This window comes from Enterovibrio norvegicus, from assembly GCF_002876705.1.
GTDB lineage: Bacteria > Pseudomonadota > Gammaproteobacteria > Enterobacterales > Vibrionaceae > Enterovibrio > Enterovibrio norvegicus_B.
This window is the reverse complement of sequence record NZ_MDAG01000079.1, coordinates 1-57,671: the sequence shown is the minus strand read 5'-3', so window position 1 is coordinate 57,671 and position 57,671 is coordinate 1. Positions and strand designations below refer to the sequence as shown.

Sequence of the window (57,671 nt, the reverse complement as noted above, 5' to 3'; positions counted from 1 at the left end):
CAATATCGGCAACAACAGGACGGACGCCAACACAACACGGACCATGATCAACGCAAATGGACCAAAATCTGGCACCGCATATCGAATAAAAAGGAACGAAGCTCCCCATAAGGCTGCGAGCAAAAGCAGTTCAGCAACGTCTTTTTGCTTCATTTCCATCTTCTTTCCCTATTCCCTTATTTTTTGAACCTCAGCACGCTGAAGTACTTTGCATTTAGCAGCAAGATTACTGTGATTTCTCTCGAATGACTGGCCACTTTCGGGCATCACACACGGTTAAAGAAGGCACTTCTATTGCAAGGATTGTTCAACAGCAAGCCTAAATAGTTAGACTCATCGCATTTCAATTGACTAACCCACTAATATGCCTAATTAAAAGACCACATTGGAAACGATCTGAACAATAAACCTTACACTTACTATTGAAATCAACAGATAAGCATCTAGTTTTATATAACTACTCTCTTTAGGATCGGAAACATGGATGAAACAATCCGCATCATCATAATCGATGATTCAGAGGTTATGTTGGTCATGATTAATACAATGCTGAATGATCTTGGCTACCACAATGTCACCACATACTCTTCTCCGATCAAAGCACTTGCTGAATTACATCAATACCCTACGCGCTATGATGTCGTATTCACAGATTTAAACATGCCTGATATCGACGGAATGGGCCTTATTCGTCACCTTGGTGAAATGCACTACAAGGGGGGGATCTGCATCGTGTCCGAATTGGATATTCGAATCATTGAGTTGGCAGCGGAGGTCGCCCGTCAACAACACGTTTGTTTAATCGGCAACATTTCAAAACCCATCAAGATGGATGCATTACAGTTGGTGATGGACAGGCTACATCAAGCCGAAGAACGTAAGTTTTTGAATTACGAACAAATGTCAAAAAAGGAACTGATCACCTACATCGTCCACCGACAGGTGATGCCTTACTACCAACCCAAGCTCAATCCAGAAACAAACCGAGTGGAAAGCTTAGAAGTACTCGCACGAATCGTTTCCCCAGGTCAACCAGATGCCATTCTTCCTGGTCGGTTCATCCCAACCGCAATCCGCTTTGACCTCATGGATTTGATTACCATGCAGTTAGCGGAAGCAACCGCGGACCATATGAAGGAACTGTCTGATATTTTTGGTGACACGGTTAAAATCAGCATTAATTTATCGCCATCCCAATTGTCAGATCTTGATATTCCGAACCGCCTTGAAAACCTTTTCCAAGATAGAAACATCGAAAAATCCCGCATCGTGTTAGAAATCACTGAAGAATATGAACTCAAGTCTTCAGAGCAAATGGAGTCATTGAACCGATTGCGTATACATGGGTATGGTGTGTCGCTCGATGATTTTGGAACCGGTTTTACGAACATTCAACAGCTCAGAAGCCTGCCATTCACGGAAGTAAAAATAGACCGCACCTTGATCAATCAAATCCATGCTGACCAATTCAGCCAAGTTATCGTCCAATCCTTAGTGGACATTACTGAATCATTTGACGTCGATTTAGTTGCGGAAGGCATAGAGCATTTTGAAGATTTGGATTATTTAACCAGACATCATCCCGGCATTCTCTTGCAAGGTTTTTTGATTTGCCGACCTAAGCCGATTGAGTCATTGTCAAGTTGGTATAGAAACTGGCTCAAAGGCGTCGGCGCCACCGTCAAAAGTGTCTAGCTTGCTAATCCTCCTCCTTCAACCTGTCTTGCTGATTCGGCGCAGCGTGCTCATTAAAGGAACGTTTTTACACAGAGCCTGAAATGGAGCATGATTTTCTTTTCTACTTTTTCTCAGCTCCCTCTCTTCTCATACTCTCTCGACCTTAAACATCGTTAGCAACGCACACCATCCCCTTTTATCGCTATGTTTCACAGAGCATCAGTGTGTTATAACGAGAGAATGTTCAACGAGTAAGGATGCGTAAATGAAAACAATTGGCTTAATCGGCGGGATGAGCTGGGAATCCACATCCACCTATTACCGACTCTTAAATCAACAGACCAGAAACACGCTTGGTGGACATCATTCAGCAAAGTTATTGCTCAGTAGTGTGGATTTTTCAGAGATTGAGGCCTTTCAGCGCAGCAATGCATGGGATAAGTCTGCAGATGCTTTGATCAAAGAAGCGCAACGACTAGAGAAAGCAGGGGCAGATTTTATGATGATCGGCACCAACACCATGCATAAAGTTGCTAAAGAAGTGTCTGATGCTATTTCTGTCCCACTTATTCATATCGCAGATGCCACTGCGGAACGTTTGTTGAAAGACAAAATTAGCCACGTTGGATTGCTCGGTACGCGCTTCACTATGTCAGAACCCTTTTATAAAGAGCGCATTGAGTCTTTCGGCATTACCGTCTCTGTGCCGCCAGCATGGCAACAAGACGTGGTACATGAAGTCATTTATCAAGAACTTTGCCAAGGCGAAGTGTCAGCGCATTCGCGCAAGCAGTATCTATCCATCATTGACGATTTAAAAGCACAGGGCGCAGAAGGTGTTATTTTAGGTTGCACTGAGATTGGTTTGCTCGTGCAACAAAACCATACCACTGTCCCTTTGTATGACACCACAGAGTTGCATGCTGAAGCGGCAATCAAACTTGCGCTCGCAGAGTAACAGCGCGTCTCGTTTAAATAGGAAGTAAAGCGATGACAATCAGAACCGCCACTGTCGATGACATTGAAGCCATCAACGACATTTACAACCACTATGTGGTCAACACTGCCATCACATTTGATTACGAGCCGTGGTCAATCGAGCGAAGAAAAACGTGGTTTAAGAAGCTCGCCAATAGCAATGGCTACTACCATGTTCTGGTAAAAGAAGACGAAGCTGGTGATGTTATTGGTTTTGCTTACAATAGCGAGTTTCGTGAAAAGCTCGCTTATCGCATCAGCTCCGAAATTACTATTTACTTGCGTCATGATCTAAAAGCCAAAGGTCTTGGTTCTATGTTAATGCAGGCGCTTCTCAAAAAAATGGCTGATTCCCCCGTCAAACGTGCGTATTCCGTCATTACCTTACCGAACGATGCCTCACTTGCACTTCATAAAAAATTTGGCTTTGAGCAAGTGGGCTATTTAACCGACGTCGGATTCAAGTTCGACCAATATTACTCCGTTGCCATATTGGAAGCTGCCGTATCAGATTTCTGATCCCTAACGCTTAATCCAACACCACGAAGAAAGGGAAAACAGCTTCTGTTTTCCCTTTCTTCTGGGCGGCACCAAATTTTCGCCTTCTATTTCATTGCCCTAACAATACCTTTTCATGCGACCTCTGGACAAAAAGCCACGAAGAGGATCGTTCCCACCTACACTTAACTTGTTAATTTTGAAACATCAGGTTCATAAAAGGGACGATGTGAAATGAGAATATCCACAAAAATAAGAACAGCATTCATTGCCATGAGTATTGTTACCGTCATTGCAACTACGGCGATCATGACAATTACTGCAAACCGCGCATCGAGCCTCGCACTTGAGCACCAAATTCAAAATCAGCTGCTTTCCGTGAGAGAAGTGAAGAAAGCTGAAATAGAACAATACTTTGAAGGTATTGGTAAGCAATTAACTAACTTAGCAAATTCAACAATGACAGAAGACGCCATGTTGCAGTTTGCACAATCATTTCAAAGTGTGCCGACAGAGGCAGTCATCACAGAAAACCAAGCTAACAAATTACGTGATTACTACGTTAATGAGTTTGGGAAAACCTACCAAGACACCAATGCAAAATCTGTCGATGTTGTGTCGAGCTTGGATGATATCGGCGTTGCTGGTCAGCTGTTGCAGCAAGCCTACATCGGCGTTAATGAAAACTCACTCGGAAACAAACACCTCCTCGACAAAGCGACGGACCAAACCACATACAGCGAAGTGCATGAAGTGTTTCATTCGAATTACCGGACTTTTTTGGAGTCATTTGGTTACTACGACATTTTCCTGGTCGACCTCAATGGCAACATCGTTTATTCAGTATTTAAAGAACTCGATTACGCGACCAATCTAGAATCTGGACCTTACGCGAAAAGCGGTATCGCGGATGTTTTCAATGCTTCAAAGACCCTTAGCAAAGGTGAGTTCAGCTTTGAAGACTTCTCGCCTTACTTCCCTTCTTATGACAGCCCTGCTTCCTTCGTTGGATCACCCATTGTCAAAAACGGCCAAACCATCGGTGTGTTGATATTCCAAATGCCAATTGACAACATCAACCACATCATGACCTACGGCGGGCACTGGAAAGACAATGGACTCGGCAATTCGGGGGAAACATTTATTGTTGGCCCAGATAACCTGATGCGTTCTCAAAACCGCCTCCTTGAACAAGACAAGTCCGCATATATCGACATGTTGCGCCAAACCGGTGTGAACAGCGACACGATTGAGCGTATTGACGTCACTGAGTCTTCATCGGGGCAACAACCCATTAAATCCACACATGTCAACGCGGCTCTCGCCGGAGAAACAGGGTTTTCTGTTGGCCAGAATCACGCAAACAAAGAAGTTTTTGCCGCTTACAGCATGATGAGTATTTTTGGCAAAAAGTGGGCTTTGGTCTCTGAATTAGAAAAAGAAGAAGCCCTACATGAAGTTGTTTTACTCAACAACGCCCTTTATAAAACAGCATCGATTGTGGGTGCCATTATTATTACTTTGTCATTGGTGATCGCATGGTTGATCGCTGGCAGCATTAGCAAACCTATCACGTCATTTAGCAAACGCATTGCTCATATCGCCACGACACATGATTTAACGGTTCAGTTAGACACACGAGGGAATGACGAACTTACCGAACTCTCGAAATCAATGAATGTGATGTTGAAAGATTTCCTGACAGTTATCCAAGGTGCTGACAATACAGTAAAAGCGTTAGACAGTGCGTCTACTGATATTCAGGGCAACATTAATGGCATGCAAACTGAAGTTGATGCGCAAGCAGCGAACTCTAATCAAGTGGCAACCGCCGCCAGTGAAATGAACGCGTCCATTTCGGAAGTGGCTAGCTTTGCCAACAATGCGTCTGAATCATCGCAAAATGTCGTGAGTTCGGTAAAACAAGGCACGAGTGTCGGCAAACAATTAGTAAAAGAGATTACCGATCTCTCTGAGAAAATGCGTGATGCAACAGCATCTATGGAGCAACTCTCCGCAGAAAGCGATTCGATAGGTACTGTACTTGATGTAATTCAAGGGATAGCAGAACAAACCAACCTATTGGCGTTGAATGCTGCGATTGAAGCGGCTCGTGCTGGTGAGCAAGGTCGTGGTTTCAGCGTGGTGGCTGATGAAGTTCGCTCACTAGCAATTCGAACGCAAACATCCACAGAAGAAATCCGCGCCAAGGTGCAATCTCTGCAGGCTGAAACGACAAAAGCTGTGGCGGGCATTACAAGTGCTAACGAGTTTGTCGCCAGTAGCGTAGACAATTGCGGTAAGAACAACAGCATGCTAGCCGAAATCGAAAACATGATGACCGAAATCAGTGTCATGAACACTCAAATTGCTACTGCCGCAAGTCAGCAGTCATCGGTCACAGAAGAGATCACATCGAATGTGAACAACATCGCACGCTCGGCGAAATCGGTTTCCGAGAAAACCCATGATACCGACACCACAGCGCATCTGATCAACGAACAAACACGACAATTAACCAAGCAGATTGGTATGTTCAAAATTGCTTAGTGTGAGTCAATTGGCACTATGATCAAAAAAGGCCAGCTTTCGCTGGCCTTTCTATTTGATCCACAAGCGAACAGCGTTCACTTAACTCGCATTTTCAAGCTCACCATCAAACGGTAACTCAGCTTTAGACACTTCGCCAAAGCCGCGTAAACCCACCACATGCACGTGTTCTTTATCATTAAAGATCTTACGCACTAGTTTGTAGGTTGTCCCCTGCTCTGGGCTAATGTTTTCTGGCGCTGCAATCAGCAACTGCATGTCGAGACGATGACAAAGCTCGAACAAAGTCGAAATGGATTTCGTATCCAGACGCGCAGCTTCATCGAGGAACAAAAGACGACATGGGATCACGTCTTTACCACGCAAGCGACGTGATTCTTCTTCCCAGCTCTGAACAACCATCAACAAGATTGCCTGACCAGTACCGATCGCTTCACCAGTAGACAGAGCGCCCGATTCGGCACGTAGCCAACCGTCTGTACCGCGGTTAACTTCGATGCCTAGCTCTAGGTAGTTACGGTAATCCAACAGCTCTTCACCCAAGATTTGCGGTGAACGCTGACCCATGTCGATATGTGGGTTCAAACGTTGGAACAATTTCGCCATCGCTTCAGAGAACGTCAGGCGGTTGTTACCGAACAAATCCTGGTGCTGTTCGGCATTTTCAGCCAGACCAGCCAGTAGTTGTGCGTGCGTATCACGAATCGACACATTCAAACGCACCCCTTTCACTTGTCCGAAGCCAATGTTTGATAAACCTTGGTTCAACAAGCGAATGCGGTTTTGCTCACGCTGAATCGTTTTACGAATGATGTTTGCCACAGACTCAGAACTGATCGCAAGGCGCTTCTCACGCTGTGTCAGCTCTTCGGTTAGACGGCCCAACTCGACTTCCATCTCTTCGATGGCCTCAACAGGATCGTCGGTACGGATAATATCGTGACGAATACGTTCACGAAGGTGTTGGTATACCGCAACATAGAACAGCACTTTACGTTCTGGGCGCGCCATGTCTTCTGACGCGCGCAGCGCATCACGCAGAATCTCGTTGTCTGATACCGCAAGGCGCAGCGCACCCAAGGATTTATCTGACAGCGAACGCAGTTCATCGGCAGACATGTACGCCATTTCGCGACGGTTTAGCTGCTTCTCAACATTGCTGGTGCGCGCAATTTTCAGCACTTCCACCCAACCGGCTTTGGCGTTAACCACGAACGTACGCAGTTCAGAGTATTCTTTGCCCGCTTTCTTGAGGGTTTTCACCAGCGATTTCATTTCAAGCTCGATCGCGGTTAACCCTTTTTCTAGCTCACTCTTACGCTGACGAGATTGTGTCAATTGTGCATGTAGCTCTTCACGACGAATACGTGCGCGCTCTTCTGCTTCAACATCGGCACGCACGCCAAGCTCAACCAATTCACGCTTAAATTCAGCCACGGTTTCTTGCTTCGCTTGGTGCGAACTTTTCAGTGAGGCAAGCAATTGGTTGTACTGGTTCACTTGGTCACGCACTTGCTTCACGGTGTCGCGTGAGCGTGTGCGTGCGCGTTCTGCGTCAACCAACTTGGCTTTTAACTGCTCGTTAAGCTCACTGCTCTTGTCAAGCAAAGCAACAGCATCTTCATAGCCAAAGTGATGACGACGCTCAACCAAGTCAGACAAGGCAAACAGCTTCTTCTTGAGTAACTGAAGTGCTTCGTCAGCCTGTTGGTATGATGCCGTTAACGCATCAAACTGCTCTGGGTCTGCATCAAGTGTTGAGGCCAGTCCTTCCAGTTCAGCAAGCGCTTTACCGTGCTCACGCACAAAGTGACGCGCTTCGTCCGCCATTGAAAGACGTGATTCAATCTCTTCCAATCGCGCTTCTAATGTTTCATCTTCGAGTGCATTCACCACGTGTTGAAGCTTATTCAACAGACCCATGGCTTCTTTCGAACCGGTTAATTGGCTGCGAACTTGCTGCTCGTTTTCACGCAGTTGGCCCAGTTGACGCTGAATACTGCTACGTTTTTCACGTTGCACTTTCAATGCCGCTTCCGGGTCTTCGTTAAACGCTACGTTCAAGTGCGCAGACACGAAATGGTTGAAGCTTTGTGTTAGACGCTGAAGCTTCTGTGAATCGAAAGACGCTTTTGCGTAACCCTCGACCAACTCTTCACGTTTCTCACGCAGGTTTTCCAAACGGTGTTCACGCGCAGCACGGCCAAACAACGGGACTTTCGGGAAGCGTGAATAACGCAGTTGACGATCATTCAAATGAACGCAAACGGCCCCTTCCATCTCGTCCGCATCGAACACACTGTCATCAAAGCCTTCGGCTTCGCCTTCAATGATGTAAAGATCATCTGGGCAATCATCAATATCGACCAGTTTTTCTTTGATGCCTTTTAGATCTGGCACCACAATCGCGTGACGAGCTGGGCCATACATGGCACTGAAATACGGCGCATCTTCCATGGTGATGTCGTCGTAAATTTCAGAAAGCAACGTGCCGCCTAGGGTATCAGCAAGGGATTGCAATCGTGCATCACCACTGCCGCCTGGTTGCGCTAAACGTTCGATTTCAGCTTCAAGCGCCTGTTTTTCAACCGCCAGTTTGTCTCGGGTATCCAAGGTTTGACGCTCAGTGACCATCACTTTCTGCATGGTGTCCAGCACCGCTTGGCTGTCGTAAAGCTCAGCATCGGTTTGGTCTGCCAATTTTTCCAACGCGTCTTGTGCAGCAATCCACGCTGGCGCAACTTTTTCAAACTCGACAATCTTGGCGTTAACGTCATTTTCGTTACGTTGAAGCTCACGCACTTTGTCTGCTTGTTCGCCTACCGCTTCTTCTGCAGTTTCAAGACGTTCTTGCTGGCGGTTTAGTTCAAGTTCAACGTCGTCTTCTGACACAACCGATGCATTGAACTGACGCTGATATTGCTCAGACAAGGTTTTCGCTTGTTGGAAGCTGCGCATTTGGCGTTCAAGATCGCGATGCTGTGCAGTCAACTGATCCGCATTTTGTGCGACATGGCCGTACTCACGACCTTTCACGATCACGTCACGGGCTTTTTGTCCCGCTTCTGAACGAGAAACGTCACCCGCAATGCTGCGAACCAACTCAAGACCACGCTCGAATTGCTTTGCTGCCGCCGAAGACATGTCCAGCTTGTGTTTCAAACTCAGCAATTCAGACGTTTGTTTGTCTTCGTCCGCTTTCAATGCACCCAGTTCGCTGGTTGCATTGTTTTGATCCAGTTCGTCGTTACCCGTCAGTTCACGGGCTTTTTCAAGCGCTTTAACCGCTTGTTGATATTGGAGTGCACGCGTTTGCTGCATATCCAACGCTTGTTGGTAGTCCGCAAGTTGCGTTTTAAGGCTATCGACTTCTTCTTCGCTAAGATGCGCTTGTTCTTCCTGCATCACTAGCTGTTCAGTCGCCTCTTCCACCACCATCATTTGTTCTTCAAGACGAACGGCGAGCTCTTCCAAATCTTCTTGGTAGCGCTCTACTTTCTCTTGTTGACGAACAGCGGTCTGCACCAATTGCAGGTGGTCAGACGCGGATTGGTGATCGAGTTCAAGGTGTGTCTGGCTCTCTGACAATGCATCTAGTTCGTCGGTCATACGACCAAACGTACCTTGGAAATCATCTAACTGGCGGCGTGAACCCAGCAACTCACCACGGCGTTGCAGCGCAAGCTCAAGTTTCTTACGACGCTCGTTCGCATGGCGCATGTAGTCAGACGCCACGTAGTTGGTTGATTCCGTGATCAGATGTTTGAACAAGTCACGGTCACGCTGTGTCAGTTTGATCGCTTCTAGCGTCATGCGGTTTTCGCGAAGTGCCACTTCCATGTCTTGGAAGGCTTTCTTCACACCACCGTTTTGCGGCAGCAAGTAATCACGTAATGATTTGGTGATGGCACTTGAAATACCGCCATAGAGCGATGCTTCGATCAAACGGTAGAATTTCGAACGGTCAGTTTGGTTACGCAGTTTCTTCGGCAACGCACCGTATTCGAACATTTGCGCGTGGTAATCGGTAACAGAGTTGAACGCTTTGAATTGCGCCGTTTCATACTGGCCTAGCGCGTCTTTCACTTCGTTAAGCTGGCGAACACGCACTTGGTTAGACGAGACGTTCTCAATCAAGACATCTGTTGGTTTCACGTTTGCAGGCAAGCCCTGAACGATGAAAGGTTTGATATCCACTTTCTTGTCGCGACCAGCAACTTGCTGCAGGCGCACACCAAATAAAATGCGTTGATTGCGCGAGTTCACCACATCCAAGGCCGCATAACACGCGCCAGGTTTTAGCTTACCATGCAGACCTTTATCACGAGACGCGTTAGAACTGCCCGCTTCCGTGGTGTTACGGAAATGCAGGAGACTTTGGTCAGGGATAAGGGCGGTGATGAATGCCGCCATGGTGGTGGATTTACCCGCACCATTACCGCCAGACAGTGTGGTCACCAAATTATCGATATCAAACGTACGTGCAAAGAAGCCGTTCCAGTTGACCATCGTCAGCGATTGATATTTACCGCGTTGGATCATGCCTGAACCTCCTGCCCGTCATCGTTTAGATTTTCATTGTCTTCCAGAACGCCTGCATCAATGGCTTCGTCTGCATCGTGGTCATTCAAAAGGCTCGATTGTGCGTGACCTTGGCTGTGCAACACGGCTTCACCATCACGAATCAAGCGAAGTTGTGCTTCTTTGACGTCATCGCCAGAGCGCACATCCGCACCGAAGCGGAATGTTGCTTCACTCACGCGGAATTTGCCGGATTCGCCAATCGGAACAATCATGCCGATACGGCGTAAACGACGCAGTGACGTTTTCACTTTGTCGTACAGTTTTTCACGATCAAGATCTGACCCTGTTGCGCGCAGTGTGACCAATTTCATCAGTTTATTTTCATCCGCCAATGTCAGCAGTTCATCAAACAGCTCTTGGGTGGTGAAAATCCCTTCTTGCGCCAAACGTTCTGGGCTGAGGTATAAGAAACAAAGAACTTTACCCACCAGCATGTCCATTTCAGACAATACGCTGCGACCAATCAATGACGTTGAACGTGGACGAAGGTAGAAGAAACCTTCCGGTGCGCGCACAAGTTCCGCGTTATAACGCTGATAAAAGTGCTGTAGTGGCGTTTCGAATTCGATCAGATACGCATGGTTATCTAAGTCTTCGCTAGCGATATGGCGGCCAGCACGCAAAACACTATCTAACGCCGGGAACAATGGGTTGGCGATGGCCTTTGCCAATTCTTCCGGCATTAAATCTTCAATATTTATCGATGACATTTGCTTGTACCTTGGCTCCATAATCGTTAATTGCTTGCCAGTCTGGCTGAATCGCATTGAAATCAGATTGCGAATAACCGAGACGTACTGCTTGGTTGATAACAATCCGTGCCAAATCGAAGTGGCGAGCGTGTGGGTGTTGAGCCAAATAATCTTTCAAAACAGAGCCTAAATCGATGCCTGCCCCCGTCGTGCGGTGCCCAGACAACATGTCGGCGATGTGATCACTCAGTTGATCGTTAACCACGGTCAGTTCTTCAAATTCAACCTCGGCCGGCATTTCGCCCATGACTTCGTCATCACGAAGCACCAAGGCTTCATCACGCATATCCAGTAAGCGATCCGCATCTGCGAAGGTTAAGAACCATGGGCTATCGAAGTATTCTGTCACCGACTGACGCAGACGCTGGCTAAACGCGCGGTTTTTGTCCATGTCGATGGCATTACGAATGAATTTATGAACATGGCGGTCATAGCCAATCCACAAGTCGATGGCTTGTTGACCCCAGTTGATGATGCGGTCGAGCTTCATCTGCAAGTTGTAAATCATGGCATCGACGAAATCGAGATCGTCACGACCATGCACTTGCTCTTGAATGTTTAAAAGCTGCGTTTGTAACTGGTCGCCCGCGGATTGCAGGGTATCTTGAAGCTCACGAAGCGTGCTCGACGTTTCGTTAAGCAGATGTTCACAGTTAGCAATGGCTGCCTGCCAATCTTGGTTCAGCAAGGCCGCAATGTCTTCCTTCACTTTCTGTTGTTGTTCATCCATGGTGCGTTGATTGAGATCGATACGGTCGAAAATTTCGGCCACCGAATACTTCAACACGGCATAGACGTTTTTGCGCCAATAGGCTTCGTCTCCGTCTTCGGAGGCAGCGGAAAGCGCTTTATCGATTTCATCCGCCACCATCGAAAGCTGAATAGACAGCTTCAACGAGCTGTATTCACGATGGCGCGCGTAATAATCACTGATCCCTAAGGCAAGCGGCGTTAAGCGATAAATGCTCGCGCCGTCGGTCAGTTCGCTGGTAAAGCGACTTAACAAACGGCTACGAACTAAATCATTAATGGCATTGTTAGCACGAAAAGCGATGGTTTCGCTGCTTTGCTCAAATTGGTCGCTGACAATGCGAAACGCATCGATCAGTTCACCCTCTCCAAGCTCCTCATCAAAACGTTCACTGCTTAACACAGCAATCGCTAGGAGGAATGCCAGCCGTTCCGGCGGCAGATTGAGAGAGAAGTCGTTTTGTTTCACCCAACCAACCAACTCAGGAACAGTCTGAGAGTTTTCGCTCATCCGTAATCCTTGTTGTCTAATTATTTACCCAAATCTCGTTCAGGTATTTTTGTTATCAATCGAGAGGTTTTTGCGCGTATACGTGGATATAGCGCCCCAACGAAATAAAAGGTTCTTGGCGGCAAAGCTTTTGCTCCATCGCCACGACCTGTTCAAAGGTGTACTCGCCTGTTCGCGTGTCTTTCATGTAATCGTGAAAGGTGCGTACACCGCTTTTCCCCAAAATTGTAAAGCCAGCGTCTTCTACCCACTGGTACACATCTTCCGGTGGCAGCCCTTTTTGGGGCTGAAGTTTGAAACGTTTTCTATGCGGCATCCCTTCTTCAATATGGGTTAAATTGCCACAAATCAAATTTTTAAAAAGTAAGCCATTTTGGTTATAGAACATCACTGATGCAATGCCCCCAGGCTTAACCTGTGATAACACCACGTCTAAGGCTTCACGCGGATCCTTCAACCATTCCATAACGGCATGGAAAAGCACCAAATCAGCCTGTTTGTCTATATGTTGCTCAATGTCTTGTACAGGTGCGTGAACGAAGCGATATTGCGACAGAAGACCTGCGTCTTCGATGTCTTTCTCGGCCAATGCAAGCATCTGTGAAGAAAGATCACACAAGGTCACTTTGTGTCCGCGATGTGCGATTTGTTGCGATAATTGCGCTAAACCGCCGCCAGCGTCCAAAATGTCTAGTGAAGTGGATTCACCCAGTGTTTTTAATATTGACTCGAGATCTTGCCAAACAACAGCTTGGCGAATTTCTCCTTTGCCCGACCCATAAATGTTTTTAACAAATTTGTGGGCAATGTCGTCGAAATTTCTATCCTCAGTCACAGTGCCTTCGTTATCATATTCTTCAAGGGGTTCATTTTCGCATATGCTTGCCGTTAATAAAGGCTTGATGCACATATTGACCCCTGTTTGACTATATTTCGGGCGACATTTCATGTTTGAACTAAAAAAACTTATATCAACTTTACTGATGCCGCTCCCTGCGCTACTCCTTGTTGGTTTTTTCGGCTTGTTCCTCATCTGGTTCACGCAGCGCAAAGGGTTTGGTTCGTTCCTCGTTTTTGTTTCATTACTGTTAATTGCTTTAGCGTCTTTTCAACCGATCACTTCATCATTGTTGATGAAGCTTGAACGTCAACACACCGGATTTCTGACACCCAGTGAGCCGGTTGATTACGTTATGGTGCTCGGACACGGACACGTCGTTGATGATGAGATTCCTCCCACGTCAGAATTGTCACGTACTGCGCTAATGAGATTGATTGAAGGTATTCGTATTCACTTCATGTATCCGACGTCAAAACTGATCCTTTCTGGATACGATGGCGGCAATGAAGTGAGCCATGCGCGTATGCTAGCGCGTGTTGCAATGGCAATGGGTGTGAACAAGAACAATATTCTGTTGCTGGAAACCGCGAAGGATACGTGGGAAGAAGCTTTCCAAGCCGCGTCTGTCGTCGGCCGTAGCAATTTGGTGTTGGTCACCTCTGCGAGCCACATGCCAAGAGCACTTTATGAATTTAAAAGCGCGGGTCTTAACCCGACGCCTGCACCAACGAACTACATGGCACAAAAAGAGATTCATCAGCCGTGGATTAAGTATTCGCCGCGAGCGCAATACTTAGAACAGTTCGAACGTTACTGGCATGAGCGTTTAGGCCAGCTGTGGCAGCGTCTACGCGACAAAGTGGCGCAGCAAGAAGCCGAGGTACAAGGCGACCCTGTCACCTCGCCTGAGCCAGCCTCTCCTGTCACGGAAGTGTTGGCGCCTGCTCCAGGCTGATCCAAGACAGCCCGTGCTGTTCACTGCGATAAAACATAAAAAAACGCCCTGACTTTCATCAGGGCGTTTTTCTTTACTCGCCAATCTACTTTGTCGCTAATGGATTAGCCAGCAGCAATAATCTTTCTCACTGCGTCTAGATCTTCTTGTGTATCAACACCCGCTGGCGGCGCTTCAATCGCAACATCAACGTGGATCTTCTCGCCATACCACAGCACACGAAGTTGCTCTAAACATTCAATGTGCTCAATCGGGCTCGGTGCCCAATTGATGTAAGTGTTGATAAAGCCCGCACGGTAGCCATAAATGCCGATATGACGTTTCAGGTTATGGTGAATTTCCATCGGCGCTTTGGCAAAATTGTCGCGATCCCACGGAATGGTCGCGCGGCTAAAGTACATCGCGTAGCCATCTTTATCCGTCACGACTTTAACAGCGTTCGGATTGAACACTTCATCTGCATGGTCAATGTTGACCGCAAGCGTCGACATAGGCGCAACGCTGTTCGCGAGATTCTCAGCGACCTGACGAATAACAACAGGCGGAATCAATGGCTCGTCACCTTGAACGTTCACGATGATTTCGTTCGCATCCAGGTTGTAAAGCTCTACCACTTCTGCCAAGCGTTCAGTGCCCGATTGGTGATCTTCTCGCGTTAGGCACACTTCACCACCAAAGGCTTTTACCGCATCAACAATACGTTGATCATCGGTCGCGACAATGACTTTGTCCGCGCCTGATTTCACCGATTGCTCGTACACCCACTGCACCATTGGCTTTCCGCCAATGTCTACTAGCGGCTTGGCTGGCAAACGGCTCGAGGCATAACGGGCAGGGATAACAACCGTGAATTTCATTACTTCACCTCTTCCGACGTCATTTCGCGAGCTTCTGTCGTTAACATGACAGGAATACCCTCGCGAATGGGATACGCCAATCGGTCAAACTTACACACCAGTTCGTTGTTTTCTTTGTTGTAGTTCAGTTTTCCCTTACACGCGGGACAAGCAACGATTTCAAGCAGTCGGTGATCCATATCCATCCTTCACTTTCTTAATGATATTCATCATATTGATGGTGTCTTTCTCGCTGATATTTGCATCAACAGGAAGATACCACCAATTTTCAATATTCGGGTGTTGAGACAACATATCACGGCATTTCACCGCGTCTTTTTCTGTCATCAACAGGTGTTGACCTTTTTCTGCCAACGCCGCCAACTGGTCATACTCAAAGGCTTTGTGATCAGCAAAGGGTTCACAATGTACTGGCGTGATGCCCAGGGCACTCAAGGTATTGAAAAAGCGCTGAGGGTTTCCAATGCCCGCCATGGCAACGGCAACGGCATTGTCAAACGAAGACGCTTGCGCTTTTTCACCTGTTTTGAGGTTCACAAATTGGCTTGGCGCGAGGTTCATGGCGATTTCGCCAGGCTCAGGCTGACCACCATTGCACACGATAAAGTCCACGCTCTGAAGCCGATCAGTCTGCTCTCGCAGTGGGCCAAAAGGCATGTAATGTTCGTTACCAAATCGACGCTCACCATCGACAATCACAAACTCAATGTCTCTCGCGAGTTTGTAATGCTGAAGGCCATCATCGGTAATGACGATATCTATACCAAGCGGCAGCAATGCTTTAACGGCTTCGCTTCTCACAGGAGAAATGGCAACCGGCACGCCCGTGCGTTGATAAATCAGCACTGGCTCGTCGCCTGCTTTATCTGTGGTGGTATTTTCATCCAACACAAACGGGTAACTTTCCGCTTTGCCGCCATAGCCACGAGACACGACACCTGGCGTCATTCCCATGGCTTTTAGTTGCTCAACCAGCCAAATCACAACGGGCGTCTTGCCGTTTCCACCCACAGTAATGTTGCCGACAACAATCACAGGCACAGGTGCGCGATAAGCACCGTTACCTGCAAGGAAAGAGGCTCGGCGTTTTCTAGCAATCACGCCAAACACTTTACTCAGAGGCCACAACAGTGGCGCACCAAGTAGACCTAGCGGGTGGTTTTCAAACCAAATTTTCTCTACCCATCCCGCCAAGGCTTATTCTCCGAATTGGATGCGATGCAACTGCGCGTAGGCGCCGTCTTTTTGAATCAGGGTTGGGTGATCGCCGCGCTCAACGATCTCACCTTCGTCAACAACCAAAATCTCATCGGCGTTTTCAATGGTAGAAAGGCGGTGCGCAATCACTAAGACGGTGCGGTCTTTTTGCAGTTCATCCAACGCGGCTTGAATCGCACGCTCAGATTCAGTATCCAACGCAGATGTTGCCTCATCCAAAATCAAGATAGGTGCATCACGGAGCAATGCACGGGCAATCGCAATACGCTGACGTTGGCCGCCCGACAAGCTGACACCATTTTCACCAATCATCGTATCAAAGCCATTGTCCATTTCACGCACGAAGTCCGCAGCATACGCCAATTCTGCAGCACGTTCGATTTGCTCACGGGTGAAGTTTTCTTCTGCTGCATAAGCAATATTATTTGCGACGGTGTCATTAAACAGATGCACATTCTGAGACACAATCGCAACGTGATCACGCAGGTTGTTCAGGGTGTAATCTTGAATGCGAACATCATCAATGGTGATATCACCACTGTCTATGTCGTAAAAGCGCGTCAACAGATTAGCGATCGTACTTTTACCCGAACCTGAGCGCCCTACCAATGCCAATGTTTTACCTGCAGGCAATTCAAAGCTCACGCTTTTTAGGGCTGGGGTATCTTTGGTTGGGTAAGTAAAGACAACGTCGTTAACGGTGACGTTGCCTTTCACACGTTCAATGGTGTGTTGGCCGTTATCTTTCTCTGTTTCCATTTCCATCAGTTCGAACAGGCTATTACATGCAGCCATACCACGTTGGAACTGAGAGGTCACATTGGTCAGTGATTTGAGTGGGCGCATCAAACCAAACATGGCACCAAAGACCACCGCAAACGTACCCGCCGTCAATTCTGAACGGATAGATTCCGTGTTCGCCAGCATCAATACCGCCACAAGCGCGAAAGAGGCTATCAATTGAATCACAGGGTTCGCAATCGCCTGCGCCGACACCAACTTCATGGTTTGTTGACGCATACGGTTACTGACGTTCTCGAAACGTGCCTGCTCAACCTGTTGACCACCAAAGCTCAACACCACTTTGTGGCCTTTTAGCATTTGTTCAGCAGACGAGGTCACAGAACCCATGGCTTCTTGCATGTTTGAAGAAATTTTGCGGAAACGCTTAGAGACAAAGCTAATCGCCCACGCCACAACCGGCGCAATCACCAATAATATCGCAGAGAGTTGCCAGCTGTAGTAAAACATCAAGGTCATGAGACCGATGATAGACGCACCTTCACGAACAAGGCTCACCAGTGCTCCACTGGTGGCATTAGCAACTTGTTCAGAATCGTAAGTAATGCGCGAAAGTAACGCACCTGACGATTCTTGATCGAAAAAGCTCACTGGCATCTTCATGAAATGATTGAACATGCGACGGCGCATCACCATCACCACGTTGCCAGAAACCCAAGACATACCATATGTTGAGACGAAGCTTGAAGCGCCGCGCACCAACATTAAGATGACGAGATAAACGGGCATCATTTTCAGAAAATCGCCGTCAACCTGGCCAAACGTAAAGCCTTCATCAAGCAGTGGCTTAATCATAGAAAGCATCAAGGTGTCACTTGCTGCGTTGATCACCAAAGCGATAATGGCAACCACGAGGCCTGATTTATAATTCGCGATAAATGGCCACAGCTTTTTGAACGTATCCCAGGTGGTTCTATCTTGGTATTTTGTCATGTGAATTGCTTATATTTCTGCAAGTAGCGGGCATTCTACTCTTTTCTTTTGGGTGCTCCAAACTTCTTACGGTACCAAAAAGGCTCTGTATCGTTTCTTTGACTAAGAACTCTCCAACCTTTGTCCGAGAATTGTGCACTCACCTGCCCGTTATACCCCGTTTCAAACCACTCAATGCCTCTGTTCTCATAGCGCGACACTACATCAGGATGAGGTAAGTTCCACGGCGTATAACGTCCTGTCGACGCGATAGCGGCCTTCGGGTTTACATGATCAATGAATGCCTCGCTTGACGATGTTTTACTGCCATGATGCGGCACAATCAGCACGTCAGCGGATACATCGTCGTTTTGTGTCAACAAATAGGCTTCCTGCACTTTAGGGAGATCGCCTGTAAGGAGCACGGCATGCTTCCCATCAGACACTTTGATCACACACGATGATGCGTTCTTCGCTCGGTCTGACAAGGTCAATGGATACAAGACTTCAAATTCGAGTTGTTGCCATCGCCAACGGTTTCCACGCAAGCAAGCCAAATGGCCAAAGTCGTTTTCGCTAGAGCGCACCCATTGAGGCATTAAATGTTTGATGACCCACGCTTCTCCGCCAGCATGATCGTTGTCGCCATGACTCAATATCAAGCCATCGAGTTTGCTGCCACGCTGGGTTAACACAGGGGCAATCACTGACGCCGCAACAGTGCCAGAAGACCACGCCGCCCCGGTGTCATACAAAACAGCACGCCCTTCTTTTTCAATCAACACTGCCAACCCATGTCCGACATCAAACACATCGACGCGCCATGCGGTGGTGTCGGTTTGCGTGTTTTTCCAAGTAAACAACGAAAGACCGATGACCCCAGCGGCAATTGGTATAGTGCGAAAACCGACCAACCACAGCACAAAAGCCAGGAGCACAACAACAATGGGAAAGACGATGGAAGGCCCTTGTGTCTCTAACCAACCAAATGACGCCATACCAAGGAGTGACATTAAGGGCTGAAGCGAGAGATCGGCAGCGTGCCAAACGTAGGATGACGCACCGAATGGCGTGAGTATGAGTCCCAACAAGATGAGCGGCACTGTGATTAAACTGATCAAAGGCACTGCCAACACGTTAAAAAACAGCGCTGTAAAACTGACCCCGCCAAACCACGTCCACATGAGGGGCAACATACCAATCATCAGTACACACTGCATGATAAGCAAAGATTTCACGTACCGAGCAACCTTCTGGATGACACTTTCTTCCAGAGGGGCCGTTGGCCGAAACAGCGCCATGATGCAAAGTGCGTAAACCGCACCAAAAGACAGCCAGAAACTGGCAGAGAAAATAGAAAGTGGGTCAAAAACCAACACTGCAGCCAATACCAAAAAGAAGGTAGAGAAAGGACTGGTGCTGTAACCACTTTGGCGAATAAGAGAAACGACGAGAAGTGCCATCAAGGCGCGTTGCGTAGTTAACGAAAAACCCGCCATCCATGCATATAAACATGCTGCCACCAAGCCCATCATGAGTGGGATCCATAGGTGAGTATCGCGCTTGACGATCAGTGGAAACACATAGCGAGTGACGGTGTAACCGAAAAAGAAGGCCAGACCGATGTGCAGCCCGGATATCGCCATCAAATGCGCTAGCCCACTGTCACGAAGTTGCTGCCAATCTTCGCTCGACAACATGCCCCGTTCACCAAAGGCCAACGCAATCAAAAATCGTGCGCTGTCTAAATGCGCGACATTTTTGTAAACAGTGTCATAGAGTTGCTGACGGACGGAAACCTGTTCATTCAACACATTAGCAGTGCGAACAGATCCTTTGCTATGAATATGACGAGAAAGAAAATAGGTCTCGGCATCAAAGCCTGCTTCGTTAACACGACCGTAAGGCTCCCTTAATCTTGCGGTAACAGACCAGTGTTGTCCTTGTTTCACAGGCAACTCAGTTCGCCAGTAGAGACGTGCTCTAAATGTCTCAAAACTGGTCAGTTTGCGTCCATTCACTGTGTCGACATCAAAGATTACACTTGTTTGCCCGTTTTCCTTGGTAAAAAGGCTGCCAACTTTACCTGCTATGGTAGTATTCACATCAACCGTCAGTGCAGTATCGGTTTTGTGTTGGAAAACAGTCACCGCGCCTGTTGCAATAAGACACCCAATGGCTGCACCGATAACGATCTCTGACACGAACCTACGTAATGCTATAAGGATGAGCAGCGTTGCGATGACAACGCCTATGCTAGGAATACTCGACCACCATTTCAGAGTGATGATAGCTACCACGATGCCGAACAACAGCTTCATGTCGGTATCGACCCCGTGTGAAATGAAGACGTATGCCAAGAAAAATATTTAAAAAATTTCTCCCTAAGCATGAAGTCATTCGCAAGCAGAAAGCGCTCGCTGTGTTTGGCAATTTGCTTTACGACCCAAACCTTTGGTGTCTTAACCGACGTTCCGCTTCTGGGGCGTTTGCGGTTGGTCTGTTCATGGCATTTGTCCCGCTTCCCAGCCAGATGATCATGGCGGCAGGTCTTGCCATCATGTTCGGTGTTAACCTTCCACTTTCTGTCGCTTTGGTCTGGATCACGAACCCAGTGACCATGCCCGTCATTTTCTATGCCGCTTACAAAGTGGGCACGTTCTTGATGGACACACCCAATCAGCATTTTCATTTTGAGCTGACATGGGAATTCCTGTTTAACCAAATGAGTCAGATTGGGCCTCCTTTCTTGTTGGGTTGCCTCGTCTTGAGCATCATTTTTTCCCTTATTGGTTATTTCAGTGTTCGTGGTATCTGGCGTTATTCCGTGGTCAGAAGCTGGCAAAAACGCCGCTTACGTTTACCGAAGAAACTCAAAGACGTTCTGAAAAAAGACAAGTCCTAACAACAAAATACCCCGCCTCTGCAAAAACAAAGGCGGGGTATTCTCTTTTAACTAAGCGACTGCGAGTGACTTGCTGTACGAACCTTAATTTGTTTCCCTCACAAACATCCCGCTGCGATTCACTTAACCATTCTCTTGCTCATCATCTTCAATTGTTCATCATCTCTTCTTGCGCCAGTACTAAGCATCAATACCTGAAAAAGTGAAACGTATACCTAAGAAGCCTCTACATGCAGGATTTCAAGTTACTCGGGTATAAACGCAAACAAAAAGCCCACAGAAACGAATGCCTGCGGGCTTTTAAAATTGACGCGTTAAAATCAGAGAAAGGGCTAAACGATTAGCGTGCGCTCAGCACAGACGCCGGATGCAATTTACATGCGCGTTGTGCTGGGTACCAAGTGGCAAGCAAGCTCAACACCACCGCTGTTGTCGACACGAGAAACACATCCATCAGGTGCGGTTCGGTCGGCAAGAAATCAACAAAATAAATATCGCCAGACAAGAAGTCTTGCCCTGTCAGCGATTCAATCCACCCTACAATACTGGTCAAATTGAACGCAATCAAACACCCCATCACGGAGCCAATCAAACTACCGAACAATCCCGATAACAAGCCGTGCCAAATAAAGATCGAACGGATCAGACCATCTTTCGCGCCCATGGTTCGCAGCACAGCCACGTCTGCAGCACGGTCTTTTACCGCCATCATCAAGGTAGATACAATGTTGAAACACGCCACGCCAATCACTAGAACCATCACGAGATACATAATGGTGCGCACCATTTGAATGTCGCGATACAAGAAGCCGTATTCCTGCGTCCAGTTCTTCAAATAAACGTATTCTTTGAGCGTTTTTCCCACTTCACGAACGATATGACGCGCTTCAAGTGGCTCAGACAGCTTCAGCGCAACACCCGTTACCGCATCGCCCATGCCAATATAAGACTGTGCGTCCTGAATAGGGATAAGTGACAAGCCATGATCAACTTGGCCGCCTAGGCTCAAAATGCCTGATACTTGCAACCTAATGCGTTTTGGCGCCCGCAATTTCAAATCAGGATCGGGGGATGGAATGAGTGCCGTTACCCAATCCCCTACCTTCACACCAAGGCCATCTGCAATGCCTTTGCCCAATACAATCGCTTGTTCACCCGGCTGTAGACGTTGCCAGCCGTTATCCAGCACATACTGATGAATGTTGCTGACGGTTTCTTCCGCTTTCGGGTCAATACCACGGATTTGCACAGGTTTGAGGTTTGCCCCTTTTTCCAGCAATGCCGTGAAGGTGACATACGGTGCACCCGCCTCGACATTCGGATTAGCAACCGCGGTTTCTTGCATCGTACGCCAAGAAGCTACGGGCGCATCCACCCCTTCAAGCTGTGCATGAGGAATAACCGCCAGTACGCGCTTTTCTAGCTCACGCTCAAAACCATTCATGGCAGACAAGCCCACGATGATAACCATGACACCCACAGAGATGCCAATCATTGAGGACACAGAGATAAACGAAACAAGCTTATTGCGACGCTTCGCCTTGCTAAATCGGCGTCCAATAAACAGCGCCAAAGGTTCCATCATGCTGGATTCACCTCTGGCTTAGATGTTTCGACAAACTGACCATCCAACATCGACAGTTGGCGATCCATTTTACCGGCGAGTTCTTGGTCGTGCGTAACCACAAGGAATGCAGTATTAAACTCCTTGTTTAACTGACGCATCAGATCGTAAATATCTAACGCCGTTTTATGATCGAGGTTGCCCGTTGGTTCATCCGCCAACACCAACGCTGGACGATTCACCACTGCACGTGCAATCGCAACACGCTGACGTTCACCACCCGATAGCTCCGAAGGACGGTGTTCACCTCGGTGCGCCATGCCCACGGCATCTAATATTTCCAACGCACGACGTTTCGCTTCAGCGGGTTTTTCTCCACCAATCAACAGCGGCATCGCCACGTTTTCAATCGCCGTAAAATCGGCAAGCAAGTGGTGGAACTGATAAATAAAGCCGATGTTCTGGTTGCGCAGCGTGGCTTGGTCAGATGCACGCATGTTCACGAGATCTTTCCCTTCAAACTGCACATCACCACTGGTCAGCGAATCTAACGCGCCAAGGATGTGAAGCAAGGTACTTTTTCCCGAGCCCGATGCACCGACAATCGCCACCAACTCACCTTTGTTAATCGAAAACGAAACGCCTTTCAGTACATGCGTTTCCAGCTCACCTTCTTGGTAGGTTTTGACAACGTTTGAACAGGTTAGCAATGCATTACTCATAGCGAAGAGCCTCAGCGGGGCGAACAGACGCCGCTTTAATCGAAGGGAACAAGGTAGCAAGAAGGCTCAAGACAATCGCGCCAACTACAACAGAGAAGATTTGTTCGGGTTTCACAACAACAGGCAATGAAATACCATTGCCCAATAGACTGATATGTAGCACTGCCATGATGCCATTGATGTTCATTGCCAACAGCGTGCCTGCGATGCCCCCTAAAATGGCACCAATCACACCGCTGCTTGCCCCTTGAACAACAAACAAATACACCACGTCACGTTGTTTCATGCCTTGGGTTTTTAAGATAGCGACTTCTGATTGCTTCTCCATCACCACCATGATCAGTGCAGAAATGATGTTAAATGCCGCCACTAAGATGATGAGACTCAGCATCAACCCCATCATGTTTTTTTCCATCTTCACCGCTTGGAACAATTCGCCGCGCAATTCACGCCAATCTGACCATTCATACCCGAGCGATTCCGCCTTCACTTTCAGTTTGGGCACATCAAAAGGTTCAGCCACAAAGAGACGAAGATCAGCCGGTTGCGTGCGAGGCAAACGCATTAAACGCGCCACGTCATTCAAATTGGCAAACATCAATTGCCCATCAACATCCGTTGCAGTGTCATAAATGCCCGCGACCGTAAAATTACGTTGCGATGGTACACGGCCAATCGGCGTAAACTGGCTTGCACTGGTGATCATCACACGCACTTTGTCGCCGACAGACACATCAAGCTGCCTTGCTGTTTTTCGGCCAAGAACCAGTTTGTAACTGCCCGCGGTTAAGGCTTCAAATTGGCCTCGTACCATGAACGCACGCACGGGCTCTTTGCTTTGCGGATCAACACCCAACAAACGTCCTGCACCCAGTGATAACGCGCTTTGTACAACCGCATCGGTTGATACCAAAGGCGCTGTTCCAACGATGCCGTCCCACTGCGCGATAGTATTCACATCGGGCGCAAGCTCGGCATCACCAGCAATAACCGCCTGGGGCAAAACACCAAGAATTCGATTCTTTAGCTGGCCTTCAAAGCCATTCATGACAGAAAGTACTGTGATCAAAGACATCACACCGATCGTAATGCCAGCCGTCGACATATAAGAAACAAACCGGCCAAACTTATCGCCCGAGCGACCTTTTAAGTAGCGCAAGCCAATAAACACCGGCAAAGGGTGAAACATAATGAGAATTCTCGACAAAGTAATAGGCAGTTGAATGCAAATTCCTTGGTGACACAATCTGACACCAAAGATGTGCAAGAATACCTTTAAGGTCAGCGGATTGCCACGATAGCCCGTTCACCATGACGGGTTTTCAACAATTTCGTGGCCTGCTTAGGGTCTAAGACCGGAGCAATTCAGATCAATAATGTGCCAATTGCGGGAATTTTGTTCAGCGTTATCGGTTCTGTTTCATATAACCAGAAGAAAAAATAACCAAACGCGAGAAAAATGCCCTGAACTCAGGCTACAGGTTGAGGAATCGAGGGGACTGCGTGATAATCAACAGATTACAAGGTATTAGGATACATCATGAGTCAGGATGAATATTTTTCGGTACACGCACATCTAAAGATCAATGTAGAAGTATTGGACGAAGGTGAGCGCGTTCCCTCTGATGTCGAATTTGAACGTGAAATCCCTATTGCCTTTCGGATCGCCAGTGAATGCAGCGAGCTCGATGGCGGCGTTGAAAAAGAACTTCACGCACTGCACCATGACAACAGCCAGGCGCTGTCGAAATTTTTGCATGCCCAAAATGAAAAAATTAATCTTTTACTCGGTTTCATGTTGTCTCAGCAAGACGACCCGACATTACGTCATCAAACCGAGACCTTTGGTGCCAGTAGCTTAACCTTTATCGCCAAAAAGCCCTTCCAAAAAGGTCAGCACGTTCGTCTTAAACTCTTTCTTGAGAACCCGCCCTCAGCGATTTACTGTTACGGTAGCGTCTACGGCATAAAAGAAAAGAATGGTAAGTATGCCGTGGGTGTGAAATACACACGATTACAAGAAGACGACAAAGATGTCCTTATTCGTGCCGCGTTGCATCAGCAACAAAAGCTGCTTCGTCAACGCGCAATGGAAAGAAATAACTAAGCCACAATTCGATGACTAACTCAGCCTTATTTACTTTGCCTGCCCCAGAAAAGGCCGGCGACACGCGCGTTATTGCCAACTTACTTGGCTCTGCGCTGCCCCTTACGATTGCCCAACTTGCCAATCAGCAACACAGAATGATGTTGCTCGTGGTGCCTGACAATCAAACCGCATTGAAGTTACAGCCAGAAATTAGCCAGTTCACTGGCAGCGAATGCCATGTGTTCCCTGATTGGGAGACATTGCCTTACGACAATTTCTCGCCGCACCAAGACATTATTTCTGACCGCATTGCACGCTTGTACCAATTGCCTCAGCAAACCTCTGGCATCGTTATTATTCCGGTAAGCACGCTGTTACAACGTGTCATGCCGCGCTCATTCTTGGTTCAACACGCGTTGATCGTAAAGAAAGGCGACCGCGTTTCACTGGAAAAACTGCGCCATCAGCTTGAGCTTTCAGGCTATCGCCATGTGGATCAAGTGATTGAACATGGTGAATACGCCAGTCGTGGTTCGATCATCGATTTGTTCCCTATGGGGTCTAACCAACCGTATCGTATCGATTTCTTTGATGATGAAGTCGATACCATTCGTGAGTTCGACCCTGAGAATCAACGTTCGACACAAGAACTTGACCAGATCAACCTGCTTCCCGCGCACGAATTCCCAACCGATGATGACGCCGTAGAGCAATTCCGTGGTCGTTGGCGAGAGCGCTTTGACGCGCGCCGTGAACCCGAATCGATTTACCAACAGGTCAGCAAGAAAACATGGCCATCGGGCATCGAGTACTGGCAGCCGCTTTTCTTTGAGCACACAGAAACGCTGTTTGATTACCTGCCAGAAAACACCTTACTTCTGACCTCAGGCGATTTGGAAACCTCGGTACGCAGCTTCCTTGCTGATGCAGATTACCGTTTTGACCAACGACGCGTTGATCCGATGCGCCCATTGCTCGCGCCTAATGAGTTATGGCAAACCGTCGACGAGCTGTTTTCTGCATTCAAAGCCTACCCTCGCATCAAGCTAGAACGCGAAACCACAGACAACAAAGCTGGCCGTCAAAATGCCGCCATTTCGTTGTTGCCTGAACTGACCGTTAATCAGCAACTCAAAGAACCGCTAGGTGCGCTGCGCAAATTCTCAGAAGACTTCAACGGCAAAATCGTTTTCTCTGTTGAGACGGAAGGCCGTCGCGAAGCCATGCTCGATTTGTTGGCGCGCATTAAAATCCGCCCTATGGTTTGCGAATCCTTGGATGAGGCCATTGCCTCCCCGAGCCTGTTCGCGTTGGTTGTTGGCCCCGCAGAGATAGGCTTTATCTCGGAAGATCCGAAATTCGCACTGATTTGTGAAAGCAATTTATTGGGTGCGCGCGTCGTGCAACAACGTCGTCGCGACAACAAAAAAACCACCAGCAATAGCGATACCTTGATCCGTAACCTGGCAGAGCTGCAGCCAGGTCAGCCCGTCGTTCACCTTGAGCACGGTGTGGGTCGTTATATTGGATTACAAACGCTCGAAGCAGGCGGCATCGAAACTGAATACGTCACCTTGGAATATCAGCAAGGCTCAAAGCTTTATGTTCCCGTCGCTTCACTGCACTTGATCAGCCGTTACAGCGGCGGTGCGGAAGAAACCGCCCCACTTCACCGTTTAGGTGGCGATGTATGGGAAAAAGCCCGTAAGAAGGCGGCTGAAAAAGTCCGAGACGTGGCGGCTGAACTGTTGGATGTATACGCAAAACGTGCCACCAAACCAGGCTTTGCCTTTAAGCACGATAGAGAAGCGTACCTCGATTTCTGCGCCAACTTCCCGTTTGAAGAAACCGCCGATCAGAAACAAGCGATCAATGCCGTGCTGTCTGACATGTGTCAGCCTATTGCCATGGATCGCCTTGTTTGTGGTGATGTGGGCTTTGGTAAAACCGAAGTCGCCATGCGCGCGACCTTCTTGGCCGCAAACAACAGCAAACAAGTTGCCGTGCTCGTACCAACGACGCTATTGGCACAGCAACACTTTGAAAACTTCCGCGACCGTTTTGCCAACCAACCCGTTCGCGTAGAAGTGCTTTCACGCTTTAAGTCCGCCAAAGAGCAAAAACTCATCCTTGCGGATGCCGCAGAAGGGAAAGTCGACATTCTGATCGGCACCCACAAATTGCTGCAAAGCGACGTGAAGTTCCAAGACCTTGGTTTACTTATCGTCGATGAAGAGCACCGCTTTGGTGTGCGTCAGAAAGAGAAAGTGAAAGCAATGCGCGCAGATGTCGATATTCTCACGCTGACCGCAACGCCAATCCCTCGTACCTTGAACATGGCAATGAGCGGCATGCGCGATCTTTCAATCATCGCCACACCGCCTTCACGTCGTCTCGCCATCAAAACCTTTGTGCGCGAAACCGACAAGAACTTGGTTCGTGAAGCCATGCTGCGTGAAATCATGCGTGGTGGTCAGGTTTATTTCCTCCACAACGACATCGACAGCATCGAGAAAACCGCGGATGAATTGGCGGAACTTGTGCCAGAGGCGCGCATTACCGTCGCTCATGGGCAAATGCGTGAACGCGAACTTGAGCGCATAATGTCTGATTTTTATCACCAACGTTTTAATGTCTTGGTGTGTACCACCATCATTGAAACAGGTATCGACGTACCCACCGCGAACACCATCATCATGGATCGTGCTGATCGCTTCGGTTTGGCGCAGTTGCACCAGCTTCGCGGCCGTGTGGGTCGTTCGCATCACCAAGCTTATGCGTATCTACTCACACCGCATCCAAAGCGTATGACCAAAGACGCCGTGAAACGTCTTGAAGCCATCGCGTCTTTGGAAGATTTGGGGGCAGGGTTCACGCTGGCAACCCACGATCTGGAAATCCGTGGCGCAGGTGAGTTATTGGGTGATGAGCAAAGTGGTCAAATCCAATCCATCGGTTTCACCCTTTACATGGAAATGCTTGAACAAGCTGTTGAAGCATTGAAAGAAGGCAAAGAACCGTCGCTGGAAGAACTGCTGAACCAACAAACCGATGTTGAACTGCGCCTACCCGCTTTGTTGCCAGATGCATACATACCCGACATCAATACCCGCTTGTCGCTTTACAAACGTATTGCAGGCGCGAAATCACAAGATGATGTGGAAGAGTTACGTGTCGAACTGATTGATCGCTTTGGCTTATTGCCAGATGCGGCCACAAACTTGCTGACGATTCAGCAAATAAAACTAGACGCGGCACGTCTGGGTGTAAGAAAAATTGACGCGCACGACAGAGGTGGTGTGATCGAGTTTACTCAAAACGCCCAAATTGATCCCGGCTTCTTAGTGGGTCTGTTACAATCCCACCCGAGTCGTTACCGTTTTGATGGACCCACAAAGCTAAAAATCGCTGAACCGCTGACAGATCGACGTGAGCGGGTCGCGTTTATCGAAACACTTTTAACGCAATTTGCTGACAATTTATTGGTTGCCTGAGTCTAAGGCAGTCATATGTATTCGAAACGGAGTAATGCTTTGAAGAAGCTAATTTTCCTGCTGCTGTGCACCATTAGCTGGCAAACGATGGCTGAACGCCTTTATGACGTTGAAGTTATCGTCTTTAAAAGAAACCAGAGCCCTGATGCAGTGAAAGAAAACTGGCCAGAAGCGCCGGGTGGTATCAACTTGTCTAACGCAGTTTCAGCCTATGATTCTGCGTCAATGGCTGCGCGTGGATTGACCCTTTTGCCAAAAAGCGAATGGAAATTAAACGCAGAATTTAACCGCTTATCGCGCCATGCTGGTTTTAAGCCTTTAGTGCACGTTGCTTGGCGTCAAAATGACGGAAGCAGAGGCGCCATGCCAAAAATGCGTATGGCTGCGGGTAACAACTACGGCAAAGACTATTACAAAGACGGTACACCGAAAGGCGTGCAAACCGTTGGTGGTGATGGTACCGAAAAGAAAAGCGGTTCGATGTATGAACTCGACGGTTTCATCCGTGTATACGTTCAGCACTACCTGTTTATAGAAACCGATCTTGTGCTGCGTGAGCCGGGCGAACGTAAAGTGCTGCAAGATGTCAGTGCCGTCCCTGCCCCATTAGCAGGTCAATCAGACACTGTATTGCAAGACATCGCGCAGGATGGTGAAGCAACCACAACCAATGTTGCTGCTGTCGGCACACCAAATGATGACGTGAGCTTTGCGGGTCTGCAAAAACTAGAACGTAGCTACGCCATTGAAAAATTCCTTCAGCCTTATGCCTTTGAGCAGAAACGTCGGATGCGCAGTGGGGAAATTCACTACCTCGACCATCCTCTCATGGGCTTGATCATTCAGGTCACGAAAGCAAACTAATACATAGCGCCCTCACTGAGGGCGTTTTTATTCAACTACATTCAATGTTACGCATTGAAGTCCTTTCTTATCCTAATTAAGTGCATTTAACACCATGCAAGCAAACTTGGAATTTCAAACAGATCGCCTGCTTCTTCGCGCACTAAAGCGTGTGGATGTTCAACCACTACAACGTGCCATCAGTTTCTCAGCCGACAGCATTTCACCTTGGCTTGATTGGTGCAGTGAGGGCTTTGATGAATTGGATGCAGAAGCGTGGATAAACCGCAGCCGACAAGGTTGGCTAACGGGCAGCAGCTATGAACTTGCCGTCTTCGAGCAAGACAGTGGAGACCTCGTTGGTTGTGTTTATGTGTCGAGCATTGATAGCGTCGCTAACCTTGCAAACCTTGGTTATTGGATAGCCACAAAGTATCAAGGGCGCGCGTATGCCCTAGAAGCTACAGAAGCCATTGCCAGCCTCGCTTTCAGCCACTTATTGCTTACCCGTTTAGAACTGGTGATGGACCCTGCAAACGCAGCCAGCATTCGCATAGCGGAAAAACTTCAAGCTACCTATGAGTGCCGCGCGAGAAATCGCTACATGTATAACGGCGAAGCCAAAGAAGGTTTGGTATACAGTTTGGTGCCCAGTGACCTTGGGTTTATAACTCACTAACTTTACATACTCAAACGCGTCCTCATCATGTTTATACCCAAACCATCAAGCAGCCCGCAGAGAAAGCGCGCTTGTTTTGGGTATAAATCCCCCCCATTCCAAGATTTCATGTGATTACATTAAAGGCTCAGATTTGTCGCAAAAATCCAAAACGACGCTTTCTGCATCAAAAGCGGCCCCGCAACAAAAATAGCCTCAAAGCATTGAAATAAATAAAAAATATACGGAAAGACAAAAAAGACCAGATAGACTGAAACCTTATTGCAATATATTCAAAAAGAAACTGTCACTTTGCTCAATATAATGTTGTCTATCAGTAATCTACCAAATAGCTACCATGCGAATAACAACGTTACCTTGGGCGATATTTCTTATAGGCGCCGGCCTTGCATACTTCAGTGGGCTATCAGTAAAAAAATTAGAGAAAGAGAAACAACTCAGCACGTTTGAAGCGTTAGTCGAACAACGATTAAATGCGTTAGAGAAATCCCTGTACTCGTTCCAAGAATTACAATTCTCCGGACAGTTGTATTTTCAAAACAGCCAAACATTGGATAAGGAAACCTTTCAACAATTCCTTGCGTCAAGAACGAAAAAAAATGACGGCATTCATGCTGTATTTTGGACACCTAAGGTAGATAAAAACACAGCACATCAATTTGTTCGTGACGTGGTTGAGCAGGAAGATAAGGACTATGCGCAGTTTACTCTTTACCCTGAAACACCGACTCGCTGTGGATCCGCACTAAACAAATACACGTTTCCGGTGTTGTATGTTTCCCCCGAAACACATACCAAAACCTATGTGGGATGGCGCGCCGATTCTCAATGCGAATTTGTTTTTGCCATGGAGCGCGCTTTTTTCCAGCGAAGTCCAGAAAGCCACTTCTTCAAAGATGAACATGGTGGAGGATTACGACTATTTTCTGCGATCGTGGATAAAAATGCATTGCGAGGTTTCCTCACATCCACCCTGTATTTTGAGGACTTTTTTGGTGCTATTTGGCCACATGAAAAAATCGGAAAAACCCTGCATATCACCGTCACGCCTCAGTTTAGCAACAAAGGCAGCACCTCTGCTCTGTATCAAACGACATCATTAGAAAAGATCAATGCCACCTACCCCAGTGTGCGACATTTAGTGGCCATTCCGGGTAATGAAGAAGGCGTATGGATTGAGTTTCAGCCTCTGAATTACGGCGAAGTAGAAAGCATATACAGTTTAATCGTCATGATTCTCACCATGTTGCTTACCGTGGCAACAGCAGCCTGTATTTGGTCATATTCCAATCGCTTGCAGCTCGCAAGCAAACTTGTGAAAGAACAAACCAAGAAACTCCGTTTTCAGGCTCGCCACGACCAACTAACTACCCTGCACAATCGCGTCGCGCTCGAAAAAAACCTCAAAGAAGAAAAACAAAAGATAAGCCAAGGTGTTAGCGACGGTTTCTCACTGCTTTTCATCGATTTAGACCGATTTAAAAATGTCAATGATTCGCTAGGCCACCTGATCGGTGATCGCCTACTGAGAGAAGTTGCAAAACGCTTGTTAAACATCACACAAGACAATCATAGAGTTTTCAGGTTTGGGGGAGATGAATTTGTGGTGTGTCTAAGCGGCATAACGTGCAAAGTAACGTCACTCACGTTCGCCACCCGTTACCTCAGCGCGATCAGCGACAATTACATTATCGATGAACACAACATACAACTGGGCGCTAGCATCGGCATTTCTGCAATCACAGACCCACAATTCACCTTGCTGGATATCATCCAACAAGCCGATATCGCGATGTATCATGCCAAGGAGAGCGGCGCATCCATCTCTTTTTATGAAGAACGCATGCTTAAACAAGTTCAAGCAAGGTTTAACATTGAACAAGAACTCAGTCAGGCCGTTGAGCTCGAACAGCTCTACCTCATGTACCAACCCATCTTGAAAAACAATCGCGTTGAACACTTCGAAGCCCTTCTGCGCTGGAACAACCCTAACATTGGGCAAGTCTCTCCCGCCGATTTCATTCCCATTGCGGAAGATACAAATCACATTCATCGCATTGGAAACTGGGTGTTTGTTGAAGTGTGTAAACAGCTCGATAATTGGTACATCAACGCAGATAACCACACGTTTCCCGGCATAACAGTCAACGTGTCAGCCAAGCAACTTCAATCTCCCAGCTTTGTCGACTTCGTTAAAACCCTGCTCTCTCGTCATTCATTCCCAGCGCAAAAGCTCGGTATCGAAATCACTGAATCGACACTCATTGGTAACGAGAATGTTGCCTTAGAGGCACTCAACGGACTTCGCGCACTCGGTATTCGTTTATACCTCGATGATTTCGGAACAGGCTACTCTTCGTTGTCTTTGCTGAGTTTGTATCCGTTTGATGTATTGAAAATAGACCGAAGCTTCATCACCGATGTCGCGCTCCCTGACAGTAAATCATCCCGTTTATGCTCTGCGATCATCAACCTCTCGCACGCTATCGACATTGATGTCGTCGCAGAAGGTGTTGAAACGCAGGTACAGCTCGATTGGCTGTCTGAAAAAGGTTGTGATTATGTACAAGGGTTTCTTAAATCAAGGCCGCTCCCTAAAGAACAGCTCGTTTATTGGCACCGTGCATGCCATGAGAAACCACCGATCCGAGAAAGTTAACATCAATGAACAAGGGACATATGGCAGGAAAAGAAAAGCCCAGAACATGTCTGGGCGCTTTAAAATACGTGCTGTTTCGATACGGTATCGATTTAGTGCAGCTTTAGCGATGGACGCAATACGCGGTTAATACGGCTAACCAGCATCATCAAACCGGTACGTAGCAGACCATGCAACGCGATTTGGTGCATACGGTACAGCGACACATAAACAATACGTGCCATGCGGCCTTCAACCATCATCGAACCTTTGGTCAAATTACCCATCAAGCTACCAACGGTAGAGAAACGGCTGAGTGACACCAAAGAACCATGGTCTTTATACGTGTACGCTTTCAGTTCACGGTCTGTTAGCTTCGCAACAATGTTGCTGAAACAACGGCTTGCCATTTGGTGCGCGGCTTGCGCGCGTGGTGGCACCATTGAACCGTCTTCTTGCAGGCACGCTGCACAGTCACCGATAACGAAAATGTCTTCGTCACGGGTGGTTTGGAGTGTTGGCTTCACCACCAATTGGTTAATGCGGTTGGTTTCAAGACCCGCGATGTCTTTCATGAAGTCAGGGGCTTTAATGCCCGCCGCCCACACCATGATTTGTGCTGGGATCTTGTCGCCATCTTTGGTCGTGAGGCCTTCTGCGTCTGCTTTAACAACCATGGTTGCCGTGCGAACGTTTACGCCTAACTTGATCAATTCTTGCTGAGCAGAACCAGAAATACGTGGTGGCAATGCAGGAAGAATGCGCTCACCCGCCTCTACCAAGGTCACGTTCAATTTAGAACTGTCTAGGTCTTGGAAACCGTAGTTGTGCAGTTCTTTAATTGCGTTATGAAGCTCAGCAGACAGCTCCACCCCCGTCGCGCCACCACCTACGATGGCGATATCAACAGAGCCGAGGCCCGATTTCGCGTGAAGTTTCAGAAACTCATTGTTCATTTCATTACGGAAACGACGCGCTTGTTCTGGACTATCAAGGAAAATACAGTTGTCGCGAACACCTTCAGTATTAAAGTCGTTCGATGTTGAGCCAATCGCCATCACAAGAATGTCATAGGACAGTTCACGTTGTGGCATCAGCAATTCACCGTCTTCGTCGTCACGTAGCTCTGCAAGCGTCAGGGTTTTCGTGTCACGGTCAATGTTAGAAAGGCTGCCTAATTGGAATTCGAAATGATGGTTTTTTGCATGCGCGCGATAGCTGATTGCGTCTACACCTTCATCCAATGAACCCGTTGCAACTTCGTGAAGCAATGGTTTCCATAAATGGCTCGATTTACGGTCAACCAGTGTGACTTGTGCGCGCCCCTTACGTCCGAGCGTACGGCCAAGCTTTGTCGCTAGCTCCAGGCCACCAGCACCGCCACCTACTACTACTATTTTGGTCACGATTATTTCCTCACCATGATTTTAAATTCAAACTGTTGATCACTTCGTACAGCAGCACGAAGCTAAAAATTGGGTAATGTGGGTGAGGTTTTGAATTGGCTTTTTCAGCCTTCTATCTTGCGGATTCGTTCGTTGTTCTGTTTCCGCGGATGAGCATGTTATTTTTTGATTTGTTGCTCATTTCAGACCTAATCATTATACAGTTCACTTGATCTCAATCAATTTTTAAATCTGCACATATGCATCTGTTGCAGTAAAAAACGTCAAACCTATCAAACTGAGTAACAACGAGAAACAAATGAAAAACACTCGACAACACTGGCAGTTACAACCAGTGTTGTCCTATGCACATTTGCTATGCACTTTCTTTAAATGCTTTCATTGCTTGGAGGTGAGAAGAAATGCTCTTGAATTTGTGTGTCTGGTTATCATCCCAAACAACATCGTAGTGTGGGCTCAGTAAAGAAGCGCTGCGTTGATTGTCTAGCACTTCATCTTCTGATGACAAAACCACCATGCAACGACTTGCGTTCTTTTGACGGAAGCTCTCAACACACTTGGTGCTGATGTCGCGATATTCCTCAGGACGATCGATGCGGCCTTCCATGTTTTCTTCGGGGAAAAGGTTAGGATTGAAAATGACCTGTTTAATGCCGCTTAAAAATCCAATGCGCTCAGACCAAAAACCGCCGAGTCCGACACCACAGATCAGTGGATTTTTATCATCAGACAGCGACATGTGCTTGCTGACTTCTTTGAGCAAATGTTGCATGTCATGTTTTGGATGAAGTGTGCTGTAGTTGATAAAGCGCACGTCAGGATCGATAAACTGCAACTGCAGTACTTTTTCATGGTTGCCTGGGCTTGTGGAGTCAAAGCCGTGAAGATAAATAATCACAAAAATTCCCTCTCAAGTCGCTCATAGTGAGATTGAGCACCATGACCTTCTTCGTGTGAGTCAACGTGATAACATAAATCATCCCGCTATCACATACTTTTTATAAGGTTAAAAGACAAAGCCCGAAAGCGGTCAACAAATTTGACACTCTTTGTCGACGAATTAACCAGTCACCGTTTTTGCGTGAACCCATCAGTTTTCCAAAGCACCGAGATCGTCACTAAGTGAAGCGAGGGTATTTCTGAGCGTTTTTCGCTGCGTCTCGGTGAGATGTTTGTCCATGCGTTGCAACAATTCATAACGCCTTGCTAGGTACAGTGACATGTCGCTCTGAAAGTCGTCACTCTTGAACACTACCAGCTTGGCAAAATAGGCATTGAGGCGCTGCTCTAAGGCTGGATCATCCCTTTCTTCGAATATAAGGGTTAGCTCTTCAAATAAGCCATCACGAATCGAGTAAAATACAGGGCGCATTTCAATTTGGTAGCTCGCCATTTCTTTGAATTGGTCAGACTGCTTCCTGTTTACCGAATCAATCCAATACTCAGCGCGTTCAATGAGCGTTTCTTGGCGTCGAACAAGCTGTTCGTTAGACGAACCCTCATTGGCTTTTTCAACAGCCTCATCGACCTTGGTTTGGATGGTTTTCAACCATTGCTCGGCTTGCTCATCACTGAGTGATGTGATCAAATTTGCTAATGCAGGCGTGAACCCATGAAGAGAGGCAAGAATGGTTTGATTCACGACCCCATGGTATTCATTGATTTCAGAATAACTGAGTGGCGTTTCGAGTTGGATTTCCATGTTTTCCAGCAAAGCGCGGATCTTAGGAAGTTCGTTCTGGCGATGCCACGAATGAAAGGCATCAAGGTCTCGATCGAGCTGTTTTTGTTGTGTCGATGTCATGTCGACATAGTCAGAGAGATAGTAATCTATCCAAAAAGGTAAGGTGTTGTACGCCAGCTTGTTCGTGCACGCAGAAAGACACAGGACTGCCACGATTGCCAGCAATGTTAATCTGACATCCAGTCGCCACCTTTTCATTCCCTTCCCTTCTCCTCTTGTGTCGTTTCGTCTTCTTTCGCAGTGGCCTCTAGCCTAGCATGAGGGTTTCCAATTCATGTAGACAAGTCTCTGCACGCTCTTTATACAAGGTTAAACCATAGAGTTCGTAACCAAGCAAAAACCAAAGCAAGCCAAGGTATTTCGCCACAGGCACCCACTTTTCACACACATCCAGCCAATGAACCCCATCGTCGATACGTCTCAGCGCGCAATAATGGTTTACTGCCGACGAGAGGTCGATGTCATTTGCCAACGCCGTCATGACGATGTCCAACGCCGGATCTCCCAGCGCGGCATATTCCCAATCAATCACAGAAAGCTGCCCATTCGGCGTCTTGATCAGATTGTAATAGCCCAAATCGTAATGACACATGGTCAGCGCCAAACCGCTTTTGAACGCGTGTCGCTGAAAATGTGCATGGACCTTGGTCACCCTATCCGTTTTCGCAGAATCACTGAGATGCGCAAAATAGTGCTGCGCCTTTTCAAACGGGTCAAACGTATTCGTGGGCGGCGTCATTTCATGGATACGCACCAACAGTGGCATCACGGTCTCCACATCGGCGCTGTCAAGGACTTCACCGTCAATCCAAGCCGTGAGCAGCCCTTCTGGTATCACACACACAGGCTTGCTGGTTAAGCCGGCGTCATAACCTAGGACAAGGGCATTGAACTCATGTTCCCTGCTCGCGCCAAAAACCCGAGCACCTTCGCCTTGCGGTCGCCACACGTAACGATGCCCTTCAGCATCTTGCAACACCATACAGCGATTACTCAGCCCACCAACCAAATATTCTGCTGATGTAATAATGCAATAAGGCCGCAGTGTGTCTATCACTGCGGCCTTTTCATCTATTGCGTTGCTGTGCACGTATTACCAACCAAGCACTGATTTAGACTGCTTCTTACGAATTTCAGTTTCATCAGCCCATTCAATCAAACCTGTTTCCAGATCCATCAAACGCATGGTCATTTTGTAATAAACGTCTTCGTCGCTGCCAGCACGTTTGTTGATGCTTGAAAGGTTGCCATACAGCATGTACTGCGCCCCTACCATCTTACCAAACTGGATTGCGGTACCAGGGTTAACCAAGGCATCGTTGTTCTGGAAATCAAGTTGGTCACGCACCGCGTCAACACGTGTCATGTCCACGAAGCGGAACTTGCCCGATTTCAGCATACGTGTGCTGATGCTGTCAGTGATGGATTCCGTATCAATATGCTCTGCCGTTTTGTTCTTGATGGATTCAACAAAAACAATCGGACGATCGTTACGGGTAATGGCAGAAATTGCGCCCGAAGAAAGCATGCTATCCGTCATATCAACGGCGATTTTTTGCAGGTCGGTTGAACCGAACTCGATGGTGGTGGTTTCCACTTCCTGCGCGTCACCATAGCTCACTTTCTGCGAACATCCCCCCATGATGAGTGCAACACTCATCAGCGCTATTACGCTCTTATTCATTTTACTTTCCTGTTTTAGTCTCTAATCAGACGTATCACTGAACATTACGCAATGACACACGAAAATTCTTAGCATTTGGATTTAATGCCACACCTTGAAGCGTCACCGTGTCGTTACCGTAGACGATAAACTGTCGCCAGGGTGATTTGCCACTGTCGACCTCTAACCCTTGTTCGTCATACCAGTTAAAACGGTATTGCAGATTTTGCGACTCGCTGCTTTTGTTCGTCACCATCACTTGCGCCAACAAACGCTCGTTCACTTCGCTGGTTTTCGCATTACCGAATTCCAGAGACTTGCCCAGCACTTCATTGCCAAGTACGACGTTTTGGTTGCTGCTGTCTATGCTGATTCCCGATGTGTTTTGCGCACATCCACTTAAGACCATTGCTGCACTGAACAGTATCACTGAGATACGCATCAGATTCCTCCTAAATTACCCTGCCAATGAACAACATTTCCACCTTGTCGTGACAACCACAAAAGCGTTGTTTGGCCGGGGTTAAGTGTAACGTTAATTGTTTTGCCATCAGCGGTCACTGCATGCTGTCCGGCGGCATAAAAACCACTGTAAACACCCGCGGTTTGTGGCAATGTTTGCCAGCTGCGCGTGTCGGGTTGATCGCTCAACGCGTTAAAGATGCTCGCAACCAAGTTGCCTACACCACTTTCATCTTGTTCGGCTAACGACTTACGCACTTCGTTTTTCGCCACAACACGCAAGACTTGTCGAACAGCAATTGCTGGCATCGCCTCATTTAGAGACTGCTGCGCCATGGCGTTTACATCGGTCAGTTGCGCCGGCATCACTGCGTTTCCGTCAATCGTCAATGCCTTTTGAGGGGCGCTTGATGTTGAACGGTAATAAGGCAATGACACAGAGTAAGACACCGGATTGCCTCGACTGTCGAACAACCATAAAGGCAAGCGCCAAGCATCACGGGCATTCACGACACCCTGCTCGTTGATGATCACTAACTGCGCCTGAGATCTCGACGGCTTTTTATATTTGCCGTACTGTTTCTCAAGCAGTTTCAATTCACTTTGCCTACCTTGCTTGAACGCCACGCGCATCGCTGCTTTCGCGACAAAAGCATTGTCTGGCTCAACCGCAAGAGCGCGATTGTAGTCAATAAATGCACCGTTCAAATTCCGTTCTGCTTCATACAGTAGACCGGATAGATAGAAAAGATATCCATTTTGAACGCTACTGAGCATTTTCCCAGCATCGGGATAACGAGACAGGATCGCACCCACATTGTCGGATATGCCGTTCTGTTTCACCGAATTTTTGGTTTGTTCAAGTTCACTTTCGCGCAATTTACGTGCTTCTTCTTGCACGCGATTTGCACGTCGCACTTCAACTAACGCACCTTCTAAATCGTTTTTCTGAAGGTAATCCAACATCAAGTAAAGGTGCAAAAAGCCCAGTTCGTAATCTGGAGGAGAATACGTCAGCATGTTGTCATTACTCAACAAGGAACCGACCTGATTCAACCCTTCAGACAACTGAATAACCGCTGCACGTTGTTGTTCGACAGCAGCCGCGTCAGCCGTTTGTAACGCCTCTTCACTCACCACTTGGTCACCCGCCAGCATAGCGACACGACCACGTTCCATGCCGTCCAGTATAGGACTGTCAGGTGTGTCGGGGAGCGACGCTAACGCCGCGTTCCATTCACCTTGCTTTGCGAGTGCATGCGTACTTTGCAACGCGGCCGAATAATGGCTAAACAGCGTTTGAACAGAAAGATTGGCACAGCCCACTAACGCCAAGCTAAACACAGCGACGGTCAGGGTTCGCGAACGCCCGAAATTCTGTCTTGTCGTTTTAACAGCAGCTTTCAATCGACATGTGAAAGCTGATTTAACATGACGGCGCATTAACCGATGAGCATCGGGCCCAAAGGACGGCCACCCACAAGATGCATGTGAATGTGGTAAACCTCTTGGCCACCATGAACGTTGCAGTTCATGATCAGGCGGTAACCATCTTCATCAATGCCTTCTTCTTTCGCCAACTTACGCGCAACAGTGAACATACGACCCAATGCCAACTCGTCATCAGCTTCAATGTCGTTGACCGTTGGGATTAGCTTGTTGGGAATAATGAGAATATGGCTAGGCGCACGAGGGTTGATATCTCGAAATGCAGTCACGAGATCATCTTGATAAACCACGTCAGCAGGGATTTCCTTGCGAATGATTTTACTGAAAATGGTTTCTTCGGCCACGGGATACTCCAAATGAATGATTTCATGAAGTTGTCAGTATGCTAGAGACTGTCGCAATGAGCAATATTGAACAGTGTTTTAAAAGGGTATGTGTCTAGAATTGTTGCGCTTCGCTCACTCCCCTCCATATCCGCCACTGCAAAATGCCTATTTCACAACGCGCTTTTTCCATTTGTGTCATTGACCTGTTGTTTATTAACCAAACTCTCAGCAATTTTGCGAATAGGTTCAAATACTCGGAAGTCTGACGATTTTTTACCATAAAGATTTTGAAATACTGGCGGATGACATAGAAGAGCAACGCCTAAGCGTCGTGAGAACGTCATGCTCACAAATAAATTCGAAAGCAAAAGGCGCTTACGTATTGATTGCTGCATTTATTGCAACTCGCCATCTGTTTAGCGAGTGCATTTTAGGGAAGCACTAGAGAATACTCTGGTGGGAGGAATTCAAATGGCTAAAACGCGTCAAAGCTCCGTCATCCGTAGGATGTACGCAGGGTTTGCTGTGCTCGCCGTCAGTCTTGTGGCGACGAACACCCTCAATTTAAGCAGTTCAGAGAAAATTCACGGTCAACTCGAGGTCGTCACCTCTGAAGCGTTGCCCTTGGTATCTTTGTCTAATGAAGCCAGTGTTAGCCTTCTTGCAGCTGACAAAATCTTCAAAGACTACCTTACCAGCAGCAATGTGACCCAAAGTGAACAGGTGCTTGAGAAGTTTAACGCCGCCCAACAAAAGTTCGATATTGCCCTGAGTCAGCTCTATACCGCGACATCACAGCAAGAAGAGCTTACCTCTCAGCTAGAATCCTTACGAGAAATCGAGAAACGGTATTTCTCCGAAGCCTCTGTCGCTATCAGCAACTATCAGCGCCAGCAAACCGCAAAAGATGAAGGCGTAACAGCCGCTCGCCAGTTCCAGCGCATGAACACATCACTTGCGTTAGGCATGCAGGACTTCATTGCGAACAATGGCTCTACCACAGTAAAAATCATTTCAAAAACCTACTTTAAGAAGCTGCAAGAAACCGAAACGCACACGTCTGATGCACTCGCGAGCAACAAGCTCAATGATATAACCAAGGCGATGTCTGAAAACAAACGCAGCGTCAAGCAACTCAACTACTCTTTCCGCTCACTGAACTCTCAGCTACCTGAGCTAAAAGAGAAATTTCAAAAAGACCTCGATGCATTCACCCGTGATGTGAGCCGTGAAGGCGGTGTACTGGATCAACATTACGCCTACCTGGTCGCAACCAATGAGCTGTACGCCAACATTGGTAATCTCGCTGTAGAAGTTGATAACGCGATGTCCATTCTGGATCAATTCCGCGATCAAGCGAATTCCGTGATGGCATCGTCCATCGAACAAGCGAATGCCTCCTTTGAAAACGGGGTAAAACAAACCATTTTCATTGGCGTTTTGGTACTCGCCATTACCTTCTTTATCGGTTGGCACATTGCGCGCAGCGTTCGTAAACCGCTGGTGAGTACCTTGTCAGTCCTTGAGTCTTTGACGCAAGGTGACATGACCAAACGCATCGATGTGAAAGAGCACAATGAATTTGGTCAGCTGGCTGATCACATCAATACCTTGGCGGCGAACCTGCAGGGCATCCTTCGTCAAATCCGTGATGCAGCTGAAGACCAAGCAGAAGTGGCAGCCCAGAACCAAACCACCACGCTTGAAGCGAAAACACAGCTCAACGAACAGCGCCAACAGACGACGGCTGTTGCAGCGGCCATGACCGAGATGGAGCATTCTGTTCAAGACGTCGCCAACAGCGCGCAACAAACCATGGATAAAGTGATGGAAGTGAGCGATGCCGCCGCGAAAGGTCGTGAGATCATGACGCGCAGCATCAGCACAACCCACCAGCTATCCACCCGTTTAGACCAATCGGTAGCTGTAGTTTCATCTCTGCAAGAAATGTCTGCCAGTATTGAAACCATCTTGGATGTCATCAGCAACATCGCCGACCAAACAAACTTGCTCGCGCTAAACGCTGCGATCGAAGCCGCACGCGCTGGCGAACAAGGCAGAGGCTTTGCTGTGGTTGCCGATGAAGTGCGTGTTCTCGCAAAGCGCACCTCTGATTCCACCTCTGAAATTGAAGACATGATCAGCAAGCTTCAACAGCAATCTCGCGAAGCCGTGTCTGTGATGCAGGAGTGTGTGGATGAGATGAGCAACAGCGTCACGCAAGCATCCGACGCCAACTCTGCCATGGAAGAGATTGAAGCCATCATCATGATGATCAGCGACATGAGCAGCCAAATTGCGCAAGCCGCATCTGAACAACGCACCACCTCAGCAGATATTGCCCGCAACGTAGAACACATCAGCTTCATTGCTGATAACAGCTACAGCGCAATGCAAAACGTCGCAGGGGCAAGTGAACGTTTAGACCAACAAGCCGTTAGCCAAAACGAGTTGGTGCATAAATTCACGGTATAACCGCCACACCGTTCCACAAATAAAAACGGGCAGCTTCTCGCTGCCCGTTTTTATTGCGCTATTTTTCATCGTTCACAGTGGCTTCGCGGCACGATGCTCCTGCCCCCACCTAAGCAAAAAGTGCTCACGAAAAAGTGCCTGTCTCGCTTATTGCCTGGTCTCGTTTATCGCTTGATGCGATAAAGGTGCCCTTTTTCATACTGATTGTCTGATTCACAAACACAAAGCCAGCCCAACTTCCTTGCAACCGCTCGGCTCGCTGTATTGTCATTAGCGATAAACACTTGCACCTTGCCTAAATCCGTTGTGTCCGGCAGTTTCTCTACCGCCATACGGCACATGTCTGCGGCGAAGCCTTTTCCCCAGTGCGCTTTTAGCAAGAAATAGGCAAAATCTTGGACGCCATCGATGACTTTTATCCCACAAAACCCAACAAGATCATTCGTGCCTTTTGTGCGGAATACATGCCGCGTTGCAGCATTCAATTCCAACTCAAACCACGCTGACGCTTCTTCATCAGTCAAAGGTCTTCGGGGACCAAGAAATCGCATCACCACTGAATCTTGAAGAAAATCAAAGACCGCCGATTTATCTTCTGGCAGCAGTGACGAAATGGTCAGGTTATCCAATGTACTGTCCTCAGTAGTCTTTATGCCTCAGTAGCATTCATGTGCCGTGTTCACTCGGGCACCTGCATTTCGATGTTCAGTTGCCCCTCAAGACCCGCCTCGCGATGAACGCGTAACGCATTGAAGTCATCGCAGGAAGTCATGTCTATCAATGCCTGTCGAGACGGATACTTCACAATCACCATCGCATCCCACAGCGCATCCACGTCTCCAATGATAAGCCCTGTCACTTCAGCAAAATATACGACTTCAGCGCCATAGCGTGTTAATACGTCTAACATAGGCTGCCCATAAAGGTCATACGCCGCCTTGCCACTTAGCGTGCTAGGGCGGCCATCCGCGTATTCTGCTTTCGCTTTGAACTTAAAAAGATTCAACAGTTGTATCGGCTTATTATCGTGCGCTTCATGCAGCGCTAACATTTGTGCGTCTGTTGGGTAAAGGGCGTTCGTGACGTTCATGGGAAACTTTCCATTTTAAGCAAGTACTTCTCTCACCCTACTACGCACCAAAATGACATTAAAGCCCATTAAATGAATATGTTAACGTTTAGCTGTTCATCACGGAAAAATGAAAAAACATGTAGACGAGATAGCAACGAATGTACGAGCACATCGGGAGAGGACGGATGAAAATAGCGAATCTTTTGATGTGACACACTTCGCATTTTCGTTCGATTAGTATACTATGCGCCACCCCAATTTTTCGGCTCAAGCCTCCAGGTTATTATGTCGTTCAACACGTCCTCTGAAGCGTCGTCTAATGCTCTCTATACCGATTTGTCTGGCTACTATGATTTGATGTGCGTAGACATCAACTACGAAGCACAAAGTCAAACCATTCAAAGGCTGCATCAACTGTTTGGAAACAAGGGAAACCGCCACCTTGACCTTGCTTGTGGTACAGGCCCGCATGTTCGCTATTTCCTTGACTATGGCTATCAAAGCAGTGGATTGGACATCAACCAACCCATGCTCGACATCGCGCAAACACGTTGCCCTGAAGCCCAGTTTTCGCTTCAAGATATGTGTACTTTCGCGGTGGATGAACCGAAAGATCTGATCACCTGCTTCTTGTATTCCATGCACTACAGCGGTGAGATTGCACGCTTAAAAGCCTTGATTGAAAGCGTCTATAACGCACTGAGCCCTGAAGGCATTTTTTGTTTTAATGCGGTGGACAAAGACAAGATCAACAATGATTCGTTTGTTCGTCACAGTGCTGACAACGAGGGAAGCCATTTTGTGTTTCAATCATGCTGGCATTACAGCGGCGAAGGTGAAAAGCAATCGCTACGATTGAACATCGAGAAAACAACCGATGACGAAACGCAAATCTGGCATGACGAACACCCGATGGTTGCAGTGAGCTTTAGCGAGCTACAAACGCTGCTTGCGCCTTACTTTGATGTTTACATGTTCGAGCACGATTACGACAAAATCATTCCTTTGGATAACGCATCTGGTAATGCGCTATTGGTCTGTGTGAAAAAGTCTTAATTGCTGCTTTATCGCTGCCACGTGTTTTCAACCACGTGGTAGTGATTCACATGACGATCAGGCACCAGCTCGTAGTGAGCATCCTCAGGGTATAATTTAGCCACGTCGATATTCTCACCAGCAAATGCAGTAATACATTCGAGCGTTTCCCAATACGTTATTAGCGTAATTTCAACGCCCTCATTCACGTCCCGTTGAAATATTTGCGCGCCGAGAAATCCAAGTGTCTCAGACGACTCTTTCACACCCGTCTCGTACAGATATCCAATAAACCCTTCTTCGTGCTTCTTTGGACACGTCGCTTTCCATTCCCTTGCGATCATACTTCTCTTCCCTGTTGTTTTTGAAACACCCAAATCACACCCCACCCTAGCGTATAAGCCAGTAGATCAAGCCAATCGAATGTTGAACCGATAACAATGCTCGCAAATTTATTACTTTGCAGGCCAAGCACTTCAACAAGACGAAAATATTGGCCAATCTCAACACAGTACGCGAACACCAGCACAAACAACGACAACACCAAAGGGCGAACCAAAAGAAATGCCGCGAGAAACGCATACATCCATACCACGACCAATACATCCCCCAGAAACGGGCGAACAAAACTATCTTTCACAAACAAAGCAATGCCAATAAGAACAGCGAGCAATACCATACTTGCGAGAAAGTACTTTCCATTGAATGTGATCATAAGTGTACAGCGCGGAAATCAAGTGAATGGGGAATAGGCATGAAGGCGTTATACCATTTGCCACCCATGCAGAAGCATGGTTTTTGTTTATGAGAGTGGAAATGGGGAGAAAAATCAACGGACTTCAACGGTCCGTTCCCAGTTGAGTGACGTTCTAAAACCTGTTGCGCGTTGGGTGAAGGAAACTAATACCCCATGTATTTGTCGATCAATGTTTCAAGCTTACCTTCAAGCGAGGCCTCGAAATCATCCAAGCTTTTCTCTAAGCGTGACAGATACTGAGAAGCTTGTGCGCGGCTCATTTTTTTACCCATCACATTAAACTGCATCTCTGGAAGGCTTTTGTCGTTTCTTGGTACCACATTCAAAGCAATGTAATCGGTGTTTAGTGCCAGCATTTCTTGTTCAATGTACTGACAAAAATCATCGATTTTGCTTGCCCCTTGAGGTCCAAGGCATCCTGGTTCAAGGCGACAGATAACACTTAACTTCATTCCTTCAGGTACAAGAGACGCGCTTCCCATGCAAAAAACTCCAAGCATTTTCAATTCATTATAAAAAGCAGAATAGTCCAAATCAGGAACAATCGCTCAATTGTTGAACGCACCCTGCAAAAATTATTTACACCTTCATACGTTAGAAAAGCCGCTGACACTGCCGACTTTGTTACGTTTAAACGCCTTACCAAGACTGAAAAAACAAAGACATGCCGCATGACTTTTTAAACGGCATGAACGCATTTGATTGCCGACCGACATGACACTTACATGAGAAAGAAGATGAAATACCGCGGCTTTTACTCTATTATCCTGCCGCCTGAGCGCAAGCGTTTGCTTTTTTCTCACATTCCTTGCTGACAGGCTCCAATCCGATATTTTAGCTATGGAGGGACGCCTTAATGACCACACTAACAATTACACGCCCTGACGACTGGCATGTTCACCTTCGCGATGGTGACGTACTGACAAATACCGTCAAAGACATCAGCCGCTACAATGGTCGCGCGCTCATCATGCCAAACACAGTTCCTCCTGTTACAAACACCGAAATGGCTATCGCCTACCGTGATCGCATCATGGCCGAAAAGCCTTCTGCACAGTTCGAGCCTCTCATGGCTTTATACCTCACCGACAACACCACCCCTGACGAAATTAAAAAAGCAAAAGCATCAGGCGCGGTTGTCGCAGCGAAACTTTACCCTGCCGGTGCAACAACGAACTCAGATTCAGGGGTTACCTCAGCACGCAATATCTACCCAGTGTTAGAAGCGATGCAAGAAGTGGGTATGCTGCTTCTTATCCACGGTGAAGTGACCACCCACGACGTTGATATTTTTGACCGTGAAAAAGCATTCCTCGATACCGTATTAGCCCCAATCGTTAGCGATTTCCCAGGGCTAAAAATCGTTCTAGAGCACATCACCACCTCGGATGCTGCAAGCTTTGTGAAAAATGCCAACGACAATGTTGCTGCAACCATCACAGCACATCACCTGATGTATAACCGCAACCACATGCTGGTCGGTGGCATCAAGCCTCACTTCTACTGCTTGCCGATCCTAAAACGCAACACACACCAAAAAGCCTTGGTTGAAGCCGCCACCAGCGGCAGCAAAAAGTTCTTTTTAGGTACTGACTCAGCACCGCACGCTAAAGGCGCAAAAGAAGCAGCCTGTGGTTGTGCTGGCTCTTACACCGCACACGCCGCACTTGAACTTTACGCTGAAGTGTTTGAGCAAGAAGGCAAGCTGGAAAACCTTGAAGCATTTGCTAGCCAAAACGGCCCAGACTTCTATGGCCTTCCACGTAACAGCGACACGGTGACCCTCACAAAAGAAGCATGGTCGGTTTCCGACACCATGCCGTTTGGTTCAGACGTTGTCGTGCCTATTCGCGCAGGCGAAAGCATTAGCTGGACAGTGAAATAGACCCGCACTGACCACCAATACCACTAAAAAAGCCGAGTGCAGTGATGCACTCGGCTTTTTATTACTACATAACATATTACTCAGACGTTGCTAACCATTGCTCTCGCGTGATTTTGTATAAGCAATGGCGTTCTAACGGGTGCCCTTTTGGCAGCTTTGGGTGATCAAAGTCGTTATGGCTATTCACCATTCCAATTTTCACCATAACACGCTGAGAAGGAAGATTGTCTAACGCCGTAAACGCATAAACCGATGGGGTATCAAGGTCTTCAAAGGCATACTGCAGCGCCTTTTCTGCAGCTTCAGGCGCATAGCCCATACCCCAAAATTCAGACGCTAATCGCCAACCAATTTCGATAAATGGCACATCAGGAATACCGCTATTTTCATCCTGTGTATGCAGGCCAACAAAACCCATAAACTGCCCAGTTGATTTAAGCTCAATCGCCCAGAAGCCCCATCCTCTTTCGGAAATAAGCGACCGTATTCTGCTTCCCAGCTCATCACTTTTTGAGCGAGAAAGTGGTTCGGGAAAGTAACGCATCACCTCAGCGTCCGCATTCAATGCGGCAAACGGTAGGTAATCTTCGTCTTTCCACTGCCGAAGCAAAAGCCTGCGGGTTTCTAACATCATGGTACGCCTACACTGAACGCTAAATACTGAACAGAGAACGCATATCCGCTACGCTTTTTCTATGATCAGATACGTGTGAAACTCGGGGTATTGATCAAACTCCAAGTGTCTGATCACACAACCTAGTTCGATGAATAAAGACAAAAAGCCATTCGTGCCTAACGATGAATAATAAACATCAGGCCCCATATAATCATCCGTGTGATCACCCTCTGTCGCGGTGCCGCCAAATGAAAAGATAAACACACCACCCACATTCAAACTCTCAATGATTTTAGTGAGCACTGCGCGTTGTTCTGACAAAGGGATATGCCAAATACTGTCCCATGCGGTAATGAAATCGTATTTTTCAGGCAAGGTATATTCGCAAATATCCGCCAACACAAAGGGAATATGAGGGTAGCGTTTTCGCGCAATCTTTAGCATTTCGGTCGATACATCAAGCCCTGTGGGCGTAAAACCTTCATTCGACAACAGCTCAATAAAACGGCCCGTGCACCCACATCCAATATCCAATGCATTTCCACGCGCACTCACAAACGAGATGGCCTTCTTGTGCTGCTCAATACCATTATCCATATTAAAGCGCTCACTTTCCCAAAGGTGAGTGATTTGGTTGTAAGCCTGACCTATCTGTTGTGGTTTCATTCGATCATCCTCTCCACAGGAAACATCATGATGCGTTAAAAAATGACAGGGCGAACAAGTGCGTCGTCACAAAGGCAAAGACGTTCAACTCGAAGAAAAGGTATCAACCCTGCTCACAAGCTTTCTATTCGAACGCTTCGTGTTTCGGTAAATCATCTGAGAATGTATACCAAGGTGCTTGATGGGATACCCAGATATGATTTCTCTGCTCGGACGTTAGCACCGTATCTAGCGTCCCTAATCTCAAGATAATATGCTGAGTATGTTCCCTTTTCGCATAAATCTGTGAGCCACAATTTTTGCAAAAGTAACGAGACTTACCCAAGGACGATTCGTAAGATTTCAGCGTTCCCGAAACCACCTCAAAATCGGTGTCTTTGACAGATGCAACACTCGAAAACGCGGCTGCATGCGCCTTTTGACAAGTGCGACAATGGCAGTGAACAATCTCTCCGATGTCCCCCGTGATGTGATACTTCACTTGCCCACAAAGGCAGCTCCCTGAATGCATACTGGTCCCTTATCAATCCTTTACTTGCCCGCGTCGGAAGTCCATTTAGCGGCTTCGATTAGTATTTTACAACCCATCCCCCGTCAAAGATGTTCTTTCGTTGAGCCTGTTCTCAATTAAGGACAGACATGACTATCGCTTCCACTGACGAGGCGTTATCTCGTTATCCCGTTATCCCGTTATCTCCCAACAGTCTCAACAGAAAGTTCCTACAGCAAGCCCCTGTAACTGGCCTCTACCCTGGAGCTAGCCTCTACATAGACATACACCTACATAGACAGACACTCTTACCCGCGATTTTGCTTTTTATCGCCCCAACGCAAAAGCCCAGCTTAACGCTGGGCCTTGTTACTCAATACTCGCTTTCTGGCGATTTTACTTCTCAGGCATTGGCAGAATTTCAAACAAACCATCGAAGTTATCTAACACACCCGTCAGTTTACTCAGTAGTTCAACATCCCCTCTCACACTTGCCTGACCAGACTTGAGCAAACTTTCCAAACTGATTTCACCCAACACCACTTTGGTGAAGTCGGTTTTGTGAATAACGAGCTCGAAATCAACATTGGGCATTTCATCAACTTCAATGTTTGCCATGTTTGCATTCGACACTTCGCCGTAGAAGCGCTCACCCAGATCAGGGTGGTGAACACCGAAGTTAAAGTCCAGACCTGCCGCTTCTGCTTTCGGTGCGTTTAAGCTCACTGCAATATAATCGAGGAACATACCTGTTGGCGTATTCGCAATCACATCTGGTGATGCCAGTTTGATGGAAGGCTGGATCTCACCAGTTCGGAGTTCTGCCGCGCCTTGCAAGTAGCTGTTACGCCACGCCATGGTTTCAGACTGATACCCCTGCTGTTCGAAACTGTCAGCTAAAGCAAAACGGTAATCGATATTGTTAGGTTCGCACTGCACCAGATCGTTAAACAGCTGCGACGCCTCTTGATATTCACCGGCTTTAAAGTGCGTCCTCCCCGCGTTGTAGAGCACATCCGCACCGGCTGCTTCCACATATACACACGACTTTTCTTTGGTCTGAAGGGGATTCGTGTTAACGGGATTCATGTCATGGTAACCAAGATACAAATTGACCACTGCGCGGGCATTGTGGCTATACGAACCGTGGTACCCATTGGTATGCCACGTATCAATTTGGGACTGAGGAACAATCTTTTCGATCTCCCTACCAACATCATGAATGGTGACGCCGTGGTTCGCTAAACGCATGGCTTGATTATGAATGAACCCGTAGTTATCGCGCTGCAATGTCATGTACTCCGAAATTTCGTTCACGTCGGTCTTTTTGTCGTTCCACACGGGGGCAGAGTGAGCGGCATGAATGTTGTCCACCAAACCGTTATCAACAAAACGCATCTTCAGCTCGGTCAGGTACTTCGTCCAGACCAACGAATCACGAACCTTCGCACCGCGGAAGGTATAAATATTGTGCATACCGTCATACGTTAATTCTGCGGTGTTGAGAGAGCGGTACTCGGGCACATACAACACAATTTCTGCTGGAGCTTCTGCGCCAGGCATATTGATTGCGAGGAAATCCAACCCATCAATCGTAATGCGCTTTTCACGCGCCTGAATCTCTTTCGTTGGCGCAACTAACGTCACTTCACCACGAGACGTACCGAGACCCAACGCATTATCAACGATGCCTTTGGTGTTGGTATCCAGCGTTGTGCCGTATTGGTAATTCGCACGACGCCCCATTGCAGTGCCCGCAATCACGTTTTCATCCGCCAATTCTTTGATGAAGTCTTTAGGCGCATAGATTTCTGCATCTGCCGCGAAGTCGCCAGATTCATACACGCCACGAGAACCGCCAAAATGGTCTGCGTGCATGTGTGAATAAATCATGCCAGTGATTTTGTGCTCACCATTAATGGCTGGCAGGTGTTTTTTCGCAAATTCCCATGATGCCGCGGCCGCTTCCCGAGACAACAAAGGATCATGAATCACGTATCCGTTGTCAGTGCGATAAATCGTCATGTTTGATATGTCAGCGCCACGGATTTGATAAACGCCGTCGGTCACTTCATACAAACCGCCTGCTGCGTAGTTCATCATGCCTTGACGCCAGATTGAAGGATTGACGGTCGGTGGGAGATCGTCGACGGACATGTCTGTCATGTATTCAAAACGGTTTTTTAGTTCACCCGCTTCGTGAGTACCAAACTCAGCAATCAGACCACGCGTTGTGCGATCAAACGCGGTTGTATCATCCCAAGGAAGAGTCTTTGCCAACGCTGCATTTGCGCTGATCGTATGCTCTGAGGCTGGCTTGCCTTCGTAGGTATCAATAGATGCGTAGTCATTGGCAAAGGCACCGAAAGACATAACAATCGCGAGAGACAAAACTGAAGGAACGCATTGAATTTTCATAATAAACCTCTTGGGGTTTCGTATTGGGTATGGGCTTAATCTAACGCGTTGACTCATAGCAATACATGCACGAAAATAGATTCGAAACATCACAATTTGTTATGTGAGGGCGAAATGCTAAGTCACCTTGATTTAAACCTGCTGAAAGTTTTCGTGGCAGTCTATCGTCATCAATCCATCACGATGGCAGCAGAAGAGATGGGGCTAACGCAGCCGGGCGTCAGTGGGCTATTAAAGCGTTTGCAACAGCAAGTTGGCAGCCAACTCTTTGTGCGATCAGGAAGAGGCATTGCGCCAACGCAGCATGCTCAAACACTGATGACACACGTTGAGCCAGCCCTGATTCAAATTAGTAATGCTCTTGAGGGCTTGAATGGGTTTTCAACTGAGCACCCACGCAAATTCATCATCTACACCTCAGAGCCAGTCATGATGATGTTGTTACCTAAGATTGAATCGGACGACAGTTTGGGTAATGTGAGGATAGAACTTCAACCTACCCTTTCTAATGAAGAGAAACTGATCACTGGTTTGAACCAACACCAAGCGGATATGGCGATAGAGTTTGCCAATTACTCGACACGTTCATTCTTTACCGAAGATCTCTTTGAGGACGGTATCTGCGTGATCGCCCGTAAAGGCCACCCAAGAATTGATGGCGCGATCAGCCAGGCGCAGTTTTACGACGAAAAACACATCACGTTAAAATTGCGAAGGGAAGATGCGTATCTGGCGGACTATTTCACTAAAGAAAGGCTTGATGACAGGCAGGTAGCGGCAGAATGCACGTCACTGGTTTCACAGCTGTCGATGGTGTCAAACAGTGATTGCATTGCAACAATGACGGCAAGCATTGCCTCACTGTTTGCAGAAAGGCTAAACATCCAGATATTGGACATCCCTTTTACCGTCCACCCAATAAGATACCGTTTGATGGTTCATAATCGCGAGCGTAATAGCCCATCGAACATCTGGCTAAGGGAAAAGATAGCGTCTTACTTTGCAGTCTGATTCACCGCTCTCGACAAAGCACTCTCGTTCTCCGAAGAGGAATTGGGGTTAGATTTATGATTCATGAACTGAGCTTTTTATCACGTATGCACAAATCAAAGACCTAATCCCCCCTGAATACATTTTACGCCTCGGTGACCACACTCCCGTCAGGTCTTATCATTCCAATGGTATAGGCTTGATCCAACATGCTGTCATCTATGATTGCTCCACGAAGATCAGCACCAGATAGGTAGGTGTCTTTGTCCATCAGTACACCTGTTAGGTTTGCGCCCTTCAAATTTGCGCCCGATAAATTGGCCCCTTTCATGTTGCAAAAGAGAAACGAGCCTTTTTCCAAATTGGATGATGAAAGGTTAGCCTTAGCCAAGGTGACAAATGACATGTCTACTTGCGGCGCATAGATACTCACCAATAGCGCTCTGTCTAACCGCGCTTTTGTAAAATTCGCGCCCGCCAGCGATGATTCCGTTAGGTCTGCCTCACTCAGATTTGAATCACTCAGGTCAGCACCATCCAATGATATTTTCATCAAACACACTTCTGACAGATCCATTCTGTTCATTGCGCATTTCTTTTCATTCAGGCGCTCCATCGCAATCTGTCTCGCCCGGGATGTTTTCACGCCGTGCGAGCTGTCAATCGTTTTCCAACACTCAAGGATTCCGGCTTTTTCTGCATCGTTATTTCCTCGTAGCATAGTCATGATTAACAGCACCAAAGAGCAGGCACTGAGTAACCTTGTCCAATTCGGAACCCCATATATGGCGGCAATCTCCAATACAACCACCGACAGTGCCAACCACAAAATCAATAGCTTTGGCACTGGCAGAGAATAAAGCCATGCCAAAGCGCCAGTTTTTACGGGTTTCTTGGCTGTCTCGGTTGTGCTTTGGGTTTGCGCTTTCGCTTTTGCCGCACCCTCTTGCATTATCTGAGCGGCGTTGCTGTAGACCTCTGACCAAGCAGCCGCATAGTCATCCGTCCATTCCTCGCCTAGCTCTTCCTCAAACGTCTGAAGCAGGGTTTGACCGACAATCGAATAGTGCGACTCCAGCACACCGTAAGACAAGTGCCGCTGCCCCAACGGTCCCAGCATATTCTGCAACTTTTCCGGATCATGCAAAGCAGCAACCATTGCCGTCAACGCGGCAAGCAGTTTGTCGGCCATTTTTGTCATCGAGGTGTTCGCGAAAAGTGGCATCAGATGAGGCGAATGCTCTGAAATCCGTTGATAGAAAAGCTCTGCGAATTTCTTTCCATCGGGCAGTTTCGCAAAGCTTTCTTCAACCAATTCAACCGTATTCATATTTAAAATTAACCTTATAAAAAACGATCAAGCAATATGAAAGTATAAGCATAAAAATCACGCTATTCATCCTGACGGCGACAATACCGCATGGACTGGCAACAAGTATAAATTCCTATGCGACTTGCATGCTTTAATGCCTAACATCGCCCACAAGTGCCGACAGCGAAAGGCGTTTTTTGCGCAGAAAAAAAGTGACTGTATCCGGAGGGAATTTCAACTAACTAGGGACAGGCATGCTTAAAGTTCAGCAGAGAAGAGCCTGTTAATGCGGCGGGCACATTTGGTGCCTTCTAACGAACAAAGCACTGCAACCATGTAATGTCATCAGAGCCATGACGAGAGTTAGCGAAAAGCCAAATATAGAGTGGTAGTCCGGGGCGCATATCAGAATGTCTTGCGGATGTTTGACGAACGGAGGGATCCATGTAGCCGCATTAAGGGTGAGCAACGCCAGAATCCCAACCTAATCCATTGTTTTATATATTTAAATGAAGTAATCCGAAAACGCTAAGCGTTAAAAAACCGTCTTAATCGCTTTGTATGGATATTACTTAAATGGTGTGAGATCTATACCTTCAATGTCACAAACAGCCTTCACTGTTGGATGTTTCGACAGGCGATTCAGATAGCCAGCCAAGTGTTTGAATGTCAACGGGGATCTCTGAATGGGTAGCGACCATTCAGCCAACATGAACAAAAAATAGTCACACGCAGACAAAGTGTCACCTAGTAGGTAGTCATTGTGCTCTAGCTGATCATCTATGATCGACAAAGCTTCGGCAATACACTCATCTTGAGCCGCTACAACATTTGGAATAGTTGATTCATCATTCGTATGACGATGCGGATAATAACGAACCATTAACTCAGCTTGAAGCGTGTTATTTAGAAAAGCTAACCATTGAAAGAACAGCGGACGCATAGCGTCACCCACAACCGGAATTAGGCCGTGTTCGGGGTGTAATTCACAAATATGAATACAGATTGCAGCGCTCTCAAAAATCGCTTGTTCATTATGCACGAGAGTAGGAATACGGCCAGCTGGATTCAGCTTTAAATATTCGGCTGATTTCTGAGAGTTTGACGTCTTATCAACCAGTAAAAGATCGTATTCAGCGCCAACATGATGAAGTAGGAAATGCGGAGCTAAACTCGCATTGTTTGGGTAGTAATATAGCTTGAACAAAACAACCTCCATATTGAAACTAGCGACTAACTAGGCCACTAACTAGGGACAGACAGACTTAAAATTCATCCCAGTTGTACATCTAGAAAGACTCGTTTGCTCTGTCGAGCGCGTCATTCTTCAGAGCAAAACTATCATAGCGCTCTATCGGAAAACAAATTACAGAATTTGACTGAATGACACGCAGCAAGACCCTCAAGCTAGCGCCTGAGACATCGTTTGTTCTAGAGGAGAGTTTTGTTAGCGGTTTGGCAACCGAAACCCGCAAAATCGCTTCCGCTGCAGGTGAGGTAACGCCGTCTTTATTGCGGTTTCAGTGCCGACAATGCCGCCTTGCTCAATGTTCGTGCATGTGGCCAACCAACTTTTAGCGTCAAACCCTAGCCTTTCGAGCAGTGGCGGCGAAGTATTATCAATATGTCCACGTTTATCATCACGTACTTGCCTTCCTGTCCAATCAACCAATGCAAGGTAATCCATTAGCCGAAAAGGAATACCATCTGGCATATTCTCTCGTGGGTTGCCTGCAAAAGGAAACAAACCTTGTGGGGAGGTTTTATTACTTTCCATCGCATCAATGCGCGCTTTCACGCTGGTATAATCCGACGTTTCTGGCGTCTCGGCAATTGCTGCGCGTACAGGGTTCAAGTCGACATAGGCCATGGCTGCGGCGACGGCTTTCTCATCAAGCAATGCTTGGCTTTTAAAGCGCCCTTCCCAGAAATGTCCGGTGCAGTTGTCCTCTCTATTCGCTTCTGAGGCAATGTGTTGATTGATCAGACGCATAAACCAACTGATTTATACAAGACGCTCTCGCCACACTTCAATGATCTCATTGCATCGTTCAGTTTCTGCCTCAGACAGTTTATCGCCCTGAATAAATCGTCGAATTAGCGTGGGCCCATGATGAAAAGCGAGCCAACGTTCGACCACCTCTAAATTTGACAGCGCTTTTGCCTTTTCAGCATTGATATGCAAAACCACATGATAGTGATTACTCATGACGGCGTAAGCGCATACATCGATACAAAACGCACCTGCCAGTGCAAGTAATCGTTTTTCAATCCACTCTCGACGATGTTCGTAACTTTGTTGCGCTTGCTCATCATAGCCACAGAGAAATGACCGACGAACACAACGGGAAACGCAGTGGTAATAAGGTGTAGCTTCAATACTGATGAGGGAGGATCGGGCTTTTGTCATTGAGATTCAAAATGGATGGCAACCAAACAATATGAAAAGCATATCGTTTTGAAACCACCTATTCATCTTTATCACACACCTTTGAGCCTGAAAGCACTAACGCATGCAACTGATAAGGTTATGGTTTTCTTAGAGTGTCTGTCCCTGCTTTATTAAAAATCTGCCGCGTTGACAAAGCGTCCCTCGTTGATTGCCTTGTTAGGCTCTTTTTATGGTACGTATACCATTTCAACGGTAACTAAATAGTTGGTTTCAGATTCTTCAACTTCAGCTTTAAGTGCCAGATCACTTCGACCTTCACCGTCAGTCCATAAATCAATCAGAACTTCCCACTTACTACCCATCCACAAGCAGGTTGATGAATCCCACGTTTTATCAGGCAAGTCTATAAGTGTTTCTCCATAGTCTTCGATATATTCAGAGATATAATCTGCTGTTTCCTGAGACATAGGTGAAGTAAATCTAGGCTTGCTTTTCAGTAGGTAGTCTTTCTGTGCTAGTGCCGACACTATTTCTTTGAAAATCGGACGCCAAATAGTAGGAATTGGCAATTCATTATCTTCATCCTTCACAACAACGACTTCATTCATCTACTTTGTCTCTCCAACACCAATTCAATGCCTAACGTTCGAATAACGGGCGTTAACTAGCCCAAACTGATTGAAACGCCCAAATCACTGGGTTTCTGTGAAAAATTGCGCCACGAGTAAACGTCCACGTTTATTTGCTTGTTAAGCATCATTCTCTTAGGACGATACCCTGACCCTATACTGAAAATTTAGTACTGGGTAGATTCTAGGGAGAGTGCTTGGGATTATCGGTAAAGTAACGAAAAGTTCAATTTCCCTCGCTTTAATCAACCCAAAGTTTGAAATCATACGCGATACCAGTTCACTCCTGCACATCAACGTTACAGAGGTACAGTCTTCATGGAATTGGATGAATCCGATTGGATATTTTCCAGATAACGAACCTATTTCTTCACTACTACTCTCCGATATGTTGATTCGCACGTCTTGATCTGGGAAGTCAAAACCATCTTCAACTGCGGTTATAATTGTCTCGTAATAAAGAGATGAATATATAGGTTCACCCTCGTCACTTCCATCGAAGGTCTCAGTCATACCTGCAATATTAGGTGTGAGTTGTAACCAAAAACACTCACTATCTTTTAGTTCTTCGTATGATGGAGCCTGATTCATAACAATTAATATCTCATGATGCTTAACGTTGTGATAACGGGAACTTGCCCGCACTAAACCCGACCAAACCAATGTATTCACGCTACTTTCTAAACGCTTCGAGATTGGCAAGGTGTCCCGCTCATGACCTTGTTAGCCGCTGAACTTTCATACTATCGCGGCTACGCCGCCAACACCCAACGAACGCGCCATTTTGTGAATTCAACTGTGGCTTTAAAGGCAAAATCACTCGATAAAACCAAAGGCATTGAATTCAACTTAGCAAAGATAGCCACATGATTTTGCATTGAGTTTGGGATTGGTTTGATGAGCGTTTTCAGATTAAACAGCCTGCGACGAAGAGAGGAAATAGCTAACCAAACATTGCAAACTAAACAATGAGAAGAACGGACGGATAACGTTGTGATAACGGGCACTTGCCCTCGATTAACCCGACCAAACCAATGTATTCACAATACTTTCTAAGCGCTTCGAG

General features: G+C 47.2%; 49 protein-coding genes and 1 pseudogene (1 of these 50 running past the window's edge). 16 read left to right on the top strand and 34 right to left on the bottom strand.

Translation table 11 applies throughout. The features are described 5' to 3' along the window. Positions 1-159 carry the 5' end (the start) of a DMT family transporter gene (locus BCT27_RS24515; protein ID WP_102318901.1) on the bottom strand. Its footprint begins 738 nt before the window's first position, so only the first 159 of its 897 coding nucleotides appear in the window; it begins with the start codon at positions 157-159; its stop codon lies beyond the left edge, outside the window. Positions 160-480: 321 nt separating this feature from the next. Between BCT27_RS24515 and BCT27_RS24510 the strand changes: the two genes are divergently transcribed. The 4 genes from BCT27_RS24510 to BCT27_RS24495 all read left to right on the top strand — a co-directional run bounded on the left by BCT27_RS24510 (position 481) and on the right by BCT27_RS24495 (position 5,703). After that, positions 481-1,695 (top strand): EAL domain-containing response regulator, encoded by a 1,215-nt coding sequence (locus BCT27_RS24510; protein WP_102318902.1) that lies wholly within the window; start codon positions 481-483, stop codon positions 1,693-1,695. A 247-nt stretch (positions 1,696-1,942) separates the two neighbouring features. Next, a complete protein-coding gene (locus BCT27_RS24505) occupies positions 1,943-2,635 on the top strand; it encodes an aspartate/glutamate racemase family protein (protein ID WP_102397067.1) in 693 nt (230 codons plus the stop codon). 32 nt (positions 2,636-2,667) lie between these two features. After that, entirely contained in the window at positions 2,668-3,174 is a 507-nt protein-coding gene (locus tag BCT27_RS24500; protein ID WP_102397066.1) for a GNAT family N-acetyltransferase, read from the top strand. Between the two features lie 213 nt (positions 3,175-3,387). Further along, the gene (locus BCT27_RS24495) at positions 3,388-5,703 is read left to right on the top strand and encodes a methyl-accepting chemotaxis protein (RefSeq protein WP_198597626.1); all 2,316 of its coding nucleotides are present in this window, start codon (positions 3,388-3,390) and stop codon (positions 5,701-5,703) included. Between the two features lie 81 nt (positions 5,704-5,784). Here the strand turns inward: BCT27_RS24495 and mukB are convergent, their stop codons facing one another. From mukB to cmoM, 4 genes are read right to left on the bottom strand one after another with little or no spacing between them, the layout of a single operon-like run. Beyond that, entirely contained in the window at positions 5,785-10,245 is a 4,461-nt protein-coding gene (gene mukB, locus BCT27_RS24490; protein WP_102397064.1) for a chromosome partition protein MukB, read from the bottom strand. Further along, on the bottom strand, positions 10,242-10,997 hold the full coding sequence (mukE, locus tag BCT27_RS24485; protein WP_102397063.1) for a chromosome partition protein MukE: 756 nt from the start codon (positions 10,995-10,997) through the stop codon (positions 10,242-10,244). The genes mukB and mukE overlap by 4 nt, the downstream gene beginning before the upstream one ends. Continuing rightward, complete coding sequence (gene mukF, locus BCT27_RS24480; protein ID WP_017014678.1) at positions 10,978-12,300, bottom strand: chromosome partition protein MukF; 1,323 nt, start codon at positions 12,298-12,300, stop codon at positions 10,978-10,980. Before mukF ends, mukE begins: the two co-directional genes overlap by 20 nt. A gap of 55 nt (positions 12,301-12,355) precedes the next feature. Continuing rightward, positions 12,356-13,210, bottom strand: coding sequence for a tRNA uridine 5-oxyacetic acid(34) methyltransferase CmoM (gene cmoM / locus BCT27_RS24475; protein ID WP_102318908.1), 855 nt, complete (start codon positions 13,208-13,210; stop codon positions 12,356-12,358). A gap of 37 nt (positions 13,211-13,247) precedes the next feature. Between cmoM and elyC the strand changes: the two genes are divergently transcribed. Beyond that, positions 13,248-14,096 carry an envelope biogenesis factor ElyC gene (gene elyC, locus BCT27_RS24470; RefSeq protein WP_102318909.1) on the top strand — a complete coding sequence of 283 codons (849 nt, stop codon included), beginning with the start codon at positions 13,248-13,250 and terminating at the stop codon, positions 14,094-14,096. A 104-nt stretch (positions 14,097-14,200) separates the two neighbouring features. Here elyC and kdsB read toward each other — a convergent pair whose 3' ends face one another. Genes kdsB through BCT27_RS24445 form a run of 5 tightly spaced genes read right to left on the bottom strand, consistent with a single transcriptional unit; the run spans position 14,201 to position 20,205 of the window. Beyond that, positions 14,201-14,953, bottom strand: coding sequence for a 3-deoxy-manno-octulosonate cytidylyltransferase (kdsB, locus tag BCT27_RS24465; protein ID WP_017009086.1), 753 nt, complete (start codon positions 14,951-14,953; stop codon positions 14,201-14,203). Beyond that, positions 14,953-15,132: a Trm112 family protein gene (locus BCT27_RS24460; protein WP_017009085.1), complete on the bottom strand. Its 180-nt coding sequence runs from the start codon at positions 15,130-15,132 to the stop codon at positions 14,953-14,955. Before BCT27_RS24460 ends, kdsB begins: the two co-directional genes overlap by 1 nt. After that, the gene (gene lpxK, locus BCT27_RS24455) at positions 15,113-16,147 is read right to left on the bottom strand and encodes a tetraacyldisaccharide 4'-kinase (protein ID WP_102397062.1); all 1,035 of its coding nucleotides are present in this window, start codon (positions 16,145-16,147) and stop codon (positions 15,113-15,115) included. The genes BCT27_RS24460 and lpxK overlap by 20 nt, the downstream gene beginning before the upstream one ends. 3 nt (positions 16,148-16,150) lie before the next feature. Further along, entirely contained in the window at positions 16,151-17,905 is a 1,755-nt protein-coding gene (gene msbA / locus BCT27_RS24450) for a lipid A ABC transporter ATP-binding protein/permease MsbA (RefSeq protein ID WP_102397061.1), read from the bottom strand. A gap of 35 nt (positions 17,906-17,940) precedes the next feature. After that, positions 17,941-20,205, bottom strand: coding sequence for a DNA internalization-related competence protein ComEC/Rec2 (locus tag BCT27_RS24445; RefSeq protein WP_102397060.1), 2,265 nt, complete (start codon positions 20,203-20,205; stop codon positions 17,941-17,943). Between the two features lie 32 nt (positions 20,206-20,237). Here BCT27_RS24445 and BCT27_RS24440 point away from each other — a divergent pair, with 32 nt between their 5' ends. Continuing rightward, a complete protein-coding gene (locus BCT27_RS24440) occupies positions 20,238-20,789 on the top strand; it encodes a DUF2062 domain-containing protein (protein WP_102318914.1) in 552 nt (183 codons plus the stop codon). Between the two features lie 340 nt (positions 20,790-21,129). On the opposite strand, the gene lolE is transcribed toward BCT27_RS24440, so the two are convergent. Genes lolE through lolC form a run of 3 tightly spaced genes read right to left on the bottom strand, consistent with a single transcriptional unit; the run spans position 21,130 to position 24,264 of the window. Next, a complete protein-coding gene (gene lolE, locus BCT27_RS24435; protein ID WP_102318915.1) occupies positions 21,130-22,374 on the bottom strand; it encodes a lipoprotein-releasing ABC transporter permease subunit LolE in 1,245 nt (414 codons plus the stop codon). Next, the gene (gene lolD, locus BCT27_RS24430) at positions 22,371-23,075 is read right to left on the bottom strand and encodes a lipoprotein-releasing ABC transporter ATP-binding protein LolD (RefSeq protein ID WP_017009078.1); all 705 of its coding nucleotides are present in this window, start codon (positions 23,073-23,075) and stop codon (positions 22,371-22,373) included. Before lolD ends, lolE begins: the two co-directional genes overlap by 4 nt. Then, a complete protein-coding gene (gene lolC, locus BCT27_RS24425; protein ID WP_102397059.1) occupies positions 23,068-24,264 on the bottom strand; it encodes a lipoprotein-releasing ABC transporter permease subunit LolC in 1,197 nt (398 codons plus the stop codon). The genes lolD and lolC overlap by 8 nt, the downstream gene beginning before the upstream one ends. 351 nt (positions 24,265-24,615) lie before the next feature. Here lolC and BCT27_RS24420 point away from each other — a divergent pair, with 351 nt between their 5' ends. The 5 genes from BCT27_RS24420 (at position 24,616) to BCT27_RS24400 (ending at position 32,839) form a co-directional block, all read left to right on the top strand. Next, the gene (locus BCT27_RS24420) at positions 24,616-25,182 is read left to right on the top strand and encodes a PilZ domain-containing protein (protein ID WP_102318917.1); all 567 of its coding nucleotides are present in this window, start codon (positions 24,616-24,618) and stop codon (positions 25,180-25,182) included. An 11-nt stretch (positions 25,183-25,193) separates the two neighbouring features. After that, on the top strand, positions 25,194-28,658 hold the full coding sequence (mfd, locus tag BCT27_RS24415; RefSeq protein WP_102397058.1) for a transcription-repair coupling factor: 3,465 nt from the start codon (positions 25,194-25,196) through the stop codon (positions 28,656-28,658). A gap of 39 nt (positions 28,659-28,697) precedes the next feature. Continuing rightward, on the top strand, positions 28,698-29,522 hold the full coding sequence (locus BCT27_RS24410; RefSeq protein ID WP_241908645.1) for a peptidoglycan binding protein CsiV: 825 nt from the start codon (positions 28,698-28,700) through the stop codon (positions 29,520-29,522). A gap of 106 nt (positions 29,523-29,628) precedes the next feature. Further along, positions 29,629-30,180: a GNAT family N-acetyltransferase gene (locus BCT27_RS24405; RefSeq protein WP_241908644.1), complete on the top strand. Its 552-nt coding sequence runs from the start codon at positions 29,629-29,631 to the stop codon at positions 30,178-30,180. 337 nt (positions 30,181-30,517) lie between these two features. Next, positions 30,518-32,839, top strand: coding sequence for a bifunctional diguanylate cyclase/phosphodiesterase (locus BCT27_RS24400; RefSeq protein ID WP_102397055.1), 2,322 nt, complete (start codon positions 30,518-30,520; stop codon positions 32,837-32,839). A gap of 92 nt (positions 32,840-32,931) precedes the next feature. On the opposite strand, the gene BCT27_RS24395 is transcribed toward BCT27_RS24400, so the two are convergent. From BCT27_RS24395 to hinT, 8 genes are all read right to left on the bottom strand, one after another. Next, on the bottom strand, positions 32,932-34,224 hold the full coding sequence (locus tag BCT27_RS24395; RefSeq protein WP_102397054.1) for an NAD(P)/FAD-dependent oxidoreductase: 1,293 nt from the start codon (positions 34,222-34,224) through the stop codon (positions 32,932-32,934). A 355-nt stretch (positions 34,225-34,579) separates the two neighbouring features. Then, positions 34,580-35,122: an alpha/beta hydrolase YcfP gene (gene ycfP / locus BCT27_RS24390; RefSeq protein ID WP_017009070.1), complete on the bottom strand. Its 543-nt coding sequence runs from the start codon at positions 35,120-35,122 to the stop codon at positions 34,580-34,582. A 192-nt stretch (positions 35,123-35,314) separates the two neighbouring features. Next, positions 35,315-36,166 (bottom strand): DUF6279 family lipoprotein, encoded by an 852-nt coding sequence (locus tag BCT27_RS24385; RefSeq protein ID WP_102397053.1) that lies wholly within the window; start codon positions 36,164-36,166, stop codon positions 35,315-35,317. A gap of 49 nt (positions 36,167-36,215) precedes the next feature. Then, positions 36,216-37,025 (bottom strand): phosphotransferase, encoded by an 810-nt coding sequence (locus BCT27_RS24380; RefSeq protein WP_241908643.1) that lies wholly within the window; start codon positions 37,023-37,025, stop codon positions 36,216-36,218. Positions 37,026-37,061: 36 nt separating this feature from the next. Next, entirely contained in the window at positions 37,062-37,652 is a 591-nt protein-coding gene (gene lpoB, locus BCT27_RS24375) for a penicillin-binding protein activator LpoB (RefSeq protein ID WP_017009067.1), read from the bottom strand. A gap of 34 nt (positions 37,653-37,686) precedes the next feature. Beyond that, on the bottom strand, positions 37,687-38,073 hold the full coding sequence (locus BCT27_RS24370; RefSeq protein ID WP_017009066.1) for a YcfL family putative periplasmic lipoprotein: 387 nt from the start codon (positions 38,071-38,073) through the stop codon (positions 37,687-37,689). Then, a complete protein-coding gene (locus BCT27_RS24365) occupies positions 38,073-39,536 on the bottom strand; it encodes a COG3014 family protein (RefSeq protein WP_102318924.1) in 1,464 nt (487 codons plus the stop codon). Before BCT27_RS24365 ends, BCT27_RS24370 begins: the two co-directional genes overlap by 1 nt. Further along, positions 39,536-39,886 (bottom strand): purine nucleoside phosphoramidase, encoded by a 351-nt coding sequence (gene hinT, locus BCT27_RS24360; protein WP_102318925.1) that lies wholly within the window; start codon positions 39,884-39,886, stop codon positions 39,536-39,538. Before hinT ends, BCT27_RS24365 begins: the two co-directional genes overlap by 1 nt. Positions 39,887-40,339: 453 nt before the next feature. Here hinT and BCT27_RS24355 point away from each other — a divergent pair, with 453 nt between their 5' ends. Next, a complete protein-coding gene (locus BCT27_RS24355) occupies positions 40,340-42,343 on the top strand; it encodes a methyl-accepting chemotaxis protein (RefSeq protein ID WP_102318926.1) in 2,004 nt (667 codons plus the stop codon). 164 nt (positions 42,344-42,507) lie between these two features. Here the strand turns inward: BCT27_RS24355 and BCT27_RS24350 are convergent, their stop codons facing one another. Further along, a complete protein-coding gene (locus tag BCT27_RS24350) occupies positions 42,508-42,972 on the bottom strand; it encodes a GNAT family N-acetyltransferase (RefSeq protein ID WP_102397051.1) in 465 nt (154 codons plus the stop codon). Positions 42,973-43,022: 50 nt separating this feature from the next. Next, complete coding sequence (locus BCT27_RS24345; protein WP_102397050.1) at positions 43,023-43,433, bottom strand: DUF1330 domain-containing protein; 411 nt, start codon at positions 43,431-43,433, stop codon at positions 43,023-43,025. Between the two features lie 267 nt (positions 43,434-43,700). On the opposite strand from BCT27_RS24345, the gene BCT27_RS24340 reads away from it, so the two are divergent. After that, a complete protein-coding gene (locus BCT27_RS24340; protein ID WP_102397049.1) occupies positions 43,701-44,471 on the top strand; it encodes a class I SAM-dependent DNA methyltransferase in 771 nt (256 codons plus the stop codon). A gap of 8 nt (positions 44,472-44,479) precedes the next feature. Here BCT27_RS24340 and BCT27_RS25735 read toward each other — a convergent pair whose 3' ends face one another. From BCT27_RS25735 to BCT27_RS24325, 3 genes are all read right to left on the bottom strand, one after another. Beyond that, positions 44,480-44,794 carry an antibiotic biosynthesis monooxygenase gene (locus BCT27_RS25735; RefSeq protein ID WP_198597625.1) on the bottom strand — a complete coding sequence of 105 codons (315 nt, stop codon included), beginning with the start codon at positions 44,792-44,794 and terminating at the stop codon, positions 44,480-44,482. Next, positions 44,791-45,165 (bottom strand): ribosomal maturation YjgA family protein, encoded by a 375-nt coding sequence (locus tag BCT27_RS24330; protein WP_241908642.1) that lies wholly within the window; start codon positions 45,163-45,165, stop codon positions 44,791-44,793. The genes BCT27_RS25735 and BCT27_RS24330 overlap by 4 nt, the downstream gene beginning before the upstream one ends. Positions 45,166-45,350: 185 nt before the next feature. Then, positions 45,351-45,689, bottom strand: a complete 339-nt coding sequence (locus BCT27_RS24325; protein ID WP_102392091.1) for a hypothetical protein — start codon at positions 45,687-45,689, stop codon at positions 45,351-45,353. Positions 45,690-46,063: 374 nt separating this feature from the next. Between BCT27_RS24325 and pyrC the strand changes: the two genes are divergently transcribed. Continuing rightward, the gene (gene pyrC, locus BCT27_RS24320) at positions 46,064-47,092 is read left to right on the top strand and encodes a dihydroorotase (protein WP_102397047.1); all 1,029 of its coding nucleotides are present in this window, start codon (positions 46,064-46,066) and stop codon (positions 47,090-47,092) included. A gap of 76 nt (positions 47,093-47,168) precedes the next feature. Here pyrC and BCT27_RS24315 read toward each other — a convergent pair whose 3' ends face one another. The 4 genes from BCT27_RS24315 to BCT27_RS24300 form a co-directional block, all read right to left on the bottom strand. Next, entirely contained in the window at positions 47,169-47,726 is a 558-nt protein-coding gene (locus BCT27_RS24315) for a GNAT family N-acetyltransferase (protein ID WP_102397046.1), read from the bottom strand. A 48-nt stretch (positions 47,727-47,774) separates the two neighbouring features. Further along, positions 47,775-48,374 (bottom strand): class I SAM-dependent methyltransferase, encoded by a 600-nt coding sequence (locus BCT27_RS24310; protein WP_102397045.1) that lies wholly within the window; start codon positions 48,372-48,374, stop codon positions 47,775-47,777. Between the two features lie 124 nt (positions 48,375-48,498). Then, positions 48,499-48,885: a GFA family protein gene (locus tag BCT27_RS26050; RefSeq protein WP_102397044.1), complete on the bottom strand. Its 387-nt coding sequence runs from the start codon at positions 48,883-48,885 to the stop codon at positions 48,499-48,501. A 375-nt stretch (positions 48,886-49,260) separates the two neighbouring features. After that, complete coding sequence (locus tag BCT27_RS24300; protein ID WP_102397043.1) at positions 49,261-51,282, bottom strand: alkyl/aryl-sulfatase; 2,022 nt, start codon at positions 51,280-51,282, stop codon at positions 49,261-49,263. Positions 51,283-51,396: 114 nt separating this feature from the next. Here BCT27_RS24300 and BCT27_RS24295 point away from each other — a divergent pair, with 114 nt between their 5' ends. Continuing rightward, the gene (locus BCT27_RS24295; RefSeq protein WP_102397042.1) at positions 51,397-52,293 is read left to right on the top strand and encodes a LysR family transcriptional regulator; all 897 of its coding nucleotides are present in this window, start codon (positions 51,397-51,399) and stop codon (positions 52,291-52,293) included. A 124-nt stretch (positions 52,294-52,417) separates the two neighbouring features. Here BCT27_RS24295 and BCT27_RS24290 read toward each other — a convergent pair whose 3' ends face one another. From BCT27_RS24290 to BCT27_RS24275, 4 genes and pseudogenes are all read right to left on the bottom strand, one after another. Further along, positions 52,418-53,602: a pentapeptide repeat-containing protein gene (locus tag BCT27_RS24290; protein WP_102318938.1), complete on the bottom strand. Its 1,185-nt coding sequence runs from the start codon at positions 53,600-53,602 to the stop codon at positions 52,418-52,420. A 550-nt stretch (positions 53,603-54,152) separates the two neighbouring features. After that, positions 54,153-54,791, bottom strand: a complete 639-nt coding sequence (locus BCT27_RS24285; protein ID WP_102397041.1) for a glutathione S-transferase family protein — start codon at positions 54,789-54,791, stop codon at positions 54,153-54,155. Positions 54,792-55,031: 240 nt separating this feature from the next. Then, positions 55,032-55,994: pseudogene (locus tag BCT27_RS24280) on the bottom strand (transposase). A gap of 209 nt (positions 55,995-56,203) precedes the next feature. After that, entirely contained in the window at positions 56,204-56,584 is a 381-nt protein-coding gene (locus BCT27_RS24275; RefSeq protein ID WP_102397040.1) for a DUF7668 domain-containing protein, read from the bottom strand. A 735-nt stretch (positions 56,585-57,319) separates the two neighbouring features. Here BCT27_RS24275 and BCT27_RS25730 point away from each other — a divergent pair. After that, on the top strand, positions 57,320-57,475 hold the full coding sequence (locus tag BCT27_RS25730; protein WP_198597624.1) for a hypothetical protein: 156 nt from the start codon (positions 57,320-57,322) through the stop codon (positions 57,473-57,475). Positions 57,476-57,671: the final 196 nt, after the last annotated feature.

Bases quoted from the DNA above. Each gene is read 5' to 3' on its own strand.
- BCT27_RS24510 (WP_102318902.1), top strand. From the start codon at position 481: ATGGATGAAACAATCCGCATCATCATAATCGATGATTCAGAGGTTATG.
- BCT27_RS24505 (WP_102397067.1), top strand. From the start codon at position 1,943: ATGAAAACAATTGGCTTAATCGGCGGGATGAGCTGGGAATCCACATCC.
- BCT27_RS24500 (WP_102397066.1), top strand. From the start codon at position 2,668: ATGACAATCAGAACCGCCACTGTCGATGACATTGAAGCCATCAACGAC.
- BCT27_RS24495 (WP_198597626.1), top strand. From the start codon at position 3,388: ATGAGAATATCCACAAAAATAAGAACAGCATTCATTGCCATGAGTATT.
- mukB (WP_102397064.1), bottom strand. From the start codon at position 10,245: ATGATCCAACGCGGTAAATATCAATCGCTGACGATGGTCAACTGGAAC.
- mukE (WP_102397063.1), bottom strand. From the start codon at position 10,997: ATGTCATCGATAAATATTGAAGATTTAATGCCGGAAGAATTGGCAAAG.
- mukF (WP_017014678.1), bottom strand. From the start codon at position 12,300: ATGAGCGAAAACTCTCAGACTGTTCCTGAGTTGGTTGGTTGGGTGAAA.
- cmoM (WP_102318908.1), bottom strand. From the start codon at position 13,210: ATGTGCATCAAGCCTTTATTAACGGCAAGCATATGCGAAAATGAACCC.
- elyC (WP_102318909.1), top strand. From the start codon at position 13,248: ATGTTTGAACTAAAAAAACTTATATCAACTTTACTGATGCCGCTCCCT.
- kdsB (WP_017009086.1), bottom strand. From the start codon at position 14,953: ATGAAATTCACGGTTGTTATCCCTGCCCGTTATGCCTCGAGCCGTTTG.
- BCT27_RS24460 (WP_017009085.1), bottom strand. From the start codon at position 15,132: ATGGATCACCGACTGCTTGAAATCGTTGCTTGTCCCGCGTGTAAGGGA.
- msbA (WP_102397061.1), bottom strand. From the start codon at position 17,905: ATGACAAAATACCAAGATAGAACCACCTGGGATACGTTCAAAAAGCTG.
- BCT27_RS24445 (WP_102397060.1), bottom strand. From the start codon at position 20,205: ATGAAGCTGTTGTTCGGCATCGTGGTAGCTATCATCACTCTGAAATGG.
- BCT27_RS24440 (WP_102318914.1), top strand. From the start codon at position 20,238: ATGCCAAGAAAAATATTTAAAAAATTTCTCCCTAAGCATGAAGTCATT.
- lolE (WP_102318915.1), bottom strand. From the start codon at position 22,374: ATGATGGAACCTTTGGCGCTGTTTATTGGACGCCGATTTAGCAAGGCG.
- lolD (WP_017009078.1), bottom strand. From the start codon at position 23,075: ATGAGTAATGCATTGCTAACCTGTTCAAACGTTGTCAAAACCTACCAA.
- lolC (WP_102397059.1), bottom strand. From the start codon at position 24,264: ATGTTTCACCCTTTGCCGGTGTTTATTGGCTTGCGCTACTTAAAAGGT.
- BCT27_RS24420 (WP_102318917.1), top strand. From the start codon at position 24,616: ATGAGTCAGGATGAATATTTTTCGGTACACGCACATCTAAAGATCAAT.
- mfd (WP_102397058.1), top strand. From the start codon at position 25,194: ATGACTAACTCAGCCTTATTTACTTTGCCTGCCCCAGAAAAGGCCGGC.
- BCT27_RS24400 (WP_102397055.1), top strand. From the start codon at position 30,518: ATGCGAATAACAACGTTACCTTGGGCGATATTTCTTATAGGCGCCGGC.
- BCT27_RS24385 (WP_102397053.1), bottom strand. From the start codon at position 36,166: ATGAAAAGGTGGCGACTGGATGTCAGATTAACATTGCTGGCAATCGTG.
- lpoB (WP_017009067.1), bottom strand. From the start codon at position 37,652: ATGAATAAGAGCGTAATAGCGCTGATGAGTGTTGCACTCATCATGGGG.
- BCT27_RS24370 (WP_017009066.1), bottom strand. From the start codon at position 38,073: ATGCGTATCTCAGTGATACTGTTCAGTGCAGCAATGGTCTTAAGTGGA.
- BCT27_RS24365 (WP_102318924.1), bottom strand. From the start codon at position 39,536: ATGCGCCGTCATGTTAAATCAGCTTTCACATGTCGATTGAAAGCTGCT.
- BCT27_RS24355 (WP_102318926.1), top strand. From the start codon at position 40,340: ATGGCTAAAACGCGTCAAAGCTCCGTCATCCGTAGGATGTACGCAGGG.
- BCT27_RS24345 (WP_102397050.1), bottom strand. From the start codon at position 43,433: ATGAACGTCACGAACGCCCTTTACCCAACAGACGCACAAATGTTAGCG.
- BCT27_RS24340 (WP_102397049.1), top strand. From the start codon at position 43,701: ATGTCGTTCAACACGTCCTCTGAAGCGTCGTCTAATGCTCTCTATACC.
- BCT27_RS25735 (WP_198597625.1), bottom strand. From the start codon at position 44,794: ATGATCGCAAGGGAATGGAAAGCGACGTGTCCAAAGAAGCACGAAGAA.
- BCT27_RS24330 (WP_241908642.1), bottom strand. From the start codon at position 45,165: ATGATCACATTCAATGGAAAGTACTTTCTCGCAAGTATGGTATTGCTC.
- BCT27_RS24325 (WP_102392091.1), bottom strand. From the start codon at position 45,689: ATGGGAAGCGCGTCTCTTGTACCTGAAGGAATGAAGTTAAGTGTTATC.
- pyrC (WP_102397047.1), top strand. From the start codon at position 46,064: ATGACCACACTAACAATTACACGCCCTGACGACTGGCATGTTCACCTT.
- BCT27_RS24315 (WP_102397046.1), bottom strand. From the start codon at position 47,726: ATGATGTTAGAAACCCGCAGGCTTTTGCTTCGGCAGTGGAAAGACGAA.
- BCT27_RS24310 (WP_102397045.1), bottom strand. From the start codon at position 48,374: ATGAAACCACAACAGATAGGTCAGGCTTACAACCAAATCACTCACCTT.
- BCT27_RS26050 (WP_102397044.1), bottom strand. From the start codon at position 48,885: ATGCATTCAGGGAGCTGCCTTTGTGGGCAAGTGAAGTATCACATCACG.
- BCT27_RS24300 (WP_102397043.1), bottom strand. From the start codon at position 51,282: ATGAAAATTCAATGCGTTCCTTCAGTTTTGTCTCTCGCGATTGTTATG.
- BCT27_RS24295 (WP_102397042.1), top strand. From the start codon at position 51,397: ATGCTAAGTCACCTTGATTTAAACCTGCTGAAAGTTTTCGTGGCAGTC.
- BCT27_RS24290 (WP_102318938.1), bottom strand. From the start codon at position 53,602: ATGAATACGGTTGAATTGGTTGAAGAAAGCTTTGCGAAACTGCCCGAT.
- BCT27_RS24275 (WP_102397040.1), bottom strand. From the start codon at position 56,584: ATGAATGAAGTCGTTGTTGTGAAGGATGAAGATAATGAATTGCCAATT.
- BCT27_RS25730 (WP_198597624.1), top strand. From the start codon at position 57,320: ATGACCTTGTTAGCCGCTGAACTTTCATACTATCGCGGCTACGCCGCC.